Origin of the sequence: Peribacillus sp. NPDC097224 (genome assembly GCF_044761985.1) — a bacterium.
GTDB lineage: Bacteria > Bacillota > Bacilli > Bacillales > DSM-1321 > Peribacillus.
The window spans coordinates 11,652-58,963 of record NZ_JBIWDK010000015.1 but is presented as its reverse complement, the minus strand read 5'-3'; the positions used below and the strand labels follow the sequence as shown (position 1 = coordinate 58,963).

58 protein-coding genes, 1 rRNA gene and 2 other annotated features are annotated in these 47,312 nt (G+C 41.0%); all 59 genes read left to right on the top strand.

All coding sequences use genetic code 11. The annotated features are described in order from the left end of the window. Nucleotides 1-90: ribosomal RNA gene (gene rrf / locus ACIQXR_RS19505) — 5S ribosomal RNA — on the top strand; the annotation flags it as partial. A gap of 261 nt (nucleotides 91-351) precedes the next feature. Further along, nucleotides 352-813: a CtsR family transcriptional regulator gene (locus tag ACIQXR_RS19500; RefSeq protein WP_402875761.1), complete on the top strand. Its 462-nt coding sequence runs from the start codon at nucleotides 352-354 to the stop codon at nucleotides 811-813. Nucleotides 814-834: 21 nt separating this feature from the next. Next, nucleotides 835-1,386 carry a protein-arginine kinase activator protein McsA gene (mcsA, locus tag ACIQXR_RS19495; RefSeq protein WP_402875759.1) on the top strand — a complete coding sequence of 184 codons (552 nt, stop codon included), beginning with the start codon at nucleotides 835-837 and terminating at the stop codon, nucleotides 1,384-1,386. Next, entirely contained in the window at nucleotides 1,383-2,459 is a 1,077-nt protein-coding gene (gene mcsB, locus ACIQXR_RS19490; RefSeq protein WP_402875757.1) for a protein-arginine kinase McsB, read from the top strand. Before mcsA ends, mcsB begins: the two co-directional genes overlap by 4 nt. Before the next feature lie 108 nt (nucleotides 2,460-2,567). Beyond that, complete coding sequence (gene clpC, locus ACIQXR_RS19485) at nucleotides 2,568-5,009, top strand: ATP-dependent protease ATP-binding subunit ClpC (RefSeq protein ID WP_402875756.1); 2,442 nt, start codon at nucleotides 2,568-2,570, stop codon at nucleotides 5,007-5,009. A 210-nt stretch (nucleotides 5,010-5,219) separates the two neighbouring features. After that, a complete protein-coding gene (gene radA, locus ACIQXR_RS19480; protein ID WP_402875754.1) occupies nucleotides 5,220-6,608 on the top strand; it encodes a DNA repair protein RadA in 1,389 nt (462 codons plus the stop codon). Nucleotides 6,609-6,610: 2 nt separating this feature from the next. Continuing rightward, nucleotides 6,611-7,684, top strand: coding sequence for a DNA integrity scanning diadenylate cyclase DisA (gene disA, locus ACIQXR_RS19475; protein ID WP_402875752.1), 1,074 nt, complete (start codon nucleotides 6,611-6,613; stop codon nucleotides 7,682-7,684). 230 nt (nucleotides 7,685-7,914) lie between these two features. After that, nucleotides 7,915-9,012, top strand: a complete 1,098-nt coding sequence (locus tag ACIQXR_RS19470; RefSeq protein ID WP_402875750.1) for a PIN/TRAM domain-containing protein — start codon at nucleotides 7,915-7,917, stop codon at nucleotides 9,010-9,012. Between the two features lie 21 nt (nucleotides 9,013-9,033). Further along, nucleotides 9,034-9,720 (top strand): 2-C-methyl-D-erythritol 4-phosphate cytidylyltransferase, encoded by a 687-nt coding sequence (gene ispD, locus ACIQXR_RS19465; RefSeq protein WP_402875748.1) that lies wholly within the window; start codon nucleotides 9,034-9,036, stop codon nucleotides 9,718-9,720. A 17-nt stretch (nucleotides 9,721-9,737) separates the two neighbouring features. After that, a complete protein-coding gene (ispF, locus tag ACIQXR_RS19460; protein WP_402875747.1) occupies nucleotides 9,738-10,217 on the top strand; it encodes a 2-C-methyl-D-erythritol 2,4-cyclodiphosphate synthase in 480 nt (159 codons plus the stop codon). A gap of 88 nt (nucleotides 10,218-10,305) precedes the next feature. After that, nucleotides 10,306-11,757, top strand: a complete 1,452-nt coding sequence (gltX, locus tag ACIQXR_RS19455; protein ID WP_402875745.1) for a glutamate--tRNA ligase — start codon at nucleotides 10,306-10,308, stop codon at nucleotides 11,755-11,757. A 48-nt stretch (nucleotides 11,758-11,805) separates the two neighbouring features. Continuing rightward, nucleotides 11,806-12,050 (top strand) — a binding site (T-box leader). Nucleotides 12,051-12,127: 77 nt separating this feature from the next. Beyond that, on the top strand, nucleotides 12,128-12,778 hold the full coding sequence (gene cysE / locus ACIQXR_RS19450) for a serine O-acetyltransferase (protein ID WP_402875743.1): 651 nt from the start codon (nucleotides 12,128-12,130) through the stop codon (nucleotides 12,776-12,778). A 2-nt stretch (nucleotides 12,779-12,780) separates the two neighbouring features. Further along, on the top strand, nucleotides 12,781-14,181 hold the full coding sequence (cysS, locus tag ACIQXR_RS19445; protein ID WP_402875742.1) for a cysteine--tRNA ligase: 1,401 nt from the start codon (nucleotides 12,781-12,783) through the stop codon (nucleotides 14,179-14,181). A 3-nt stretch (nucleotides 14,182-14,184) separates the two neighbouring features. Then, a complete protein-coding gene (locus ACIQXR_RS19440; protein WP_402875740.1) occupies nucleotides 14,185-14,601 on the top strand; it encodes a Mini-ribonuclease 3 in 417 nt (138 codons plus the stop codon). A 3-nt stretch (nucleotides 14,602-14,604) separates the two neighbouring features. Beyond that, nucleotides 14,605-15,348, top strand: a complete 744-nt coding sequence (gene rlmB, locus ACIQXR_RS19435) for a 23S rRNA (guanosine(2251)-2'-O)-methyltransferase RlmB (protein ID WP_402875738.1) — start codon at nucleotides 14,605-14,607, stop codon at nucleotides 15,346-15,348. A 4-nt stretch (nucleotides 15,349-15,352) separates the two neighbouring features. Next, entirely contained in the window at nucleotides 15,353-15,862 is a 510-nt protein-coding gene (locus ACIQXR_RS19430; protein ID WP_402875735.1) for an NYN domain-containing protein, read from the top strand. An 85-nt stretch (nucleotides 15,863-15,947) separates the two neighbouring features. Beyond that, entirely contained in the window at nucleotides 15,948-16,580 is a 633-nt protein-coding gene (gene sigH / locus ACIQXR_RS19425; RefSeq protein ID WP_402875764.1) for an RNA polymerase sporulation sigma factor SigH, read from the top strand. 181 nt (nucleotides 16,581-16,761) lie between these two features. Next, entirely contained in the window at nucleotides 16,762-16,911 is a 150-nt protein-coding gene (rpmG, locus tag ACIQXR_RS19420) for a 50S ribosomal protein L33 (protein WP_402875733.1), read from the top strand. 52 nt (nucleotides 16,912-16,963) lie between these two features. Next, nucleotides 16,964-17,146 (top strand): preprotein translocase subunit SecE, encoded by a 183-nt coding sequence (gene secE, locus ACIQXR_RS19415; protein ID WP_402875732.1) that lies wholly within the window; start codon nucleotides 16,964-16,966, stop codon nucleotides 17,144-17,146. A 235-nt stretch (nucleotides 17,147-17,381) separates the two neighbouring features. Continuing rightward, entirely contained in the window at nucleotides 17,382-17,915 is a 534-nt protein-coding gene (gene nusG / locus ACIQXR_RS19410) for a transcription termination/antitermination protein NusG (RefSeq protein WP_402875730.1), read from the top strand. 173 nt (nucleotides 17,916-18,088) lie between these two features. After that, entirely contained in the window at nucleotides 18,089-18,514 is a 426-nt protein-coding gene (rplK, locus tag ACIQXR_RS19405; RefSeq protein ID WP_402875728.1) for a 50S ribosomal protein L11, read from the top strand. A 104-nt stretch (nucleotides 18,515-18,618) separates the two neighbouring features. Continuing rightward, nucleotides 18,619-19,314 (top strand): 50S ribosomal protein L1, encoded by a 696-nt coding sequence (rplA, locus tag ACIQXR_RS19400; protein ID WP_402875727.1) that lies wholly within the window; start codon nucleotides 18,619-18,621, stop codon nucleotides 19,312-19,314. Nucleotides 19,315-19,360: 46 nt separating this feature from the next. After that, nucleotides 19,361-19,511: a sequence feature (ribosomal protein L10 leader region), on the top strand. A 39-nt stretch (nucleotides 19,512-19,550) separates the two neighbouring features. Next, nucleotides 19,551-20,051, top strand: coding sequence for a 50S ribosomal protein L10 (gene rplJ / locus ACIQXR_RS19395; protein WP_402875726.1), 501 nt, complete (start codon nucleotides 19,551-19,553; stop codon nucleotides 20,049-20,051). 64 nt (nucleotides 20,052-20,115) lie between these two features. Further along, nucleotides 20,116-20,475, top strand: a complete 360-nt coding sequence (rplL, locus tag ACIQXR_RS19390; RefSeq protein ID WP_402875724.1) for a 50S ribosomal protein L7/L12 — start codon at nucleotides 20,116-20,118, stop codon at nucleotides 20,473-20,475. A 176-nt stretch (nucleotides 20,476-20,651) separates the two neighbouring features. Next, nucleotides 20,652-21,257 carry a class I SAM-dependent methyltransferase gene (locus tag ACIQXR_RS19385; RefSeq protein WP_402875762.1) on the top strand — a complete coding sequence of 202 codons (606 nt, stop codon included), beginning with the start codon at nucleotides 20,652-20,654 and terminating at the stop codon, nucleotides 21,255-21,257. Between the two features lie 240 nt (nucleotides 21,258-21,497). Beyond that, entirely contained in the window at nucleotides 21,498-25,067 is a 3,570-nt protein-coding gene (gene rpoB / locus ACIQXR_RS19380; RefSeq protein WP_402875722.1) for a DNA-directed RNA polymerase subunit beta, read from the top strand. 180 nt (nucleotides 25,068-25,247) lie between these two features. Continuing rightward, on the top strand, nucleotides 25,248-28,841 hold the full coding sequence (gene rpoC, locus ACIQXR_RS19375) for a DNA-directed RNA polymerase subunit beta' (protein ID WP_402875721.1): 3,594 nt from the start codon (nucleotides 25,248-25,250) through the stop codon (nucleotides 28,839-28,841). 292 nt (nucleotides 28,842-29,133) lie between these two features. Then, nucleotides 29,134-29,382 carry a 50S ribosomal protein L7ae-like protein gene (locus ACIQXR_RS19370; RefSeq protein WP_402875719.1) on the top strand — a complete coding sequence of 83 codons (249 nt, stop codon included), beginning with the start codon at nucleotides 29,134-29,136 and terminating at the stop codon, nucleotides 29,380-29,382. A gap of 104 nt (nucleotides 29,383-29,486) precedes the next feature. Continuing rightward, nucleotides 29,487-29,909: a 30S ribosomal protein S12 gene (rpsL, locus tag ACIQXR_RS19365; protein WP_402875717.1), complete on the top strand. Its 423-nt coding sequence runs from the start codon at nucleotides 29,487-29,489 to the stop codon at nucleotides 29,907-29,909. A 21-nt stretch (nucleotides 29,910-29,930) separates the two neighbouring features. Continuing rightward, nucleotides 29,931-30,401 (top strand): 30S ribosomal protein S7, encoded by a 471-nt coding sequence (gene rpsG / locus ACIQXR_RS19360; RefSeq protein WP_402875716.1) that lies wholly within the window; start codon nucleotides 29,931-29,933, stop codon nucleotides 30,399-30,401. 44 nt (nucleotides 30,402-30,445) lie between these two features. Continuing rightward, complete coding sequence (gene fusA / locus ACIQXR_RS19355; protein ID WP_402875714.1) at nucleotides 30,446-32,524, top strand: elongation factor G; 2,079 nt, start codon at nucleotides 30,446-30,448, stop codon at nucleotides 32,522-32,524. A 119-nt stretch (nucleotides 32,525-32,643) separates the two neighbouring features. After that, the gene (gene tuf, locus ACIQXR_RS19350; RefSeq protein ID WP_402875712.1) at nucleotides 32,644-33,831 is read left to right on the top strand and encodes an elongation factor Tu; all 1,188 of its coding nucleotides are present in this window, start codon (nucleotides 32,644-32,646) and stop codon (nucleotides 33,829-33,831) included. Nucleotides 33,832-34,188: 357 nt separating this feature from the next. Continuing rightward, nucleotides 34,189-34,497 (top strand): 30S ribosomal protein S10, encoded by a 309-nt coding sequence (rpsJ, locus tag ACIQXR_RS19345; protein ID WP_402875709.1) that lies wholly within the window; start codon nucleotides 34,189-34,191, stop codon nucleotides 34,495-34,497. Between the two features lie 39 nt (nucleotides 34,498-34,536). Continuing rightward, nucleotides 34,537-35,166: a 50S ribosomal protein L3 gene (gene rplC, locus ACIQXR_RS19340; RefSeq protein ID WP_402875708.1), complete on the top strand. Its 630-nt coding sequence runs from the start codon at nucleotides 34,537-34,539 to the stop codon at nucleotides 35,164-35,166. Nucleotides 35,167-35,191: 25 nt separating this feature from the next. Then, nucleotides 35,192-35,815 carry a 50S ribosomal protein L4 gene (rplD, locus tag ACIQXR_RS19335; RefSeq protein WP_402875706.1) on the top strand — a complete coding sequence of 208 codons (624 nt, stop codon included), beginning with the start codon at nucleotides 35,192-35,194 and terminating at the stop codon, nucleotides 35,813-35,815. Then, nucleotides 35,815-36,099: a 50S ribosomal protein L23 gene (gene rplW / locus ACIQXR_RS19330; protein ID WP_402875704.1), complete on the top strand. Its 285-nt coding sequence runs from the start codon at nucleotides 35,815-35,817 to the stop codon at nucleotides 36,097-36,099. Before rplD ends, rplW begins: the two co-directional genes overlap by 1 nt. 26 nt (nucleotides 36,100-36,125) lie before the next feature. Further along, the gene (gene rplB, locus ACIQXR_RS19325) at nucleotides 36,126-36,956 is read left to right on the top strand and encodes a 50S ribosomal protein L2 (protein WP_402875702.1); all 831 of its coding nucleotides are present in this window, start codon (nucleotides 36,126-36,128) and stop codon (nucleotides 36,954-36,956) included. 60 nt (nucleotides 36,957-37,016) lie between these two features. Then, a complete protein-coding gene (gene rpsS / locus ACIQXR_RS19320) occupies nucleotides 37,017-37,295 on the top strand; it encodes a 30S ribosomal protein S19 (protein WP_034305018.1) in 279 nt (92 codons plus the stop codon). A gap of 17 nt (nucleotides 37,296-37,312) precedes the next feature. Further along, nucleotides 37,313-37,654 (top strand): 50S ribosomal protein L22, encoded by a 342-nt coding sequence (rplV, locus tag ACIQXR_RS19315; RefSeq protein WP_061440384.1) that lies wholly within the window; start codon nucleotides 37,313-37,315, stop codon nucleotides 37,652-37,654. Between the two features lie 3 nt (nucleotides 37,655-37,657). After that, nucleotides 37,658-38,314: a 30S ribosomal protein S3 gene (gene rpsC, locus ACIQXR_RS19310; RefSeq protein ID WP_402875700.1), complete on the top strand. Its 657-nt coding sequence runs from the start codon at nucleotides 37,658-37,660 to the stop codon at nucleotides 38,312-38,314. Nucleotide 38,315: 1 nt separating this feature from the next. Beyond that, nucleotides 38,316-38,750 (top strand): 50S ribosomal protein L16, encoded by a 435-nt coding sequence (gene rplP / locus ACIQXR_RS19305; protein ID WP_402875698.1) that lies wholly within the window; start codon nucleotides 38,316-38,318, stop codon nucleotides 38,748-38,750. Beyond that, entirely contained in the window at nucleotides 38,740-38,943 is a 204-nt protein-coding gene (rpmC, locus tag ACIQXR_RS19300; RefSeq protein WP_034305010.1) for a 50S ribosomal protein L29, read from the top strand. The genes rplP and rpmC overlap by 11 nt, the downstream gene beginning before the upstream one ends. 18 nt (nucleotides 38,944-38,961) lie before the next feature. Then, a complete protein-coding gene (gene rpsQ / locus ACIQXR_RS19295; protein WP_402875696.1) occupies nucleotides 38,962-39,225 on the top strand; it encodes a 30S ribosomal protein S17 in 264 nt (87 codons plus the stop codon). Between the two features lie 41 nt (nucleotides 39,226-39,266). Beyond that, nucleotides 39,267-39,635: a 50S ribosomal protein L14 gene (gene rplN / locus ACIQXR_RS19290; RefSeq protein WP_402875694.1), complete on the top strand. Its 369-nt coding sequence runs from the start codon at nucleotides 39,267-39,269 to the stop codon at nucleotides 39,633-39,635. A 41-nt stretch (nucleotides 39,636-39,676) separates the two neighbouring features. After that, nucleotides 39,677-39,988, top strand: coding sequence for a 50S ribosomal protein L24 (rplX, locus tag ACIQXR_RS19285; protein WP_402875692.1), 312 nt, complete (start codon nucleotides 39,677-39,679; stop codon nucleotides 39,986-39,988). Between the two features lie 29 nt (nucleotides 39,989-40,017). Then, entirely contained in the window at nucleotides 40,018-40,557 is a 540-nt protein-coding gene (rplE, locus tag ACIQXR_RS19280) for a 50S ribosomal protein L5 (RefSeq protein ID WP_402875691.1), read from the top strand. A 25-nt stretch (nucleotides 40,558-40,582) separates the two neighbouring features. Then, on the top strand, nucleotides 40,583-40,768 hold the full coding sequence (locus ACIQXR_RS19275; protein WP_402875689.1) for a type Z 30S ribosomal protein S14: 186 nt from the start codon (nucleotides 40,583-40,585) through the stop codon (nucleotides 40,766-40,768). Between the two features lie 30 nt (nucleotides 40,769-40,798). Beyond that, nucleotides 40,799-41,197 (top strand): 30S ribosomal protein S8, encoded by a 399-nt coding sequence (rpsH, locus tag ACIQXR_RS19270; RefSeq protein ID WP_285769160.1) that lies wholly within the window; start codon nucleotides 40,799-40,801, stop codon nucleotides 41,195-41,197. A 30-nt stretch (nucleotides 41,198-41,227) separates the two neighbouring features. Then, nucleotides 41,228-41,764 (top strand): 50S ribosomal protein L6, encoded by a 537-nt coding sequence (rplF, locus tag ACIQXR_RS19265; RefSeq protein ID WP_402875686.1) that lies wholly within the window; start codon nucleotides 41,228-41,230, stop codon nucleotides 41,762-41,764. 32 nt (nucleotides 41,765-41,796) lie between these two features. Next, the gene (rplR, locus tag ACIQXR_RS19260; protein WP_402875684.1) at nucleotides 41,797-42,159 is read left to right on the top strand and encodes a 50S ribosomal protein L18; all 363 of its coding nucleotides are present in this window, start codon (nucleotides 41,797-41,799) and stop codon (nucleotides 42,157-42,159) included. A gap of 23 nt (nucleotides 42,160-42,182) precedes the next feature. After that, on the top strand, nucleotides 42,183-42,683 hold the full coding sequence (gene rpsE / locus ACIQXR_RS19255; RefSeq protein ID WP_402875683.1) for a 30S ribosomal protein S5: 501 nt from the start codon (nucleotides 42,183-42,185) through the stop codon (nucleotides 42,681-42,683). 16 nt (nucleotides 42,684-42,699) lie between these two features. Further along, nucleotides 42,700-42,882, top strand: a complete 183-nt coding sequence (gene rpmD / locus ACIQXR_RS19250; RefSeq protein WP_402875681.1) for a 50S ribosomal protein L30 — start codon at nucleotides 42,700-42,702, stop codon at nucleotides 42,880-42,882. A gap of 32 nt (nucleotides 42,883-42,914) precedes the next feature. Next, nucleotides 42,915-43,355: a 50S ribosomal protein L15 gene (gene rplO / locus ACIQXR_RS19245; protein ID WP_402875679.1), complete on the top strand. Its 441-nt coding sequence runs from the start codon at nucleotides 42,915-42,917 to the stop codon at nucleotides 43,353-43,355. Then, nucleotides 43,355-44,650 (top strand): preprotein translocase subunit SecY, encoded by a 1,296-nt coding sequence (gene secY / locus ACIQXR_RS19240; RefSeq protein ID WP_402875677.1) that lies wholly within the window; start codon nucleotides 43,355-43,357, stop codon nucleotides 44,648-44,650. The genes rplO and secY overlap by 1 nt, the downstream gene beginning before the upstream one ends. Before the next feature lie 58 nt (nucleotides 44,651-44,708). After that, a complete protein-coding gene (locus ACIQXR_RS19235; RefSeq protein WP_402875676.1) occupies nucleotides 44,709-45,362 on the top strand; it encodes an adenylate kinase in 654 nt (217 codons plus the stop codon). Between the two features lie 564 nt (nucleotides 45,363-45,926). Continuing rightward, the gene (infA, locus tag ACIQXR_RS19230) at nucleotides 45,927-46,145 is read left to right on the top strand and encodes a translation initiation factor IF-1 (protein WP_028390440.1); all 219 of its coding nucleotides are present in this window, start codon (nucleotides 45,927-45,929) and stop codon (nucleotides 46,143-46,145) included. A 41-nt stretch (nucleotides 46,146-46,186) separates the two neighbouring features. After that, nucleotides 46,187-46,300 carry a 50S ribosomal protein L36 gene (rpmJ, locus tag ACIQXR_RS19225; RefSeq protein ID WP_003156543.1) on the top strand — a complete coding sequence of 38 codons (114 nt, stop codon included), beginning with the start codon at nucleotides 46,187-46,189 and terminating at the stop codon, nucleotides 46,298-46,300. 22 nt (nucleotides 46,301-46,322) lie between these two features. Then, nucleotides 46,323-46,688: a 30S ribosomal protein S13 gene (gene rpsM, locus ACIQXR_RS19220; RefSeq protein WP_063235804.1), complete on the top strand. Its 366-nt coding sequence runs from the start codon at nucleotides 46,323-46,325 to the stop codon at nucleotides 46,686-46,688. Nucleotides 46,689-46,710: 22 nt separating this feature from the next. Next, on the top strand, nucleotides 46,711-47,100 hold the full coding sequence (gene rpsK, locus ACIQXR_RS19215) for a 30S ribosomal protein S11 (RefSeq protein ID WP_040372575.1): 390 nt from the start codon (nucleotides 46,711-46,713) through the stop codon (nucleotides 47,098-47,100). Nucleotides 47,101-47,312 lie beyond the last annotated feature (212 nt).

The following is a 47,312-nucleotide window of genomic DNA, read 5'->3' as shown; positions in this document are numbered from 1 at the left end:
ACCCGTTCCCATTCCGAACACGGCAGTTAAGCTCTTCAGCGCCGATGGTAGTTGGGGGTTTCCCCCTGTGAGAGTAGGACGCCGCCAAGCCATTTTAAAGGTCAGCCATTAGGCTGGCCTTTTTTTGCGTTCTAAAAGTACGATTAAAGGATTAAGGTGGTTTTGAATATATCCATTAGGGGTAATTATAAAGATATTTTAATTTTACCGTGTGCAATAGGTATGTAACTACATATAATTTGGAGAAAATAGGTAATGCAAAAAGAAGTTAGTGCGTTTTAATTTGCAATATGCATTTTTCCTTGTATAATAATAGTCAAATATAGTCAAAGTCAGATTGGAGGAGGTTGAGTGAGAAACATATCTGATATTATCGAAACTTATTTGAAGCAAGTGCTAGAAATAAGTCAGAAAGATATCCTAGAAATTAAAAGAAGTGAAATAGCAGATAAATTTCAGTGTGTTCCTTCTCAAATCAATTACGTAATTAATACCAGGTTTACAATCGAAAGAGGCTATGTTGTTGAGAGTAAGCGTGGCGGTGGCGGGTATATTCGGATTATGAAGGTGAAATCGCAGGATTACGTGCAACTCATCAACCAGTTATTATCCCTTATTGGTTCCAGAGTGCCTCAATCTATGGCGGAAGGGGTCATCGCTCGGCTGATGAGCGAGGAAGTCATTAATGAAAGGGAAGCTAAAATCATGATGAGTGTCATTGATAGATCCGTCATCTATATAGACCTACCTGATCGTGATGAATTAAGGGCGCGAATTTTATCAGCCATGCTTACAACTTTAAAATATAAATAAACTGGCAGAGGTGATGAATGAATGATTTGTCAAGAATGCCATCAAAGACCTGCGACTCTTCACTTTACCAAAATCATTAATGGAAAAAAGACTGAAGTCATGATTTGTGAGAAATGTGCTCAGGAAAAAGGTGAGATGTTCATGGATGCGGGTGGGCATGGATTTTCAATAAATAATTTGTTAGCAGGATTGTTAAATATCGAGTCGAATATTCAACAGACAAAGGCTAATTCATTTCCTATGACAGAAGAAAAACGCTGTCCTCATTGTCATCGTTCATATAAGGAATTCGTCCATATTGGAAAGTTTGGATGTGCCGAGTGTTATAAAACGTTCAATGATCAGTTAAATCCGATTCTAAAGAGGGTTCATAGCGGAAATACTGCACACATTGGGAAAATCCCAAAAAGAATTGGTGGCGGTATTTACCTTCGAAAACAAATTTCTGACTTAAAAGAGAATTTAAAGGTACACATCGAACAGGAAGAGTTCGAGAAGGCGGCCGAAGTAAGAGATAAGGTTCGTTCCCTTGAAAAAAGGTATGAGGCACAGGAGGGGGGCGATGAATCATGAGTTTGGAGAAATTTATGGAGAACGCTTTGAGTTCCTGGATGAATCATGAAGGTCCAGAAATGGATATTGTATTAAGTTCACGAATTCGTTTAGCCAGAAATTTTAAAGACTTTACCTTTCCTACCGCCTTTTCCAATGAAGAGGCAAAAGAAATCATTGAATTAGTGAAGAAAAGAATTGAAGAGGAAGTTACCCAAGAGATTGGCAAGCTGGAACTTCTGGAAATTGATCAAATGCAGTCACTGGAAAAGAGAGTGCTTGTTGAAAAACATTTGATCAGCCCACATTTAGTGGAAGAATCGGCAAAAGGGGCATGCCTTCTTTCCGAGAATGAAGAAATAAGCATCATGGTTAACGAAGAGGACCATCTCCGAATCCAGTGCTTGATGTCAGGATTGCAACTTAAGGAAACCTTAAGACTCGCAAATGTTCTTGACGATTGGATTGAAGAATCCATAGACTATGCATATGATGAAGAAAGAGGATACTTAACTAGCTGTCCGACTAATGTGGGAACAGGATTGAGGGCCTCAGTCATGATGCATCTCCCGGGTCTTGTACTAACTCAGCAAATGAATCATATTATACCGGCCATTAATCAATTGGGACTGGTGGTTCGCGGGATTTATGGAGAGGGCAGTCAAGCTCTAGGAAACATCTTTCAAATCTCCAACCAGATCACTCTCGGAAAATCCGAGAAGGATATCGTGGAGGATCTAACGAGTGTAGTTCAGCAGATCATTGCCCAGGAAAGGTCAGCCAGAGATGCATTAGTGAAGACCTCTCACATACAATTAGAGGATAGGGTTTTCCGATCCTATGGTATATTATCAAATGCCCGAATCATTGGGACCAAGGAAGCAGCTACCTGTATCTCCGATGTTAGGTTAGGGATAGATATAGGATATATAAAAAACATTTCAAAAAGCATCCTAAATGAGTTAATGATTCTGACTCAGCCAGGCTTTTTACAAAAATACGCAGGTGGACCTTTAAGGACACATGAAAGGGATATCCGTCGAGCAGCTCTTATACGAGAACACTTGGATTTCACAGAATCCTCCTTCTCATAGAAAAGTCAATCGATCATCTGCTATACATGTTAAAGCGAAGCATCTGCAAGATTTTATGCAGAGTCAAAAGCTTTATTCAAAACGAAAATTCTAAAGGAGGAATTCCCTATGATGTTTGGTCGTTTTACTGAAAGAGCCCAGAAAGTATTAGCATTAGCCCAAGAAGAAGCTATCCGGTTAGGTCATAATAATATTGGTACTGAGCACATCCTTTTAGGTTTAGTTCGCGAGGGAGACGGTATTGCAGCCAAAGCATTATACGCTCTCGGATTAGGTGCGGAAAAGATCCAGAAAGAAGTGGAAAACTTAATCGGCCGTGGCCAGGACAAAGCCCAAACGATTCATTATACGCCAAGAGCGAAGAAAGTCATTGAACTATCCATGGATGAAGCAAGGAAATTAGGTCATTCATATGTAGGCACAGAACATGTACTCCTTGGACTTATTCGAGAAGGAGAAGGTGTAGCAGCCCGTGTGTTAAATAACCTTGGCGTCAGTTTAAATAAAGCAAGACAGCAAGTATTACAACTATTAGGTAGCAATGAGTCAGGTGGACATCAAGGTTCAACCGCCTCTAATGCAAGCACTCCAACCCTTGATAGTCTTGCTCGTGATTTAACGGCCATCGCTCGTGAAGACAGCTTGGACCCTGTCATTGGTAGAGGCAAGGAAATTCAGCGTGTCATCGAAGTGTTGAGCAGACGCACGAAGAATAACCCTGTATTAATTGGTGAGCCAGGGGTGGGTAAAACTGCTATTGCTGAAGGCCTAGCACAGCAAATCATCAATAATGAGGTTCCTGAAATCCTACGTGATAAACGTGTCATGACACTTGATATGGGGACGGTCGTAGCGGGGACGAAATACCGTGGTGAATTCGAGGATCGATTAAAGAAAGTGATGGACGAAATCCGTCAAGCAGGAAATATCATCTTGTTTATTGATGAATTGCATACATTGATTGGTGCTGGTGGGGCGGAAGGTGCCATCGATGCATCTAATATCCTTAAGCCATCATTGGCCCGTGGTGAACTGCAATGTATCGGTGCAACCACATTGGATGAGTACCGTAAATATATCGAAAAGGATGCTGCACTCGAACGCCGCTTCCAACCCATCCAAGTGGATGAACCAACAACAGAAGAGTCCATTCAAATTCTTAAAGGGTTACGTGACCGGTATGAAGCCCATCACCGTGTATCAATCACTGATGAGGCTATCGATGCGGCTGTTAAGTTATCTGATCGATATATTTCCGACCGTTTCCTTCCGGATAAAGCAATCGATTTAATTGATGAAGCAGGTTCGAAAGTCCGGTTGCGTTCATATACTACACCTCCAAACTTAAAAGAACTTGAAGTGAAATTAGATGAAGTCCGGAAAGAAAAGGACGCTTCCGTTCAAAGCCAGGAGTTTGAAAAAGCTGCATCGCTTCGTGATACGGAGCAACGCTTAAGAGAACAATTGGAAGAAACAAAGAAAACGTGGAAAGAGAAACAAGGGCAAGAAAATAGTGAAGTGACGGTGGAAGACATCGCACATGTCGTATCCAGCTGGACTGGAGTCCCGGTTACTAAATTGGCACAAACGGAGTCAGATAAACTTCTAAATATGGAATCTATTCTCCATGATCGTGTAATTGGTCAGGAAGAGGCTGTTATAGCCGTTTCCAAAGCAGTACGACGTGCAAGAGCGGGGCTGAAGGATCCTAAACGTCCAATCGGCTCATTCATCTTCCTAGGGCCAACAGGAGTCGGTAAAACGGAACTTGGTCGTGCATTGGCTGAATCCATGTTCGGTGATGAAGATGCCATGATCCGTATCGACATGTCGGAATATATGGAGAAACATTCAACTTCACGCCTAGTTGGTTCTCCTCCAGGCTATGTGGGATATGAGGAGGGCGGACAACTGACTGAAAAAGTACGTAGAAAGCCATACTCCGTCGTTCTACTTGATGAAATTGAAAAGGCACATCCAGATGTATTCAACATTCTTCTACAGGTCCTTGAAGACGGAAGATTGACGGATTCAAAAGGCCGTACTGTGGATTTCAGGAACACGATTCTGATTATGACATCGAATGTCGGAGCTTCTGCATTGAAGACTGATAAGTATGTAGGCTTCAATATTCAGGACACTGGTCAAGACTACAAAAATATGAAAGGGAAAGTGATGGAAGAATTAAAACGTGCCTTCCGTCCAGAATTCCTGAATCGTATTGATGAGACGATCGTCTTCCATTCATTAGAAAAGGATCATTTGAAACAAATCGTTACGTTGATGTCCAATCAGCTCATCTCCCGTTTGAAGGAACAGGAAATTTTCTTAGAGCTTACAGATGCAGCTAGAGAAAAAGTAGCATCTGAAGGATATGATCCGGAATATGGGGCACGTCCAATTCGCAGGGCACTACAAAAACATGTCGAAGATTACCTATCTGAAGAACTGCTCAAAGGAAATGTGCAAAAAGGGCAAACGGTCGTGATGGATGTCGTGGACAATAAATTTGCGATCAGAAATGGCGATCCCGTCAACATAAGTGAATAAAGTCATTCTTTAACTTCGAGGTACACTCAGATTTCTCAGCAGTGTACCTCTGTTTTTATTCATGACGAAATTGTACCTAGAGGAACTACTCTATAAGATGAATCGAATAGAGAGTAAAAATAAATTTCTTAATAACTTTAAATAAGAAGGATTAAATAAAACCAATATATAATATCTTTTACATGAGTATTATGAGAAAGAGGAGTTACTATGGCAGCAAAAAAGAAAACGAAATTCATGTGTCAATCTTGTGGGTATGAGTCAGCAAAATGGATGGGAAAATGCCCTGGATGCGGGGAATGGAACAAGATGGTTGAAGAGACGGAGATTGTTAAGCCAGCTCGAAAGGGAGCATTTACCCATTCAGAAGTGAGGGGATCTGCAGAGCATGAGAAGGCGACACCCATCACAACCATTCAGTCGGACAAAGAACCACGCATTACGACGGATTTGGCAGAATTGAATCGTGCACTTGGCGGTGGTATTGTCCAAGGATCACTTGTATTGATCGGCGGAGACCCGGGGATAGGCAAATCAACACTCCTTTTGCAAGTGTCTGCACAATTAGCTCATAAACAGAAGAAAGTATTATATATTTCTGGGGAAGAATCCATCAAACAAACGAAGTTAAGAGCGGATCGGTTAGGAGCGATGTCGGAGAACTTATTGGTGTATGCCGAGACCGATATGGACTATATCCAGCAGGCCATCCAAGAGGTAAAGCCAGACCTGGTCATCATTGATTCCATTCAAACCGTGTACCATTCGGAAGTGACTTCAGCCCCGGGAAGCGTTTCCCAAGTGAGGGAATGTACATCTTCTTTAATGCGCATTGCCAAGACCAATGGAATTGCCATTTTTATCGTGGGACATGTTACAAAAGAAGGGGCGATTGCCGGACCTCGTCTGCTTGAACATATGGTGGATACCGTTTTATATTTTGAGGGAGAAAGACACCATACATATCGGATAATCCGTGCAGTCAAGAATCGATTCGGTTCGACAAATGAAATGGGCATTTTTGAGATGAAGGAACATGGTTTGGAAGAAGTGGCGAATCCATCGGAAATCTTCCTTGAGGAGCGTTCCCAAGGTGCTTCAGGATCGACCGTTGTCGCCTCGATGGAGGGGACAAGACCAGTACTTGTCGAAATACAAGCCCTGATATCACCGACTAGTTTCGGAAACCCAAGGAGAATGGCCACTGGAATTGACCATAACCGAGTTTCACTTTTAATGGCAGTTTTAGAAAAGAGAGTCGGTTTGCTCCTGCAAAACCAAGATGCGTACCTAAAAGTCGCGGGGGGCGTTAAATTGGATGAACCAGCCATAGATCTGGCAGTTGCCATTAGTATTGCATCAAGTTTCCGTGACAAGTCCACGAATCCAGCTGATTGCATTATTGGTGAAGTGGGGTTGACGGGGGAAGTTAGAAGGGTCTCCCGGATTGAACAACGAGTTCAGGAGGCAGCGAAGCTCGGATTTGAACGGGTCATCATCCCAGCCAATAATATAGGTGGCTGGACTGCTCCAAAAGGCATCAAAATCATTGGGGTTTCATCAGTTTCTGAGGCGCTTCACCATACGCTAGGGGGTTAAGGATGACAGAGAAAAAAGGGTATGAGAAAACAAAGTTGGAGATTTTGCAAATTGTGGCCCCAGGCACACCTCTTCGAGAAGGAATTGAAAATGTATTAAGGGCGAATACGGGTGGATTGATTGTTGTGGGGTACAACGAAAAGGTACGAGCGATTGTGGATGGTGGTTTCCAAATTAACTGTGCCTGTACCCCAAGTACATTATATGAGTTGGCAAAAATGGATGGAGCCATCATTTTGAACGAGAAGGCCGACAAAATCATTTTTGCCAATGCACAATTGGTCCCGGATAATAGTGCGCCATCTACAGAGACCGGCATGAGGCATCGAACAGCGGAAAGGGTAGCGAGGGAGACGAAATCATTAGTGATTGCCATTTCTCAGCGGAGGACTGTTATCACCCTATACCAGGGGAATTTTCGATATGCCCTTAAAGATATAGGAGTCATCCTCGCGAAAGCCAATCTGGCCATCCAGACCCTGGAAAAGTATAAGGTCGTGCTACAGCAGAGCATTTCGGTATTGGGAGCCCTCGAATTCGAGGAAATAGTAACGTACGAGGATCTTTTGCAAGTGTTCCACCGGTACGTGATGGTTCTTCGAATCAAAGCGGAGTTACTGACATACCTCAATGAACTGGGTACAGAAGGTAGGCTGATTCGCCTGCAGATGAATGAGATATTAGCAGATATCGAAACAGAAGGAAAATGGCTTATCAAAGATTACTCGTCCAATAAGGAAGATAATCCGGAGGAAACCATTCTTCGCCTTCAGGAACTTGCCATGCAGGAAAAGCTAGATGAGAGCATCCTGCTGAAGATACTGGGGTACCAGGGTCATATTCATGTAGATGCCCCTGTCCATGCCAGGGGGTACCGAATCCTTCATAAAATCCCCCGATTACCAGGTCTGATCATCGATAATCTAGTGAAACAATTTGATTGCTTTAAAGAAATCAATAAGGCGACGGTTGAGCAACTTGATGAAGTGGAAGGAATTGGGGAAGTTCGTGCGAATAAAATTAGAGAGGGTCTTCGGATATTAAAAAATCAACTTGTCACTAATCGAAGGATGTAAAGCGATCCACCACTTTCTAAATTTTCCTATTTTAGCTTGAAATTGAATAGTGTTTATTTTTGACACCCAAAACCCAGGATGCTAGGCTAAAATTACGATAAAGAGAAGGGACAATATGGATACATCACAGGAGTCCTTCAGGGAATTTCTTGATATATAGTGAAAACGAATTTTCAATGGTTTCATTTTTTTTGGATTGGTCAATAATGAGAAGAGGGAGGTGAAAGGGAATGTTAAAACGCATTATACAGGCATGTTTCTTAATAATTGGTGGGACACTTGGTATGCTACTTATTCCTGAATTATTAAGTGTTGTCCATGCAGATGATATTGCTTTATTAAACAATCCTTATGTTAGTGTACTGTTGGGTGCTATTATCTTTTATCTTATTACTTTTTGGGCAGTAGATCATGTGGTCTATTTTATGAAGTGGTCAGAAGAACAACTGGTTAAGTTTCCAATTACCGATATAATTTTTGGAAGTGTGGGCCTTTTAGTTGGCCTGCTTGCGGCGTTTTTAGTAGGGTCAGCCTTCAGTGCGATTCGAGTCCCCATTTTAAATACAGTCGTGCCTATTATTCTTACGCTTTTATTTGGATACCTTGGATTTCAGGTCGGTTTTAAAAAGCGTGATGAACTGCTGAATCTTTTCTCCAAAAACAATAAGAAAAAAGCCTCTGACGGGGAAATGGCCGAAGAGGATGAGGAAGGCTACAGCAAACGGTTGAAGATCCTCGATACAAGCGTTATCATTGATGGGAGAATTGCGGATATTTGTCAGACCGGCTTCCTCGAAGGAACCATCGTGATACCTCAGTTTGTATTAAATGAGCTTCAACACATTGCGGATTCCTCTGATGCCTTGAAAAGAAACCGGGGTCGAAGGGGCTTGGATATCCTGAATAGGATTCAAAGAGACCTTCCGATTAAAGTGGAGATGTACGAAGGGGATTTCGAAGACATCCAGGAAGTCGATAGTAAATTAGTGAAGCTTGCCAAGATTTCAGGTGGCATGGTGGTCACTAATGATTTCAATTTAAATAAAGTATGCGAGTTCCAAAATGTAGCGGTCCTCAATATAAATGACTTAGCGAACGCCGTAAAACCCGTCGTACTACCCGGGGAAGAAATGAATGTACAGGTGATTAAGGATGGGAAAGAGCAAAATCAAGGTGTTGCCTATTTGGATGATGGGACGATGATCGTTGTCGAAGGCGGACGCGATTATATTGGAAAACGTATTGATGTCCTTGTGACAAGCGTTCTTCAAACATCAGCGGGTCGGATGATCTTTGCTAAACCTAAACTATTAGAAAAAGCATTATAAAGAAGAGTAGGAGAAACCGTTATGTTTTATGAAGTAGTGATACCTGCAGCCGGACAAGGAAAGAGAATGAAGGCCGGCAAGAACAAGCTTTTTATTGAACTATCGGGTACCCCGATCATTGTCTACACCCTTCGTGTCTTTGAAGAGGATCCAAACTGCCGGGGTATTTTCCTTTCGATAAACCCAACAGAAGAGGATTACTTCAAGGAAATGGTGGCTTCCTTCGGATTTAAGAAGGTCAAGAAACTCGTTGAAGGTGGTAAGGAACGTCAACAGAGCGTCCATAATGCATTGAAGTATGTGAGGGAAGAGATAATTCTAGTCCATGACGGGGCACGTCCTTTTATCGCCCAAGAGCAAATTAGTGAATTAACGTCCGCAGCCAGTCTCCATGGTGGAGCCATCATTGCAGTCCCCGTAAAGGATACGATTAAAAAAGCAAATGACAGGTCAGTCACGGAAACAGTGGAACGATCAAGCTTGTGGGCGGTACAGACACCACAAGCTTTTCGTGCATCCATATTAATTAACGCCCATGAAAAAGCGGAAGCGGAGTCGTATTTAGGTACGGATGATTCAAGCTTGCTAGAACGGATCGATGAACAGGTAGTCATTATTGAAGGCAATTATGATAATATTAAGATTACGACTCAGGAAGATTTATATTTTGCGGACGCGATTTTACATAAACAACAACTTGAAAAGTGAAGATAGGGGAGAATGAGATGTTTCGAATTGGCCAGGGATATGACGTACATCAGCTAGTTGAAGGTAGGCCTTTAATAATTGGAGGGATAACAATCCCGCATGAGAAAGGGTTACTTGGGCATTCAGATGCTGATGTATTGCTACATACGGTTGCAGATGCTTGTTTGGGTGCAATTGGTGCAGGTGATATCGGCAAGCATTTTCCGGATACCGATCCGGAATTTAAGGATGCTGATTCCGCTAAGTTATTGCAGTATATTTGGGCAATCGTCAAAAAAGAAGGTTATGAGTTGGGTAATGCAGACTGTACAATTATTGCCCAAAGCCCTAAAATGGCGCCGTATATTGAAGAAATGCGTGTAAGGATAGCAGAGCTTTTAGATGCTTCAGTGGATCAAATCAATGTGAAGGCGACTACGACCGAGAAACTTGGATTCACGGGCAGAAGCGAGGGAATCGCAGCACAGGCTGTTGTCTTGTTGGTTAAAACTAACTGATTGTCGTTTAGGTGGAAACCTTTATTCCCTTGAGGTTAAATGGTAAAATAAAACGAAGAAAAGAGAGACTGGGAGGTCTATATATATCATGAACAGCGATATTCGAGTTCGCTATGCACCAAGTCCGACTGGACATTTACATATAGGAAATGCGAGGACTGCTTTATTTAATTATCTGTATGCACGTCATAATGGTGGAAAATTCATTATCCGCATTGAAGATACTGACAAAAAAAGAAATATAGAGGGCGGAGAAGAAAGCCAACTGAAGTATTTAAAATGGCTTGGAATGGATTGGGATGAAGGCGTTGATATTGGCGGGGAGTTCGCACCGTATCGTCAATCAGAGCGGAACGACATTTATCAAGGGTTGTACCAAGAGCTTCTTGACAAAGGGTTGGCTTATAAATGCTATTGTACGGAAGAAGAGCTTGAAGCAGAACGTGAAGGACAGGTTGAAAGGAACGAAACACCCAAGTATTCTGGTAAGTGTCGTCATTTAACAGCGGAAGATCAAGCAAAACTAGAGGCTGAAGGCAGAAAACCGAGTATTCGATTCGCCGTTCCTTCGGGCAGAGTCCTTACTTTCAAAGATATGGTTAAGGATGATGTTTCATTTGAGACGGATGGCTTTGGCGATTTTGTCATTATCAAAAAAGATGGAATCCCGACGTATAACTTTGCGGTAGCGGTCGATGACCACCTAATGAAGATTTCGCATGTACTTCGCGGTGATGACCATATTTCTAATACACCTAAGCAATTAATGATTTATGAAGCATTCGGGTGGGAGCCTCCTGTGTTCGGACACATGACGTTGATCGTCAATGAAAGCCGGAAAAAATTAAGTAAGCGTGATGAATCAATTATCCAATTCATCGAACAATATGAAGAGTTGGGTTACTTGCCTGAAGCTTTATTCAACTTCATTGCTTTACTTGGATGGTCACCAGGCGGCGAGGAAGAGATCTTCCCTAAGGAAGAGTTCATTAAACTTTTCGAAGCGGACCGTCTATCTAAATCACCGGCCCTATTCGATAAGCAAAAACTCACTTGGATGAATAATCAGTATGTGAAGCAATTGGATGAGGAACGTGCAGTGCAATTGTCCATCCCTCACCTAGTGAAGGCCGGCAAGATTTCTGAAACACGTTCTCCGGAAGAAGAAGAGTGGGTGCGTGGTCTAGTTTCTCTTTATCAAGAACAGATGAGTTATGGGGCGGAAATCGTTGAACTTTCCGAACTATTCTTCAAAGATGATCTTGAATATGAGCCTGAAGCGAAAGAAGTCCTAGCGGAGGAACAAGTACCTGAAGTCATGGAAGCCTTCCTTAAAGAAATAGAAGGGCTTGAGGAATTTAAAGCTGACGAAATCAAGAAATCGATCAAAGCGGTACAAAAAAGCACAGGACATAAGGGTAAAAAGTTATTCATGCCAATCCGTGCGGCGGTGACTGGTCAAACTCATGGTCCTGACCTACCAAAAGCGATTTCCCTACTGGGCAAAGAAAAAATTAAACAACGCATTCTAAGTATTTAATATTAACAATTAGACAAAAATGTAATATAGTAATTAATAATCTTACAAAAGAACGCGTAGATAGGGAGAAGTAAGTAAACGAAGCTTATTAGAGAGAACCATAACCTGCTGAAAATGGTTCAAGCCTCTCGTTTTCCGAAATGCACCCTTGAGTCCTTTGCTGAACTAACCTCTAGTAGGCATAGGCGGAATGTCCTCCGTTACAGGATAAAAGTTGGGAATGGAACAAGTTGGCCTTTGGTCCTGCTATTCATTCCAAACAGAGTGGAACCGCGCTTCAAAGCGTCTCTGTCTATTTGGACAGAGGCGCTTTTTTATATGCTTTAAAATAAGGGATGACTAAAAGGATATAGCATAGGGGGGAATCATCATGTTAAAGATGTTTAAAGAGGATATCGAAGTGGTTTTTGAACAGGATCCTGCAGCGCGTAGCTATTTAGAAGTTATTTTAACGTATGCAGGGTTGCATGCAATATGGAGTCATCGGATGGCTCATGTACTATACAAGAAAAAGTTCTTTTTCCTGGCCAGAAGTGTATCACAAATCAGTCGGTTTTTTACCGGGGTTGAGATTCACCCCGGGGCTACAATAGGTCGTCGTTTCTTCATCGATCATGGGATGGGGATTGTCATTGGTGAGACATGCGAGATTGGTGACAATGTCTCTGTCTTCCAAGGAGTGACACTTGGAGGAACGGGAAAGGAAAAAGGCAAACGTCATCCTACGATAAAAGATAACGTATTGATTGCCACGGGAGCCAAAGTGCTTGGCTCGATTACCGTCGGTGAAAATTCCAAAATTGGTGCAGGCTCGGTCGTTTTAAAGGAAGTGCCCGCTAATTCAACGGTGGTTGGCATTCCTGGAAAAGTCGTCATTCAAGATGGCATAAAAATCAAGAAAGATTTTAATCATTCAGATCTTCCTGATCCAATTGCTGACCGTCTAAAGGAAATGGATAGGGAAATTCATGCTTTGAAAACAGAGTTAGCAAAATGGAAGCAGGAAGAAAGGAGTTTATAAAAATGGCGATAAAAATATATAACACAGCGACTAGACAGAAGGAAACCTTCGTACCGATGGAAGAAGGAAAAGTGAAAATGTATGTATGCGGGCCTACAGTCTATAACTACATTCATATTGGGAATGCTAGGCCAGCAATCGTATTCGATACCGTGAGAAGATACTTGGAGTATAGAGGATACGATGTGCATTTCGTTTCGAATTTCACGGATGTTGATGATAAGCTAATTCGAGCTGCCAAAGAACTAGGGGAGGATGTCCCAACCATCTCAGAGCGTTTTATTCAAGCGTATTTTGAAGATGTTTCTGCTCTAGGTTGCAAAAAAGCGGATGAACATCCAACCGTAATGGAAAACATGGATACAATCATTGAATTCATTTCGACGTTGATTGAAAAAGGCTATGCGTATGAATCTGAAGGGGATGTGTATTTTCGCACTCGTAAATTCGATGGGTATGGGAAGTTGTCTCATCAATCCATTGATGAACTGCGGGTCGGAGCTCGTATTGAAGTCGGCGAGAAGAAGCAGGATGCACTTGACTTTGCCCTCTGGAAAGCGGCGAAGGCTGGCGAAATTTCTTGGGAAAGCCCATGGGGGATGGGGCGCCCTGGCTGGCATATAGAATGCTCAGCGATGGTTAAGAAGTACCTTGGTGATACGATTGATATCCATGCAGGCGGTCAGGATTTAGCTTTTCCCCATCATGAAAATGAAATTGCACAATCCGAGGCGTTAACGGGAAAATCCTTTGCGAATTATTGGATGCACAATGGATACATCAATATTGATAATGAAAAAATGTCGAAGTCATTAGGCAATTTTATTCTTGTTCATGACATCATACAGAAGTATGACCCACAAGTATTGCGTTTCTTCATGTTATCCGTACATTATCGTCATCCAATCAATTATAGTGAAGAAGTGCTTGAAAATGTAACGGCTGCTCTCGATCGCTTGAAAACATCCTATCAAAACCTGAAACATCGCCTTCAAGTAAGCGATGGGTTAACAGAAAATAATGAGGTATGGTTGCAGAAAATCGATGAACTGCACGAACAATTCATTAAGGAAATGGACGATGATTTCAATACGGCGAACGCGATATCCATTCTTTTTGAACTGTCTAAGCAAGCGAATTATTACTTGATGGAGAAGAATACTAACCAGGAAGTCATTAAAGCTTTTCTTGGTGAATTCCAAAATCTACTCTCCGTCCTGGGCTTTTCCCTTGAAGAGGAAGAGGGATTACTGGACGAGGAAATCGAGAGTTTAATTCAACAAAGGATTCAAGCTAGGAAAGACCGTAACTTTGGGTTGTCTGATGAGATTCGTGATCGTCTAAAGAGCATGAACATTATATTAGAGGATACCCCTCAAGGTACAAGATGGAAAAGAGGGTAACAGATGCTTCAATATGATAATAAGGTAGACGAAAAAATGTTAAATAGTCTTGCTCTAGCCTATATGGGAGATGCCGTATACGAAACCTACATACGGCATCACCTTATTCAAAACGGGGCAGTTAAGCCTAATCTGCTTCATAAAAAAGCGACATCTTTTGTATCGGCTAAAGCGCAGAGCAAAATCATTCACTTTTTTCTAGAGTCAGGTTGGTTATCAGAAGAAGAGACCGCTGTCGTCCGTAGAGGTCGTAATGCGAAGTCCGGGTCGGTTCCGAAGAATACAGATGTGCAAACATATCGGTATAGCACTGCCTTTGAGGCGCTTATGGGCTTTCTGTATTTATCCGGCCGAATAGAAAGAATGGAAGACCTTGTTGAAAAATCAATTCAATTCATTGAAGAAGAAAAGGGGAAATAACCCATGAGTGAAGAATTTATCATTGGAAGAAACCCCGTCTTGGAAGCACTTCGCTCCGAACGGGATATTAATAAAATTTGGATATCAGAGGGCTCACAGAAAGGGTCCATGCTTCCGCTAATCGGACTTGCAAAAGAAAAAAAGGTATTCGTACAAATCGTACCTAAGAAAAAAATAGACCAAATGGTAGAAGGTATCCATCAAGGAGTCGTAGCGCAAGTCGCAGCTTACGATTATGTAGAGTTGGACGATTTATTTGCCAAAGCGGCTGAACGGGATGAGGCTCCCTTCTTCATGATTCTGGATGAAGTAGAAGATCCACATAATCTAGGGTCAATCATGAGAACAGCGGATGCGGTCGGAGCTCACGGAATCATCATTCCAAAGCGTAGAGCAGTTGGTTTAACGGCAACGGTTGCGAAAGCATCGACAGGGGCCATTGAGTATATTCCGGTTGCACGGGTCACGAATTTGGCAAGAGCAGTCGAAGAGTTAAAAGAACGCGGTGTCTGGATTGTGGGTACCGATGCGAAAGGTAGCGATGATTACCGGAACATGGACGGGAATATGCCTATTGGCCTTGTTATTGGAAGTGAAGGCAAGGGAATGGCACGGTTAATGAAAGAAAAATGTGATTTTCTAATTCGTCTTCCTATGGCCGGGAAAGTAACATCATTAAATGCATCGGTGGCAGCAGGTTTATTGATGTATGAGGTCTACAGAAAAAGAAACCCTCTAGGGCAATAATGAGATGAATATTCTGTTAGTGGACGGTTACAACATTATTGGAGCCTGGCCGGAACTGAGAGAATTGAAAGAAAGAGACCTTGCTGCAGCAAGAGACAGACTGATAGAAATGATGGCGGAATATCAGGCGTTTACTGGGTCCCGGGTCATTGTCGTATTCGATGCCCAATATGTCCAGGGGATAGCCCGTATTTTCAAGAATCATAAAGTCGACGTAATTTTCACGAAAGAAAATGAAACAGCCGATGAGAGAATAGAAAAGATGGCGATTGAACTGAATAATATCAAGACGCAGATTCAAGTGGCTACTTCAGACTTTACGGAGCAATGGGTCATCTTTGGCCAAGGGGCCCTAAGGAAATCTGCCCGTGAACTGCTAATGGATATGGAGGAAATTCAGGGAGAAATAAAAAAAGATGTCCAAAAAACAGCGGCGGTAAAACCTACGGCTAAAATTCCTTTAAGTGAAGAAGTAGCGGAAATATTCGAAAAATGGCGTCGGGGGAAAATTTGAACCATTGACGGGTATTTTTTACCTGCTGTATAATATTTCTATCTGAGTCAGGTCAGGGGGATATAATTTGGGTCTCAATTTCGGTATGAAACTGAACGAAAAGTATCTGCAGTTCGATGATGAAGAATTAATTGAGTTAGTACACACTGGAGACAGTGAAGCACTGGATTATCTGATTCAAAAGTATCGTAATTTTGTAAGAGCGAAGGCAAGGACATATTTTTTAATAGGTGCAGATAAGGAAGACATCGTTCAAGAAGGCATGATTGGTTTGTATAAGGCTGTCCGTGATTTTAAAGGCGATAAGCTTTCTTCTTTTAAAGCATTTGCCGAATTATGTATTACGAGACAGATCATTACCGCTATTAAAACAGCAACACGTCAAAAGCATATTCCGCTCAATTCCTATGTTTCCCTGGACAAGCCCATTTATGATGAGGAGTCCGACCGTACTCTCATGGATATTATATCGGGTACGAAGGTATTAGACCCAGAAGAACTGATTATCAATAAAGAAGAGTTTGACGATATCGAATTGAAAATGGCCGAGCTGCTGAGCGATTTGGAAAGAAAGGTATTAGCCCTTTATTTAGATGGGCAAACCTATCAGGAAATCTCAGAAGAGTTGAATCGTCATGTGAAGTCAATCGATAATGCCCTCCAGAGGGTGAAAAGAAAGCTCGAGCGTTATCTGGAAGTAAGGGAGATCAGTTTATAGTCCCTCCGCCTTTTCCGCTTTATTTCATCTGACACTAACTCCACTTGGATGATGCATTCACTTATGGTAGACATAGGCTGATAGAGTTGACATGGACTTAGGTGGCCTCACCTTGTTATTGACAATAAAAGCCAGCCGTGATAAGGTTTTATGGAAATAGTAGATAGGATAGGTGTATCAATTGCAAAAGAAAATCACACTAGCTTGCACCGATTGTGGTTCAAGAAATTATAATTATGAAAGCAATAAGTCAAACAACGCTGAACGACTAGAATTAAAGAAATTTTGCAGCACCTGTAATTCACATACGAATCATAGGGAAACAAAATAACCGTTTTATAAATAGATTGACAGAAGCAGTCTAATGCTTGGAGGATACATTCATGAAACGCTTAACCGAATTTTTCAGCGGAGTCACTCGTGAAATGCGTAAAGTAAGCTGGCCAAAACGTAAAGAATTAACCAAATATACAATCGTTGTAGTGACGACTGTGTTGTTTATGGCTTTATTCTTTTTAGTGGTCGATATGGGCATTTCCGAATTAATTCGCTTAGTTATTGAATAAGAGATTCGAAAATAAGGTATAATAGTGATAGAATAATATGTGTCAGCAGAAAAGCCCGGAAACGGGTTTTTTAATTTGTCTTTTTTAAGAAAAAGTTCAAACTCTAGCATTGCTGTTATTCTTTAGACAAGTCGGGATAGTGCAGGATGTTAATTTTGGCTAGATCGTTAGAAAATAAAGTTTCATAAAGAAAATGATTGATTGCAGGGAGGGAAGGACGTCACAGTCCTAAAAAATGGAAAAGAATTGGTATGTAGTTCACACCTATTCAGGTTATGAAAACAAGGTAAAGGCCAATCTGGAGAAGCGTGTTGAAACAATGGGGATGGAAGATAGAATCTTCCGCGTAGTAGTTCCTGAAGAAGAAGAAACCGAAGTCAAAGATGGCAAAACGAAAGTAACGAAGAAAAAGGTTTTCCCAGGATATGTACTGGTAGAAATTATCATGACCGATGATTCTTGGTATGTAGTCCGCAATACACCTGGTGTAACAGGTTTCGTAGGTTCATCAGGAGCGGGATCTAAACCGACAGCACTGCTTGATGAAGAAATAGAAGTTGTCCTTAAACGCATGGGTGTTGACGAAAGTAAATTTGACATCGACTTTGAAGTCGGCGACACTGTTCAAGTGAAAGAAGGACCATTTGCAACATTTGCTGGGCCTATCGAAGAACTTGATACAGATAAAGGAAAAGTCCGAGTTCTTGTTAATATGTTCGGCCGCGATACGCCGGTAGAACTAGACTTTAATCAAGTGGAAAAATTATAAACGGAAAAAAACTTGAAAAAGCCTTTTGGAAGTGGTAAAATTTCAAAGGTCAGTATGTTTCAAATTTTTAGGCCTCAACGATACAAGTATTCTTTATTAATATAAAGAATTCAAGATGAGTGGGAGGGTATATCCCTATTACCACATCACGGACTTATAAGGAGGTGTGTCTCGTGGCTAAAAAAGTAATTAAAATGGTTAAATTGCAAATTCCTGCTGGTAAAGCGAATCCTGCACCGCCGGTTGGTCCTGCATTAGGTCAAGCTGGTGTAAACATCATGGGATTCTGTAAGGAGTTCAACGCTCGTACAGCAGACCAAGCTGGTCTAATTATTCCTGTTGAAATCACGGTATTTGAAGACCGTTCATTTACATTCATTACAAAAACTCCACCCGCTGCAGTACTACTTAAGAAAGCAGCAGGTATCGAGTCTGGTTCTGGTGAACCTAACCGTAAAAAAGTTGCTACAGTCAAGCGTGATCAAGTGCGCGAGATTGCTGAAACTAAAATGCCTGACCTAAACGCTGCAAACGTTGAAGCTGCAATGCGTATGGTTGAAGGTACTGCTCGCAGCATGGGTATTGTCATCGAAGACTAATCCATGTAATTGTTATTTGTTTCTACGGGGTTGCGATTGATACTCGCAACCTTTATTCGTGGGAGGTAATTCCGTTAAAACCACAATTTAGGAGGATTTATATCATGGCTAAAAAAGGTAAAAAGTATCTTGAAGCAGCTAAGCTTGTTGAAGTTTCAAAAGCATACGCTGTAACTGAAGCGATTGAAGTTGTTAAAAAAGCAAACTTCACAAAATTCGATGCGACTGTTGAAGTTGCTTTCCGTTTGGGTGTAGACCCTAAGAAAGCTGACCAACAAATTCGTGGAGCAGTTGTGCTTCCGAACGGAACTGGTAAAACTCAACGCGTATTAGTATTCGCAAAAGGCGAAAAAGCAAAAGAAGCTGAAGCTGCTGGTGCTGACTTCGTTGGCGAATCTGACTACATCAACAAAATCCAACAAGGATGGTTCGAATTCGACGTAATCGTTGCGACTCCTGATATGATGGGTGAAGTTGGTAAACTTGGTCGCGTATTAGGACCTAAAGGCTTAATGCCAAACCCTAAAACTGGCACAGTTACATTTGATGTAACAAAAGCTGTTAATGAGATCAAAGCAGGTAAAGTTGAATACCGCGTAGATAAAGCTGGTAACGTCCATGCTCCAATCGGTAAAGTATCTTTCGAAGATGCTAAACTAGTGGAAAACTTCACTACTATCTTTGATACATTAATGAAAGTTAAACCTGCGGCTGCTAAAGGAACTTACATGAAGAATATTTCTGTAACGACTACAATGGGCCCTGGTGTGAAAGTTGATTCTTCTTCTTTCAATAAATAATTTGACATTCCAAAACTATTGTTGTTATAATATGTTTTGTTGTGATAAATGAATATCATTTGTACCGAAGACAGTAGGTGCTCCACAAGAGCTTAATTCCCTGCCGAGGTAATTCGATAAAAATAGTCGTTGACTATGACCTTTGAAATTACTGCCTTCATGTCTGTATTAGAGATGAAGGCTTTTTCTTTGAAACGGTATAAATGTTTTCAAGCAAATCTACAGGAGGTGTAAGGATGAACGCAATTATTGAACAAAAGCAAACTATCGTTGCTGAGATTACTGGTAAATTAACAGCTAGCAAATCCACAGTTGTTGTTGACTACCGTGGATTGACTGTTGCTGAATTAACAGAACTTCGTAAGCAACTTCGTGATGCTGGCGTTGAGTTCAAGGTTTACAAAAACTCTTTAACTCGTCGTGCTGCTGAAAGTGCTGAACTTAGCTCTTTAAACGAATCTTTAACAGGACCAAACGCAATTGCATTCTCAAATGAAGATGTTATTGCGCCAGCTAAAATCCTTAACGATTTTGCGAAAAAACATGAAGCGTTAGAAATCAAAGCTGGAGTTATCGAAGGAAACGTAGCATCTGCTGAAGACATTAAAGCTCTTGCAGAACTACCTTCACGCGAAGGCCTACTTTCAATGTTGCTAAGTGTGCTACAAGCACCTATGCGCGGTCTTGCTCTTGCTACAAAAGCAGTTGCAGAACAAAAAGAAGAACAAGGCGCGTAAGCTAACCGCTTATCTTGCCTATTGATTCAAAAAAAAAACCAACCATTTCGAGGAGGAAATAACAATGACTAAAGATCAAATCATTGAAGCAGTTAAAAACATGACTGTTTTAGAATTAAACGACCTTGTAAAAGCAATCGAAGAAGAATTTGGCGTAACTGCTGCTGCACCTGTAGCTGTAGCTGCTGCTGGTGGCGCTGCTGCTGAAGAAAAAACTGAGTTTGATGTAGTTCTTACATCTGCTGGAGATTCAAAAATCAAAGTTATCAAAGCTGTTCGTGAAGCAACTGGTCTTGGACTTAAAGAAGCGAAAGAAGTTGTTGATAACACTCCAAAAGCAATCAAAGAAGGCGTTTCTAAAGAGGAAGCTGAAGAACTTAAAGCTAAACTTGAAGAAGTTGGAGCTGGCGTTGAAGTTAAGTAATCTTGCATAAACAAAAAGCTCGCTATCACTGGCGAGCTTTTTTCTCTTCATTTTTAAAGAAAAATGGTAGACGATTTAGTAAAGATGTACAAACTTTATGACAGGTAAGTATCCATTCTTCATATCTCTTCTCTCGTTAAATCTTCAATATTCCTTTCTGATAGGGGGAGATGACTCTGACAGAGCATTACTACTCACAAAAACCGGATGTCGAAAGCAATCCTAAATTTTGGGATTTTGTATTAAAAGGACGCACATTCCACTTTAAAAGTGATAATGGTGTTTTTTCAAAAAAAGAAGTTGATTTTGGTTCTCGTCTTTTGATAGAATCCTTCAATCTTAATAAAGCTGTAAAAGGGAATATTCTTGATGTTGGTTGCGGTTATGGCCCCATTGGAATATCAATTGCTGCGGCTTATCCCGAAAGAACGGTAGAAATGATAGATATAAATAGCCGGGCAGTTGAATTATCGAAGGAAAATGCCGCTACAAACGGAATCGCTAATGTTAAAGTGTACGAAAGCGACCGTTTTGAAAAGGTAGGATCTAAACAATTCGCTGCAATTCTTACGAACCCTCCCATTCGCGCAGGTAAAAGTGTAGTCCACGAAATTCTAGAAGAAAGTTATCGAAGTTTGGTGACTGGTGGAGAACTATGGGTTGTCATTCAAAAAAAGCAAGGCGCTCCTTCCGCCATGGATAAACTAGAGCTGTTATTTGGTAATGTCGAAGTGGCTGTAAAGAAAAAAGGCTACTACATACTATTATCCAAAAAAGTTTGACTCTAAATTTTCGCTATGTTAGTATTATAAAATGCATATATATAATTCCGTTACTATGCAATTTTTATACCATTGGTGTATAACCGATGGATAATATGGGAAAAATATATAAATAATAGTTCGTTTTATGAGAAATAGTGGTTTTTAAAATAAAAACCATTTTCTTTTTGTCTATGGATTAGATTGCTTTTTTCCGTGGCAAATAGATCCTTATAACGCTTGATTTAAGGGGTGAATCAGTTGACAGGTCAACTTGTTCAGTATGGACGACACCGCCAACGTAGAAGTTATGCAAGAATCAGTGAGGTTTTGGATCTTCCGAATCTGATTGAAATTCAAACGGCTTCTTATCAATGGTTTTTAGATGTAGGTTTAAAAGAAATGTTCCAGGACATTTCTCCTATTGAGGATTTTACAGGTAATTTGTCATTAGAATTCATCGATTACAGCCTTGCTGAACCGAAGTATTCTGTTGAAGAAACAAAAGAACGCGATGTTACGTATTCTGCACCGCTTCGTGTGAAAGTGCGTCTTGTTAACAAAGAAACAGGGGAAGTAAAAGACCAAGATGTATTCATGGGTGACTTCCCACTTATGACTGAAACGGGCACGTTTGTCATCAATGGTGCTGAACGTGTAATCGTATCCCAATTAGTGCGCTCACCGAGTGTTTACTATAATGGGAAAATGGATAAGAACGGTAAGCTAGGTTTCTCTGCGACCGTTATTCCTAACCGTGGTGCATGGCTTGAATATGAGACAGATGCCAAGGATGTAGTTTATGTTCGAATCGACCGCACTAGGAAATTACCTATCACGGTATTGATGCGTGCATTGGGCTTTGGAACTGATCAAGAGATCATTGATTTAATCGGTGATAATGAGTATCTTCGCAACACTCTTGAAAAAGACAACACGGAGAGTGTAGAAAAAGCATTGCTAGAAATCTATGAACGTCTTCGCCCGGGTGAACCACCTACAGTCGATAACGCGAAAAGTCTACTAGTATCCCGCTTTTTCGATCCAAAACGTTATGATCTAGCTAACGTAGGACGCTATAAAATCAACAAAAAACTGCATATCAAGAATCGTCTATTCGGACAAAAGATCGCCGAGACTTTAATCGATCCTGAAACAGGGGAAATCATTGTCGAAAAGGGTACTTTGCTTGATAGAAGGACACTTGATAAAATTCTGCCTCATCTTGAAGCAGGAATCGGTTTTAAAACGTTCCACCCGTCTGGTGGCGTAGTAGAAGAAGAAACCCTTCTTCAACCAATCAAAGTCTTTGCTCCAAATGACGCTGAAGGCGAAAAAGTGATCAATATCATTGGTAATGCGTATGTAACCGATCAGGTTAAAAACATTACTCCAGCTGATATCATCTCTTCTATTAGCTATTTCTTTAACTTGCTTCATGGCGTGGGAATTACAGATGATATTGACCATCTAGGAAATCGTCGTCTGCGTTCCGTTGGTGAATTGCTGCAAAACCAATTCAGAATTGGTTTATCTCGTATGGAGCGTGTCGTGCGTGAAAGAATGTCTATTCAAGACACGAATACGATCACTCCACAGCAATTGATTAACATTCGTCCTGTTATAGCATCCATTAAAGAATTCTTTGGTAGCTCACAGCTTTCACAATTCATGGACCAAACGAACCCATTGGCCGAATTGACGCATAAACGTCGTCTATCTGCATTGGGACCTGGTGGTTTGACTCGTGAGCGTGCTGGTTTCGAAGTACGTGACGTTCATTACTCCCACTATGGCCGTATGTGTCCGATTGAAACGCCTGAGGGACCGAATATTGGATTGATTAACTCCCTATCAAGTTTTGCAAAGGTTAACCCTTATGGATTCATTGAAACACCATACCGACGTGTTGACCATGAGACAGGGAAAATTACGAGCAAAATAGATTACTTAACGGCTGATGAAGAAGATAACTACGTAGTTGCCCAAGCGAATGTTCGTCTATCCGATGATGGAACATTCCTTGATGATATGGTTGTTGCACGTTTTCGCGGTGAAAATACCGTTGTTCCGCGTGACCGCGTAGATTATATGGACGTATCGCCTAAACAAGTCGTATCTGCAGCGACAGCATGTATTCCTTTCTTGGAAAATGATGACTCCAACCGTGCCCTAATGGGAGCGAACATGCAACGTCAAGCAGTACCTTTATTACAACCAGAGGCACCAAGAGTTGGAACAGGTATGGAATATGTTTCAGCGAAAGACTCTGGGGCAGCTGTCATCTGTAAACACCCTGGTATCGTCGAACACGTGGAATCACGTGAAGTATGGGTACGCCGGGTAAGTGAGGTTGACGGTCAACAAGTAAAAGGAAACCTTGATAAATACCGTTTATTAAAATTCATTCGTTCTAACCAAGGAACGTGTTATAACCAACGTCCTATCGTTAGTGTTGGTGACAATGTTGTCAAAGGTGAAATTCTTGCCGATGGTCCTTCAATGGAAAAAGGTGAATTAGCACTTGGACGAAATGTATTAGTTGCCTTCATGACTTGGGATGGATACAACTATGAAGATGCCATCATCATGAGTGAACGTCTAGTTAAAGATGATGTGTACACTTCCATCCATATTGAAGAATATGAATCTGAGTCTCGCGATACGAAATTGGGACCTGAAGAAATCACTCGTGATATTCCGAACGTCGGAGAAGATGCGCTTCGCAACCTTGATGAGCGTGGAATAATCCGTGTCGGTGCTGAAGTAAAAGACGGTGACCTTCTAGTAGGTAAAGTAACTCCTAAAGGGGTAACGGAACTAACGGCGGAAGAACGTCTCTTACATGCAATCTTTGGTGAAAAAGCGCGCGAAGTACGGGATACATCATTGCGTGTTCCCCACGGCGGCGGCGGAATCGTCCTCGATGTTAAGGTGTTTAACAGAGAAGATGGCGACGAGCTACCACCTGGTGTAAATCAACTTGCACGTGTATATATCGTTCAAAAACGTAAAATACATGAAGGCGATAAAATGGCCGGACGTCATGGTAACAAAGGTGTAATCTCAAGGATCCTTCCTGAAGAAGATATGCCTTACATGCCTGATGGAACACCGGTTGACATCATGTTAAACCCACTGGGTGTACCTTCCCGTATGAATATCGGTCAGGTACTTGAGCTTCACTTAGGTATGGCAGCCCGTGCACTAGGCATTCACGTAGCATCACCGGTATTTGATGGAGCTACTGAGGAAGACGTTTGGAGTACGATCGAAGAAGCTGGCATGTCACGTGATGCAAAAACGGTACTTTACGATGGCCGTTCAGGTGAAGCATTCGATAACCGTGTGTCTGTTGGTGTCATGTACATGATTAAACTTGCACATATGGTTGATGATAAACTTCATGCTCGTTCAACTGGACCTTACTCCCTTGTTACGCAACAACCACTTGGTGGTAAAGCGCAATTCGGTGGACAACGTTTTGGTGAGATGGAAGTATGGGCACTTGAAGCATATGGAGCTGCTTATACATTACAAGAAATCCTTACCGTTAAATCAGATGATGTCGTGGGCCGTGTGAAAACATACGAAGCGATTGTCAAAGGCGAAAATGTCCCTGAGCCTGGTGTCCCTGAGTCATTCAAAGTATTGATTAAGGAACTTCAAAGCTTAGGATTAGATGTTAAAATCATGAATGCTGAAGACCGCGAAATTGAAATGCGTGATTTAGAAGATGAAGAAGACCCTAATCAGTCAGACAAATTAAGCCTAGATGCAGAAACAAAAGATATGGTTGCTACTGAAGCAGGAGCACCATCAAAAGAGTAAATAATTTAAATAAATAAATCTATATATTATCAGCTCTGACTGGCAGCAAGGTTTTTCTTTAAAGATCCTGCTGCCTTGTCGGAGTCTTATTGATTCAATCACCCATCATCCGGTTTAGATTGCCCGAATGAATGAAGGCAATCAGGGTAAAACCTGGAGATTAAAAGGGAGGTAGGCCCCTTGTTAGATGTTAATAATTTTGAGTATATGAAAATTGGTCTTGCTTCACCAGACAAGATTCGTTCTTGGTCTCATGGGGAAGTTAAAAAACCAGAAACAATCAACTATCGTACGTTAAAACCAGAAAAAGACGGTTTATTCTGTGAGAGAATTTTCGGACCTCAAAAGGACTGGGAATGTCACTGTGGTAAATATAAACGTGTTCGTTATAAAGGCGTAGTTTGTGACCGTTGTGGGGTTGAAGTCACGCGTGCTAAAGTCCGTCGTGAACGAATGGGTCATATTGAGCTGGCAGCACCAGTTTCACATATTTGGTATTTCAAAGGAATTCCGAGTCGTATGGGTCTTGTCCTGGATATGTCTCCACGGGCATTAGAAGAAGTTATTTACTTCGCATCTTATGTGGTAACTGAAACTGGCGATACAACTTTAGAAAAGAAACAACTTCTTTCTGAAAAAGAATATCGTACATACCGTGAAAAATACGGTAAGAAGTTCCAAGCTGCAATGGGTGCGGAAGCTATTAAAAAACTTTTACAAGACATTGATACGGAAAAAGAAGTAGAAACGTTGAAAGAAGAGCTTAAGACAGCTCAAGGACAACGTAGAACTCGTGCAATCAAACGCTTGGAAGTATTAGAAGCCTTCCGTAATTCTGGTAACGAGCCTTCATGGATGATTCTTGATGTGCTTCCAGTTATACCACCAGAACTTCGTCCAATGGTTCAATTAGATGGCGGTCGTTTTGCGACATCTGACTTAAATGATCTATATCGTCGTGTTATTAACCGTAACAATCGTTTGAAAAGATTGCTTGATCTTGGCGCTCCAAGCATTATCGTCCAAAATGAAAAGCGTATGCTTCAAGAAGCCGTTGACGCTTTAATCGATAATGGACGTCGTGGTCGCCCAGTAACTGGCCCGGGTAACCGCCCATTGAAATCTTTATCACACATGTTAAAAGGTAAACAAGGTCGTTTCCGTCAGAACCTTCTTGGTAAACGTGTCGATTACTCTGGTCGTTCTGTAATCGTAGTTGGTCCTAACCTGAAAATGTACCAATGTGGTCTGCCGAAAGAGATGGCGATTGAATTATTCAAACCATTCGTTATGAAGGAACTTGTTCAAAGAGGGTTAGCTCATAACATCAAATCTGCAAAACGAAAAATTGAACGACTATCTCCTGAGATTTGGGATGTACTTGAAGAAGTCATTAGGGAGCATCCAGTATTACTTAACCGTGCACCAACTCTTCATAGACTTGGTATTCAAGCGTTTGAGCCAACATTGGTTGAAGGCCGTGCAATTCGTTTGCATCCGTTAGTATGTACAGCATATAACGCTGACTTTGATGGTGACCAAATGGCCGTCCACGTTCCTTTATCTTCTGAAGCTCAAGCTGAAGCACGTATGCTAATGCTTGCTGCCCAGAACATCTTGAATCCTAAAGATGGAAAACCAGTCGTTACTCCTTCTCAAGATATGGTATTAGGTAACTACTACCTAACATTAGAAAGAGAAGGCGCTATCGGTGAAGGTATGATCTTTAAAGATACTAGTGAAGCGTTGCTTGCATACCAAAATGGTTATGTTCACTTACATTCTCGTTGCGCAGTGCATGCATCATCACTGAATAATGAAACGTTCACGGAAGAACAAAACAGCCAGCTTCTAATCACTACCGTTGGTAAATTGGTCTTTAATGAAATTTTGCCAAAATCATTCCCATATATTAACGAACCTACACGTTATAACTTGGAAACTAAAACTCCAGAGAAATATTTCGTGGAAAAAGGCGCTAATATCCCTGAATTGATTAAAGCACAACCAGCTATTGATCCATTCAAGAAGAAAATTCTTGGTAATATCATTGCGGAAGTGTTTAAACGTTTCAAAATCACCGAAACATCTAAAATGCTTGACCGGATGAAAAATCTTGGATTCAAATATTCGACAAAAGCAGGTATCACTGTTGGTGTAGCTGATATTGTTGTATTAAAAGAAAAACAAGAAATCATTACGGAAGCTCAAACAAAAGTGGATAACGTCCTAAAACAATTTAGACGTGGTCTAATTACCGAAGATGAGCGTTATGATCGCGTCATTTCGATCTGGAGCGCAGCAAAAGATACTATTCAGTCTAAACTGATGAAATCTCTTGACCGACGCAATCCGATCTTCATGATGAGTGACTCCGGTGCCCGTGGTAATGCTTCCAACTTCACGCAGCTTGCGGGTATGCGTGGACTGATGGCCAACCCGGCTGGACGTATCATCGAATTACCGATCAAATCAAGTTTCCGTGAAGGTTTAACAGTGTTAGAGTACTTTATCTCTACACATGGTGCTCGTAAAGGTCTTGCCGATACAGCCCTTAAAACTGCCGATTCTGGTTACCTTACACGTCGTCTAGTAGACGTAGCCCAAGATGTTATCATCCGTGATGATGACTGTGGAACAGACCGCGGCTTGAAAATTTCTGCCTTGAGAGAGGGAACAGAAATAATCGAGCATCTTGAAGAACGTTTAATTGGCCGATATGCAAGAAAAGCCATTAGACATCCAGAAACAGATGAAGTAATTGTGGCTGAAAATGACCTTATCACTGAGGATCTAGCAGCTTATATTGCATCTCTAGGTATTGAAACTGCATGGATTCGCTCTGCCTTTACATGTAACACCAGTCATGGTGTATGTAAGAAATGTTACGGACGTAACTTGGCTACCGGTCAGGAAGTTGAAGTGGGAGAAGCAGTTGGTATCATTGCTGCCCAATCAATCGGTGAACCTGGTACTCAGTTAACAATGCGTACATTCCATACAGGTGGGGTTGCCGGAGACGATATTACTCAAGGTTTACCTCGTATCCAAGAAATATTTGAAGCGAGGAACCCTAAAGGTCAAGCAGTTATTTCTGAAATTGAGGGAACTATCGTTTCAATCAATGAAATCCGCGATAAACAACAAGAAATCGTGGTCCAAGGTGCGGTTGAATCACGTACTTATACAGCGCCATACACAGCGCGTTTAAGAGTGTCTGTTGATACTTTCGTTCGTCGAGGCGAGGAATTAACAGAGGGTTCTATCGATCCTAAAGAATTGTTGAAAGTTACGGATGTTCTTACTGTTCAGGAATACTTACTTCATGAAGTACAGAAAGTATACCGGATGCAAGGGGTAGAAATCGGCGATAAACATATCGAGGTTATGGTTAGACAAATGATGCGTAAAGTTCGTGTTCTTGATGCAGGGGAAACTGAAGTTCTTCCAGGTACGCTATTGGATGTTAACCAGTTCACCGTGGCAAACACAAACGCATTGCTAACCAGCAAGCTACCTGCTACAGGTCGTCCTGTATTACTAGGAATTACAAAAGCATCACTTGAAACGGATTCCTTCTTGTCTGCAGCATCATTCCAAGAAACAACTAGAGTATTGACTGATGCAGCAATTAAAGGAAAACGCGACGAATTGCTTGGACTGAAAGAAAATGTTATCATCGGTAAACTTGTTCCAGCTGGAACAGGTATGCCTCGCTACAGAAAAGCTAACCCTGTTGTCGTAGAGAATCCTGAGACAGTATCGGTTGACTAAAGGATAATTAGACCCAGCTCATATAAATACTGAAGAACTTGATCCCCCTAACGATAATGGGGGATTGAGGTTCGGATTAAATGAGCTGGTTTCTTTTTATTAATAAAGAGTAATCAGTTAAAAATTAGTTATGATAGAACCAATTTGGTAGACTTAAAAACCTATAGAATGATTTAACTGGAAAACCTTTTGCTTAAATAATTTTTTGAAACAAGTTGACAGCATCTGACTAAAAATGATACTATAGCAAAGGTGCTCCTATGTTACCCTGTAACTTTGGAGGATATGGACCATGTCTTATGAAAAAGTAATACAGGCAAAGTCAGTGGTTATAGGAACGAAACAAACAGTTAGAGCTTTGAAGAACAATTTAATTCAAGAAGTTATCATCGCTGATGATGCAGATATATACTTGACTGGGCGTGTTGTTGAGACCGCTAAACTAGTGGATGTTCCTATCACATATGTTGATTCGATGAAAATGCTTGGAAAAGCATGTGGTATTGATGTCGGAGCAGCAACTGTTGCCATTAAAAAGTAAAAATGTTTTTGCAATACTATTTGCAAGGACTTTGTTTTTACCCATTTATGAACCACCTGGATGTGTGGTACTAGACATGAAATTGCGAAGGGAGGAAAAATGTAATGCCTACTATTAATCAATTAGTGCGTAAAGGACGCGAGTCTAAAGAGGTTAAATCTAACTCTCCAGCACTTAACAAAGGCTACAACAGCTTTAAGAAAGCACAAACTAACGTATCATCTCCGCAAAAACGTGGTGTTTGTACTCGTGTGGGAACTATGACACCGAAAAAACCAAACTCCGCTTTACGTAAATATGCGCGTGTACGTTTAACTAACGGTATCGAGGTAACAGCTTATATCCCAGGTATCGGTCACAACTTACAAGAACACAGCGTGGTACTAATCCGCGGTGGACGTGTAAAGGATTTACCAGGGGTACGTTACCATATCGTACGTGGTGCTCTTGATACAGCAGGAGTTAACAATCGTATGCAAAGCCGTTCTAAATACGGTACTAAGCGTCCGAAAGCAGCAAAAAAATAATCCGAGAAAGGAGGAAATATAATGCCTCGTAAAGGACCCGTAACAAAAAGAGATGTATTACCAGATCCAATTTATAAATCTAAACTTGTGACTCGCTTAATCAACAAATTAATGGTTGATGGACAAAGAGGAAAATCACAAAAAATACTTTACTCTGCATTTGAGTTAATTAAAGAACGTACTGGCAATGAGCCAATCGAAGTGTTTGATCAAGCACTTAAAAACATCATGCCTGTATTAGAAGTAAAAGCACGCCGTGTGGGTGGAGCTAACTACCAAGTACCAGTTGAGGTACGTCCAGACCGTAAATCAACTCTAGGTCTTCGTTGGTTAGTAAACTACTCTCGCCTTCGTGGAGAAAAAACGATGGAAGAGCGTTTAGCTTTCGAAATCATGGATGCTGCAAACAACACTGGAGCAGCTGTTAAGAAACGTGAAGATACGCACAAAATGGCAGAAGCTAACAAAGCATTTGCTCACTATCGCTGGTAAGATCAATAACAATAAAATCCTTATAATAGGAAGGAGAAAGACAAATGGCAAGAGAGTTCTCCTTAGCAAATACTCGTAATATCGGTATCATGGCACATATTGATGCTGGTAAAACGACTACAACAGAACGCGTTCTTTACTATACTGGTAAAATCCACAAAATTGGTGAAACACACGAAGGTGCTTCACAAATGGACTGGATGGAGCAAGAACAAGAACGTGGAATCACGATCACATCCGCTGCAACAACTGCACAGTGGAAAGGTCACCGCGTAAACATCATTGATACACCGGGACACGTAGACTTCACAGTTGAAGTTGAACGTTCTCTACGTGTACTTGATGGAGCTGTAGCTGTACTTGATGCCCAATCAGGTGTTGAGCCTCAAACTGAAACAGTTTGGCGCCAAGCTACAACATACGGTGTACCACGTGTCGTATTCGTTAACAAAATGGACAAAATCGGTGCGGATTTCCTTTATTCAGTAGGAACTATCCACGATCGTTTGCAAGCAAACGCTCACCCGGTCCAATTACCAATTGGTGCTGAAGATAATTTTTCCGCTATCATTGACTTAATTGAAATGAAAGCTCATTTCTACTCAAATGATTTAGGAACTGATATCACTGTTGGTGAAATTCCTGCAGAACACCTTGAATTAGCTGAAGAGTACCGTGAGAAATTAATCGAAGCGGTGGCTGAAGTTAATGAAGACTTAATGGAAAAATACCTTGGTGGCGAAGAAATCAGCATTGCTGAATTAAAAGCTGCTATCCGTACTGCAACCGTTAATGTTGAATTCTTCCCAGTTATCTGTGGTTCAGCGTTCAAAAATAAAGGTGTTCAATTAATGCTTGATAACGTTATTGACTTCCTTCCATCTCCATTAGACGTACCTGCAATCAAAGGTACTCTTCCGGATACTGAAGAAGAAGTAGAACGTCACTCAGATGATTCTGAACCGTTCTCTGCTTTAGCGTTTAAAGTTATGACAGACCCTTATGTTGGTAAGCTTACATTCTTCCGTGTGTACTCTGGTACATTAGAATCTGGATCATATGTAATCAACTCAACAAAAGGTAAACGTGAACGTATTGGACGTATCCTTCAAATGCATGCAAACAGCCGTGAAGAGATTTCTACAGTATATGCTGGGGATATCGCTGCAGCTGTTGGTTTGAAAGATACGACTACTGGTGATACACTATGTGATGATAAGGATCAAGTTATCCTTGAATCAATGGTATTCCCAGAACCAGTTATCTCACTTTCTGTTGAACCAAAATCGAAAGCAGACCAAGACAAAATGTCTCAAGCTTTACAAAAGCTTCAAGACGAAGATCCAACATTCCGTGCGCATACTGACCAAGAAACTGGTCAAACAATTATCGCTGGTATGGGCGAACTTCACTTGGACATCCTTGTTGACCGTATGCGTCGTGAATTCAGAGTGGAAGCTAACGTAGGTGCTCCTCAAGTTGCTTACCGTGAAACTTTCCGTGGTTCAGCTAAAGTTGAAGGTAAATTCGTTCGTCAATCTGGTGGACGTGGACAATTCGGACACGTTTGGATTGAATTTGGACCAAACGAAGAAGGTAAAGGATTCGAATTTGAAAATGCTATCGTCGGTGGTGTAGTACCTCGTGAGTATATTCCTGCAGTACAAGCTGGATTAGTTGATTCACTTGACCGTGGAGTACTTGCTGGTTACCCATTAGTTGATATTAAAGCAAAATTATTCGACGGATCTTACCATGACGTTGACTCCAATGAAATGGCATTTAAAATCGCTGCATCAATGGCGCTTAAAAATGCTGCTTCAAAATGTAAGCCGGTTATCCTTGAACCTATCATGAAAGTGGAAGTTGTAATCCCTGAAGATTACCTAGGCGATATCATGGGAGATATTACATCTCGTCGTGGACGCGTAGAAGGTTTGGAAGCTCGCGGAAACACTCAAATGGTTAAAGCGATGGTTCCACTATCCGAAATGTTCGGTTATGCAACTTCATTACGTTCAAACACTCAAGGACGCGGAACATTCTCTATGCACTTCGATCACTATGAAGAAGTACCTAAGAGCATTTCTGAAGAAATCATCAAAAAAAATAAAGGTGAATAATTGATTTTCATCTCTTATTAAAGTATAACTACTTATGTAAGCTGTGTTGGAAGAATTTATCTTCTTTCACAGCCCTTATATACTTAAACTATTTTTATATTTTTAAGGAGGAATTCCTAATGGGAAAAGCTAAATATGATCGTTCAAAACCGCATGTTAACGTTGGAACAATTGGACACGTTGACCATGGTAAAACAACTCTAACTGCTGCAATCACTACTGTACTTGCTAAAGCTGGTGGAGCAGAAGCACGCGCGTATGACCAAATTGATGGTGCGCCAGAAGAAAGAGAACGTGGTATCACAATCTCTACTGCACACGTTGAGTACGAAACAGCTACTCGTCACTATGCACACGTTGACTGCCCAGGACATGCTGACTATGTTAAAAACATGATCACTGGTGCTGCACAAATGGATGGTGGTATCTTAGTAGTTTCTGCTGCTGATGGCCCAATGCCTCAAACTCGTGAGCACATCCTTCTTTCTAAACAAGTTGGTGTTCCTTTCCTAGTTGTATTCATGAACAAATGCGACATGGTTGATGACGAAGAACTTCTTGAATTAGTAGAAATGGAAATTCGTGATCTTCTTTCTGAATACGATTTCCCTGGCGATGACGTTCCAGTTATCAAAGGTTCTGCTCTTAAAGCTCTTGAAGGAGATGCTGCTTGGGAAGAAAAAATTCATGAATTAATGGCTGCTGTTGACGAGTACATTCCAGAACCAACTCGTGACACTGACAAACCATTCATGATGCCAGTTGAGGATGTATTCTCAATCACTGGTCGTGGAACAGTTGCTACAGGACGTGTTGAACGTGGACAAGTTAAAGTCGGTGACGTTGTAGACATCATCGGTTTCAACGACGAAGCAAAACCAACAACTGTAACTGGTGTTGAAATGTTCCGTAAACTTCTTGATTATGCTGAAGCTGGTGACAACATCGGAGCTCTACTTCGTGGTGTTGCTCGTGAAGATATCCAACGTGGACAAGTACTTGCTAAGCCAAATACAATCACTCCACACAGCAAATTCAAAGCTGAAGTATATGTTCTTTCTAAAGAAGAAGGTGGACGTCATACTCCATTCTTCACAAACTACCGTCCGCAGTTCTACTTCCGTACAACTGACGTAACTGGTATTTGTAACCTTCCTGAAGGCGTAGAAATGGTTATGCCTGGAGATAACATTGAAATGTCAGTAGAACTTATCGCTCCTATCGCTATCGAAGAAGGTACTAAATTCTCTATCCGTGAGGGTGGACGTACTGTAGGCGCTGGTGTAGTTGCTACAATCCAAGAATAATCGATTCTAAATCGAATATTGGAAGGGACGCCTTCCGGAAGAAGCAGATGGGACGCCGTCTGCTTCTTTTTTTTGCCTTTAGGATTATAATAGAAGAAACTGGTTAGAAATAGAGATATAGAATCTACTTGTAAATCCTAAAGATTGTATGTATAATAATAAAAGTGTGTTGCACAAGAAAGATTTAAGTTTAACTTGCATTTAACTTGTGTGTTATGTATAATAGACAATGTTGGTCTTTGACTGCGATGATATGGAAGGTTGCTGACACACCCGGCCGCTTTGCCATGGCGAGTGTGTGGGAAATTTCCATTGAGAAGGTCTATTTTATAAAATAGGCGAAAAGGAGGGAAAATTATGGCAAAACAAAAAATTCGTATTCGTTTGAAAGCATATGATCACAGAATCCTTGATCAATCTGCTGAGAAAATTGTTGAAACTGCAAAACGTTCTGGTGCGACTGTTGCTGGTCCAATTCCATTGCCAACTGAAAGATCTATCTATACGGTCCTTCGTGCGGTTCATAAATACAAAGACTCTCGCGAACAATTCGAAATGCGTACGCATAAACGTCTAATCGATATCGTTAATCCAACTCCGCAAACAGTTGATTCATTGATGCGTTTAGATTTACCGTCAGGCGTTGACATCGAAATTAAATTATAATTTATATAATAAGAACAATTACTCTAGGAGGTGTGACTTATGACCAAAGGAATCTTAGGAAGAAAAATCGGTATGACTCAAGTTTTTGCTGAAAATGGCGAACTTATCCCGGTAACAGTAATCGAAGCTGCTAACAATGTAGTACTTCAAAAGAAAACTGTTGAAACTGACGGTTATGAAGCAATTCAAGTTGGTTTTGAAAACAAACGTGAAAAGCTTTCTAACAAACCTGAAAAGGGACACGTTGAAAAAGCAAATACTACTCCTAAGCGCTTCATTCGCGAATTCCGCGGAACGGATCTTGCTTCATACGAGATCGGTCAAGAAGTCAATGTTAGTATTTTCGCTGAAGGCGATTTAGTAGATGTAATAGGAATTTCAAAAGGTAAAGGTTTCCAAGGTGCTATTAAACGCCACGGACAATCTCGCGGACCGATGACTCATGGTTCTCGTTACCACCGTCGCCCAGGTTCAATGGGTCCTGTTGCTCCAAACCGCGTATTCAAAGGTAAACTATTACCAGGACGTATGGGTGGGGAACAAGTTACTGTTCAAAACTTAGCTATCGTTAAAGTTGATGTTGAACGTAATCTACTATTGGTCAAAGGTAATGTACCTGGTGCTAGAAAAGCGCTGATCAAAGTTAAAACTGCTGTTAAAGCAAAGTAATTTCTGAGAAAGGAGGAGCAATAGAATGCCAAAAGTTACATTGTTCAACCAAACAGGTTCACAAGTTGGCGACATCGAGCTAAACGAATCCATCTTTGGTATCGAACCTAATAATCATGTATTATTTGAAGCAATCATCATGCAACGAGCTTCCTTACGTCAAGGAACTCATAAAGTTAAAAACCGTTCTGAAGTTGCAGGCGGTGGACGTAAACCTTGGAAACAAAAAGGAACTGGACGTGCGCGTCAAGGTTCTATCCGTTCTCCACAATGGCGTGGCGGTGGTATCGTTTTTGGACCAACTCCAAGATCATACTCTTACAAGTTGCCTAAAAAGGTACGTCGCTTAGCTATTAAATCTGCATTGTCTGCAAAGGCATTGGAAGAAAACATCTTAGTACTTGAAAGCTTGACTTTCGAAGCTCCAAAAACGAAAGAATTTGTAGCTGTACTAAAAAATCTTTCTGTAGATACTAAAACGTTGATCGTTACTGACGGTTTAGATGAGAAGGTTGCTCTTTCTGCACGTAACATCCCAGGTGTTACTGTGGTTGAAGCTGTTGGTCTTAATGTTCTTGATGTTGTTTCACACAACAAATTGATCTTGACTAAATCAGCTGTCGAAAAAGTAGAGGAGGTGCTTGCATAATGGATGCACGCGATATCATTAAGCGCCCCGTAATCACAGAAGCTTCTTCAGACGCTATGGCTGAAAAGAAGTATACTTTTGAAGTTGATGTTAGAGCTAACAAAACTCAAGTTAAAGATGCGGTTCAAGAAGTTTTCGGCGTAAAAGTTGAAAAGGTAAATATCATGAACTACAAAGGTAAATTCAAACGCATGGGCAAACATGCAGGCTATACTAACAAGCGCCGTAAAGCTATTGTTAAATTAACTGCTGACAGCAAAGAAATCGAGCTATTCGAAGCTTAATTCATTAGAGAAGGAGGGAAATACAAATGGCGATTAAGAAGTATAAACCTACCTCTAACGGTCGACGTAATATGACAACTTCGGATTTTGCTGAGATTACTACAGACAAACCCGAAAAATCATTACTTGCTCCTTTACACAATAAAGGCGGCCGTAATAACCAAGGTAAGTTAACAGTTCGTCATCAAGGTGGCGGCCACAAGCGTCAATACCGTATCATCGATTTCAAACGGAATAAAGATGGTATACCAGGACGCGTTGCTACTATTGAGTACGATCCAAATCGTTCTGCAAACATTGCATTAATTAATTACGTTGATGGAGAAAAACGTTATATCCTAGCTCCTAAAAACCTAGAAGTAGGTTTGGAAGTTATGTCTGGCCCAGAAGCCGATATTAAAGTGGGTAACGCACTTCCTCTAATTAACATCCCAGTTGGTACAGTAATTCATAACATCGAATTAAAACCAGGAAAAGGTGGACAATTAGTCCGTTCTGCAGGTACATCTGCACAAGTACTTGGTAAAGAAGGTCGTTATGTTCTTGTACGTTTAAATTCTGGTGAGGTTCGTATGATTCTTGCTACTTGCCGTGCTACAATCGGTCAAGTTGGTAACGAACAACATGAACTTATCAACATTGGTAAAGCTGGTCGTAATCGTTGGTTAGGTAAACGCCCAACTGTACGTGGATCAGTAATGAACCCGAATGATCACCCACACGGTGGTGGTGAAGGTAAAGCACCAATCGGACGTAAATCACCAATGTCTCCTTGGGGTAAACCAACTCTTGGATTCAAAACACGTAAGAAGAAAAATAAATCCGATAAATTTATCGTTCGTCGTCGTAAAAAATAACGGGGTTGAGCTACGGTTCATTAATCGGACCGTAGAACGATCACGAAGGGAGGTACTCGCATGGGTCGTAGCTTAAAAAAAGGGCCTTTTGTTGATGATCATTTATTGGTAAAAGTTGAAAAATTAAATGAAGCAGACAAGAAACAGGTAGTAAAAACTTGGTCTCGTCGCTCAACAATCTTCCCGCAATTCATCGGACATACAATCGCTGTTTATGACGGTCGTAAGCATGTGCCGGTTTATGTAACAGAAGACATGGTAGGTCACAAACTAGGCGAATTCGCGCCTACACGCACTTATAAAGGTCACGCAAGTGATGACAAGAAAACAAGACGTTAATGAGAGGAGGGTATCTCATGCAAGCAAAAGCTGTCGCTAGAACAGTTCGTATTGCTCCTCGTAAAGTGCGTTTAGTCGCAGACTTAATTCGAGGAAAACAAGTAGGTGAAGCAGTAGCGATTCTTCGCTTAACACCAAAATCTGCTTCTCCAGTCGTAGAAAAAATTCTGAAATCTGCTATCGCAAATGCAGAACATAACTACGAAATGGATATCAATAACCTAGTCGTTTCAGAGGCATACGTTAACGAAGGACCAACATTAAAACGTTTCCGTCCTCGCGCTCAAGGTCGTGCGAGTGCAATTAACAAACGTACTAGTCATATTACAATCGTTGTATCAGAAAAGAAGGAGGGGTAATCTGTGGGTCAAAAGGTAAATCCAGTCGGTATGCGTATCGGGATCATCCGTGATTGGGAATCCAAATGGTACGCTGATAAAGACTACGCAGTTCTTTTGCATGAAGACCTTAGAGTTCGTGAGTATATCGCGAAACGTCTAAGTGATGCTTCTGTATCCAAGGTTGAAATCGAACGTGCAGCTAACCGCATCAATGTATCAGTTCATACTGCTAAACCAGGTATGGTTATCGGTAAGGGCGGCACTGAAGTTGAAGCACTTCGTAAAGCATTAAACCAATTAACTGGCAAAAGAGTTCACATCAATATCATCGAAATCAAAAGAGCAGATCTTGATGCGAAATTGGTTGCTGAGAACATCGCTCGTCAATTAGAAAATCGTGTTTCATTCCGTCGTGCTCAAAAACAAGCTATTCAACGTACAATGCGTTCAGGCGCTAAAGGAATCAAAACTCAAGTTTCTGGTCGTCTTGGCGGTGCAGATATTGCTCGTGCTGAACACTACAGCGAGGGAACAGTTCCACTTCACACACTTCGTGCTGACATAGATTATGCTCATGCTGAAGCAGATACTACTTACGGGAAGCTAGGCGTGAAAGTTTGGATCTACCGTGGAGAAGTTCTTCCTACTAAGAAGAAATCTGAGGAAGGAGGAAAATAATATGTTATTGCCAAAACGCGTAAAATACCGTCGTGAACATCGCGGTAAGATGAGAGGGATGGCTAAAGGCGGACGTGAAGTTCATTTCGGAGAATTTGGACTTCAAGCCCAAGAAGCTTCCTGGATCACTAACCGTCAAATCGAAGCAGCTCGTGTAGCGATGACTCGTTACATGAAGCGTGGAGGTAAAGTTTGGATCAAGATCTTCCCAAGCAAACCTTACACTGCTAAGCCGCTTGAAGTACGGATGGGTTCCGGTAAAGGTGCTCCTGAAGGTTGGGTAGCAGTTGTTAAACCGGGCAAAGTATTGTTTGAAATCTCTGGTGTATCTGAAGAGGTGGCAAGAGAAGCATTGCGCCTTGCAGCACACAAACTTCCAATCAAATGTAAGTTTGTAAAAAGAGAGGAAATTGGTGGTGAAACAAATGAAAGCTAATGAAATCAAAGATCTAACCACTGCTGAAATTGAACAAAAACTAAAATCTCTTAAAGAAGAACTATTTAATCTTCGTTTCCAGTTAGCTACTGGACAACTTGAAAATACAGCTCGCATCCGTGAAGTTCGCAAATCGATCGCTCGTATGAAAACAGTTGTTCGTCAAAGAGAGATCGGTGTCACTAATCGATAATGAATGGAGGTTTGCATAATGAGCGAACGCAACCAACGCAAAGTCTACACTGGCCGCGTAGTATCCGACAAAATGGATAAAACCGTAACAGTCGTTGTAGAAACCTATAAAAAGCATTCTTTATACGGTAAACGCGTAAAATACTCTAAAAAGTTAAAAGCTCATGACGAGCTGAATGAAGCTAAAGCAGGCGATGTAGTACGTATCATGGAAACTCGTCCACTTTCAGCTACAAAACGTTTCCGTCTTCTAGAAGTAGTAGAAAAATCAGTAATCATTTAATTTTGTTCGGATTAAGTTAATTCCGAAGGGAGGTACCGTACATGATTCAACAAGAATCTCGTTTAAAAGTCGCTGACAATTCAGGTGCACGTGAAGTTCTAGCTATTAAAGTACTAGGTGGTTCTGGACGTAAATATGCTAATATCGGCGATGTTATAGTTTGTACCGTTAAACAAGCAACACCTGGAGGCGTTGTTAAAAAAGGTGAAGTCGTTAAGGCTGTTGTTGTTCGTACAAAACGTGGTATGCGTCGTCCTGACGGTTCTTACATTCGTTTCGATGAGAACGCATGTGTAATTATCCGTGACGATAAGAGCCCACGTGGAACTCGTATTTTTGGACCTGTTGCTCGTGAATTACGTGATAACAGTTTCATGAAGATCGTTTCTCTAGCTCCAGAAGTTTTATAATAGTTAAATTTCGTAAAGCCTTTCAAGGAGGTGCCAAGCTAATGCATGTTAAAAAAGGTGACAAAGTCGTAGTCATCTCTGGTAAGGACAAAGGCAAACAAGGAACAATTCTTGAAGCATATCCGAAACAAAATCGTGTGCTTGTTGAAGGAATTAATATTGTGAAAAAGCACTCTAAGCCATCTCAAGTTAATCCACAAGGTGGAATTATCAGCCGAGAAGCTGCTATTCACGCATCCAATGTAATGCCTCTTGATCCGAAAACAGGTAAACCGACTCGTGTTGGATATAAGATTGAAAACGGCAAGAAAGTACGCGTAGCTAAAATATCAGGTGAATCTTTAGATAAATAAGTCATAAATGAAGGGAGGTACACGAAGCAATGAGCCGCCTTAAAGAAAAATATAACAGCGAAATTACACCATCATTAATGGGTAAATTCAACTATCAATCAGTAATGCAAGTACCAACTATTGAAAAGATCGTTATTAACATGGGTGTTGGTGACGCAGTATCTAACTCAAAAGCTTTAGATACAGCAGTTGAAGAATTAACACTTATCGCTGGTCAAAAACCAGTAATAACTAAAGCTAAAAAATCAATCGCAGGATTCCGTTTGCGTGAAGGTATGCCTATCGGAGCGAAGGTTACACTACGTGGAGAACGTATGTATCAATTCCTTGATAAGCTAGTATCTGTATCTTTACCACGTGTACGTGATTTCCGCGGCGTTTCAAAGAAATCTTTTGACGGACGTGGGAACTATACATTAGGTATTAAAGAACAACTTATCTTCCCTGAGATTGATTACGATAAAGTGAGCAAAGTTCGTGGTATGGATATCGTTATCGTAACGACTGCCAACACTGACGAAGAAGCTCGTGAACTACTTACTCAAGTTGGAATGCCGTTCCAAAAGTAATCTCTAAATAAAGGGAGGCGAAATCGTGGCTAAAAAGTCTATGATCGTAAAGCAAAAACGCGAACAAAAGTTTAAAGTACAAGAATATACACGTTGCGAACGTTGCGGCCGTCCACATTCTGTAATACGTAAATTTAAACTATGTCGTATTTGTTTCCGCGAACTTGCACATAAAGGACAAATTCCTGGCGTTAAAAAAGCTAGCTGGTAAAACCCGAGTTTGGGAAGGAGGTAAAATAAAATGGTCATGACAGATCCTATTGCAGATATGCTTACTCGCATCCGTAATGCGAATATGGTTCGTCACGAAAAGCTAGAAGTTCCTGCTTCAAAGATCAAAAAGGAAATTGCTGAGATCTTAAAGCGTGAGGGCTTCGTACGTGACTTTGAATTAATCGAAGACAACAAACAAGGTATCATCCGTATCTTCTTAAAATACGGTGCAAACAACGAACGTGTTATCACTGGTCTTAAACGTATCAGCAAACCTGGTTTGCGTGTATATGCAAAAACTGGAGAGGTACCACGCGTTCTAAACGGTTTAGGTATCGCAATTGTTTCTACTTCTCACGGAGTTTTAACAGACAAGGAAGCTCGCTCTAAACAAGTTGGCGGAGAAGTTTTAGCATACGTTTGGTAATACATTTTCACAAGAATGGAGGTGCACAATATGTCTCGTATAGGTAAAAAACCTGTTGAAATCCCTGCAGGCGTAACAGTTACTGTAAACGGAAGTGAAGTAACTGTTAAAGGCCCTAAAGGTGAATTAACTAGATCATTTAATCCTGATCTTACAATCGTTGTTGAAGAGAACGTGGTAACTGTTACACGCCCGTCTGACGAGAAAGCTCACCGTTCTTTACACGGTACTACTCGCGCTCTTATCGCTAACATGATTGAAGGAGTTTCAAAAGGATTCGAAAAGTCACTAGAACTTATTGGGGTTGGGTACCGTGCTCAAAAGCAAGGTACTAAGCTTATCCTTAACGTAGGATATTCTCACCCTGTAGAAATAGAACCAGAAGCAGGCGTTGAAGTCGAAGTTCCTTCTAATACAAAAGTAATCGTTAAAGGTGCTAGTAAAGAACGTGTAGGTGCTCTTGCAGCTAACATTCGTGATACTCGCCCACCCGAACCGTATAAAGGTAAAGGTATCCGTTACGTTGGCGAATTCGTTCGTCGTAAAGAAGGTAAAACTGGTAAGTAATGCTGCTTAAGTAAACGAAAGGAGTGACGTAAATGATTACGAAGCTTGATAAAAATGCTACTCGTCAGAAACGCCATGCACGTGTACGTGCAAAGATTTCTGGAACGGAAGCTCGTCCTCGTTTAAATGTGTTCCGTTCAAACAAACACATTTACGCACAATTGATTGACGATGCAAAAGGCGTAACATTAGCAAGTGCTTCAACTCTTGATAAAGAGATTAGCATTGAAGCTGGTAGCAACGCTGAAGCAGCTCAAAAAGTTGGCGAACTTATTGCGAAACGTGCTATTGAAAAAGGTTTAAAAGCTGTGGTATTTGACCGCGGTGGTTACCTCTTCCATGGTCGTGTTAAAGCATTAGCTGACGCTGCTCGTGAAAACGGCTTAGAATTTTAATGGATAAGGAGGGACATATACAGATGCGTAGCATTGATCCTAATAAATTAGAACTTGAAGAACGCGTAGTTACCGTAAACCGTGTAGCTAAAGTTGTTAAAGGCGGACGTCGTTTCCGTTTCACTGCACTAGTTGTTGTAGGTGATAAAAACGGTCATGTTGGATTTGGTACTGGTAAAGCTCAAGAAGTTCCGGATGCAATCCGTAAAGCTATTGAGGATGCTAAGAAAAATCTAATTACTGTACCAATGGTAGGAACTACAATTCCTCACCTTGTGAATGGTCACTTTGGCGCTGGTCACATTCTTTTGAAACCAGCTTCTGAAGGTACAGGAGTTATTGCTGGTGGTCCTGTTCGTGCGGTCCTTGAATTAGGCGGAATTAGTGATATCTTGTCTAAATCATTAGGTACTAACACACCTATTAATATGGTTCGTGCAACAATCGAAGGATTGAAGCAATTAAAACGTGCTGAGGACGTAGCTAAGTTACGTGGTAAATCAGTACAAGAACTGTTAGGATAAGGAGGGAAATCGTATAATGGCTAATAAATTAGAAATTACCCTCACTCGCAGCTTGATCGGTCGTCCTGAAGATCAACGTGTTACAGTTAACACTTTGGGTTTACACAAAATGCATCAAACGGTTGTTCAAGATGACAACCCTGCGATTCGTGGTATGATTACCAAAGTATCTCATCTTGTTACTGTAAAAGAACAATAAAATAATTTTTAACTTAACAAGGAGGTGCCAACATGAAACTTCATGAGTTAAAATCTGCAGAAGGTTCTCGTAAAGAACGTAAACGTAAAGGTCGCGGTATTGGATCTGGTAACGGTAAAACAGCAGGTAAAGGACACAAAGGACAAAACGCTCGCTCTGGCGGCGGTGTACGCCTTGGATTTGAAGGGGGTCAAACTCCTCTATTCAGACGTTTGCCTAAACGTGGATTTACCAACGTTAACCGTAAAGACTATGCTATCGTAAATCTTGATACGTTAAATCTTTTCGAAGACGGTACTGAAGTAACTCCAGCTCTTTTACTTGAGACTGGTATCGTAAGTAAAGAAAAAGCAGGAATCAAGATTCTTGCTAAAGGAAACATTGAGAAAAAGCTTACTGTTAAAGCTCACAAATTCTCTTCTACTGCAAAAGAAGCTATCGAAGCTGCTGGCGGTAACACAGAGGTGATCTAATGTTTCGCACGATCTCCAATTTTATGCGCGTGGGTGAAATAAGAAATAAGATAATTTTTACCCTTCTCATGTTAATCGTCTATCGCATCGGTACATTTATTCCTGTACCGCATGTGAATGCCGGTTTTCTTGCTGAACAGGACCAAATGAGCGTCATCGGTCTTTTAAATACCTTTGGCGGCGGAGCACTGCAAAACTTCTCTATTTTGGCGATGGGGATCATGCCGTATATCACGGCATCAATCATCGTACAGCTATTACAGATGGACGTTGTTCCAAAGTTCACTGAATGGTCGAAACAAGGGGAGGCAGGGCGCCGTAAATTGGCTCAATTTACACGTTACTTCACTATTGTCCTTGGATTTATCCAAGCTTTGGGTATGTCTTATGGATTTAACAATATGTCGGGTGGCTCGTTAATTGAATCTCCTGGGGTTGCAACATACTTGCTTATTGCGACTGTCTTAACGGCAGGAACAGCTTTTCTTTTGTGGTTAGGAGAGTTGATTACTGCTAAAGGTGTCGGTAATGGGATTTCCATTATTATCTTTGCTGGTATTGTATCTAGTTTGCCTAATACGGCCAACCAGATCTATGCACAACAGTTTGAAAATGCTGGGGACCAACTATTCTTACGAATTGTAACCATTATCCTTATCATAGTAGCAGTATTAGCAATCGTGGTTGCTGTAATCTTCATTCAGCAAGCATTACGTAAGATTCCAATCCAATATGCCAAACGTGCTGCGGTGGGTCGTACGCAAATGGGTGGTCAATCTACCCATTTACCATTGAAAGTAAATGCTGCGGGTGTTATCCCGGTAATCTTCGCAACTGCATTTATTATCACTCCAACAACGATCGCCTCTTTCTTCGGGAAGAATAGCGTGACTACTTGGATTTCAACAAACCTTGATTATACTAAGCCAATTGGCATGATCATATATGTTGCTCTTATTATTGCCTTCTCATATTTTTATGCGTTCATTCAGGTTAATCCTGAGCAAATGTCTGAAAATCTGAAAAAGCAAGGTGGCTATGTGCCAGGGATTCGTCCAGGTAAGAGTACACAAGAATATTTAACTAGTGTTTTATATCGCTTAACGTTCGTTGGCTCTTTATTCTTAGCAGCCATTGCCGTTTTACCGGTATTCTTCATAAAGCTTGCTGATCTTCCACAATCTGCTCAGATTGGCGGAACTAGTTTGCTAATCGTAGTCGGGGTTGCCCTTGATACGATGAAACAGCTAGAAGCACAACTAGTGAAGAGACACTATAAAGGCTTTATAAAGTAATGAGTTCTGGGAACGATATGTTCCCTTTACCCATTATAGAGTTTGAGGGGGAAGAACATTGAATCTAGTTTTAATGGGGCTACCGGGTGCTGGTAAAGGTACTCAAGCCGAAAAAATCGTAGAAAAATATAACATCCCTCATATTTCTACTGGAGATATGTTCCGAACAGCTATCAAAGATGGAACAGAATTAGGTCTAAAGGCTAAATCATTCATGGATAAGGGCGAATTGGTTCCTGATGAAGTAACCATCGGCATTGTTCGTGAGCGTTTAAGCAAGGAAGATTGCGTAAAAGGATTTCTACTTGATGGTTTCCCACGTACTGTGGCACAAGCAGAAGCTCTTGAAAACATTCTTGCTGATTTAGATCGAAAAATTAATTTTGTAATTAATATCAATGTTGATAAAAGCATCTTAATGGAAAGATTGACAGGTCGTCGCATTTGCAAATCTTGCGGTTCGACATATCACCTTGTTTTCAATCCTCCAACAAAAGAAGATGTATGTGACCGTTGCGGCGGAGACTTATATCAACGTGCTGACGATAATGAAGAAACGGTTCAAAATCGCTTAGATGTGAATTTGAAACAAACTAAGCCACTTCTTGATTTCTACGGAGAAAAAGGGTACTTGGTCGACATTAATGGACAGCAAGATATTAATAAGGTATTTGAAAACATTGATGTGCTACTTGATCCATTGCAAAAATAATCATTCTTGATAATTTATGAAATCCTGCCATTTTAAAACTTCCTGTTTAAATATGGTGCATTCCTTTCATACAAAGGGTATAATGGATTTCGCAACGGCATTTACACATTTATCGATCAGGTTCTTGCACTTGGTATTCCCTGAATTGGGCGATTACGTTTTAAGTAATCTTCATGGACATATCCGGTCGGCAAAATTGTTGAAGAAATGCAACGACTCTAGTAGATTTCCTAAAGAGTCGTGATATAGAGGGTAGAAAGTAGCTATGCCAGGCGTGCGCCTTTCAAACATCTCCCATGCTATTCAAGCCTATGTCGAGACTAATTGCTTCTCTTTTTTTGAGAGTATGTCGGTCACGGAATCGGTCAAGACTTACATGAGGACCCATAAAATCCTCATTTCGGTCCAGCTGATAAGGTCCTCAGTTAAAGCCTGGTTCTACAAAAATGGTGAATACTTGATGCAGAATTGTAAGACTTTTGAGGATAATTGGACTGGAGTAAAGTTGACGGAAAGATGTGTACCTGTAATAGGTTCACGCATAGAGAAGGGAGAATCACTTTAATGGCGAAAGACGATGTAATTGAAGTAGAAGGCACAGTACAAGAGACTTTGCCAAATGCAATGTTTAAGGTAGAATTAGAAAATGGTCATACTGTTTTAGCTCATGTATCCGGTAAAATTCGTATGCACTTTATTCGCATTTTGCCTGGAGATAAAGTTACGGTTGAGCTTTCCCCGTATGATCTAACTCGCGGCAGAATCACATACCGGTTTAAATAATTCCGGTTACGCTCCGATCTGTATAAGGAGGTTAGATAGCAATGAAAGTCAGACCATCAGTCAAACCAATCTGCGAAAAGTGTAAAGTTATCCGCAGAAAAGGTAAAGTTATGGTTATTTGCGAAAACCCTAAACATAAACAAAAACAAGGCTAAATAGAAGGAGGTGCACTCAAGCATGGCACGTATTGCTGGAGTAGATATTCCCCGTGACAAACGAATTGTTATCTCATTAACATATATATATGGTATTGGAAAACAAACAGCGATTAAAATTCTTGCAGAAGCTGGTATCTCTGAAGAAACTCGCGTTCGTGATTTAACGGAAGACGAATTAAACAAAATTCGTGATATCATTGACAAGTTAAAAGTAGAAGGCGATCTACGTCGTGAAATTTCCCTTAATATCAAACGTTTAATGGAAATCGGTTCATACCGTGGTTTACGTCACCGTCGTGGTCTTCCTGTTCGTGGACAAAACACAAAAAACAATGCACGTACGCGTAAAGGACCTCGTCGTACAGTAGCTAACAAGAAAAAATAATTAGTAAAGGAGGTTACTTTTCATGGCACGCAAAACTAATACACGTAAACGTCGTGTGAAAAAGAATATAGAAACTGGTATTGCACATATTCGTTCAACATTCAACAACACTATCGTTACTATCACTGATGCACATGGTAATGCTATTTCTTGGTCAAGTGCTGGAGCATTAGGATTCCGTGGATCTCGTAAATCTACTCCTTTCGCTGCACAAATGGCTGCAGAAACGGCTGCTAAAACATCTATTGAACATGGTATGAAAACTCTTGAAGTTACAGTTAAAGGACCAGGTGCAGGACGTGAAGCTGCTATTCGTGCACTTCAAGCTGCTGGACTAGAAGTAACTGCAATTAAAGATGTAACTCCAGTACCACATAACGGATGTCGTCCGCCAAAACGTCGCCGTGTTTAATTTTTCTGTATAGATTTTGTATTCCTGTCAATAATGGGATATAATACTGAGTTTGCGTTCTTACAGAAGATTAATTTTTCAGTTGTTGCGCACAGCGGGAACGTATACATGGGGAATTTCGGTTAAGTGACAAGCTTACTTACCGGGGTTTTGACGTTTTGAAGGAGGGTTTGTTGATGATCGAAATAGAAAAACCAAAAATCGAAACGGTT

Bases quoted from the DNA above. Each gene is read 5' to 3' on its own strand.
- mcsA (WP_402875759.1), top strand. From the start codon at position 835: ATGATTTGTCAAGAATGCCATCAAAGACCTGCGACTCTTCACTTTACC.
- mcsB (WP_402875757.1), top strand. From the start codon at position 1,383: ATGAGTTTGGAGAAATTTATGGAGAACGCTTTGAGTTCCTGGATGAAT.
- clpC (WP_402875756.1), top strand. From the start codon at position 2,568: ATGATGTTTGGTCGTTTTACTGAAAGAGCCCAGAAAGTATTAGCATTA.
- radA (WP_402875754.1), top strand. From the start codon at position 5,220: ATGGCAGCAAAAAAGAAAACGAAATTCATGTGTCAATCTTGTGGGTAT.
- disA (WP_402875752.1), top strand. From the start codon at position 6,611: ATGACAGAGAAAAAAGGGTATGAGAAAACAAAGTTGGAGATTTTGCAA.
- ACIQXR_RS19470 (WP_402875750.1), top strand. From the start codon at position 7,915: ATGTTAAAACGCATTATACAGGCATGTTTCTTAATAATTGGTGGGACA.
- ispD (WP_402875748.1), top strand. From the start codon at position 9,034: ATGTTTTATGAAGTAGTGATACCTGCAGCCGGACAAGGAAAGAGAATG.
- ispF (WP_402875747.1), top strand. From the start codon at position 9,738: ATGTTTCGAATTGGCCAGGGATATGACGTACATCAGCTAGTTGAAGGT.
- gltX (WP_402875745.1), top strand. From the start codon at position 10,306: ATGAACAGCGATATTCGAGTTCGCTATGCACCAAGTCCGACTGGACAT.
- cysE (WP_402875743.1), top strand. From the start codon at position 12,128: ATGTTAAAGATGTTTAAAGAGGATATCGAAGTGGTTTTTGAACAGGAT.
- cysS (WP_402875742.1), top strand. From the start codon at position 12,781: ATGGCGATAAAAATATATAACACAGCGACTAGACAGAAGGAAACCTTC.
- ACIQXR_RS19440 (WP_402875740.1), top strand. From the start codon at position 14,185: ATGCTTCAATATGATAATAAGGTAGACGAAAAAATGTTAAATAGTCTT.
- rlmB (WP_402875738.1), top strand. From the start codon at position 14,605: ATGAGTGAAGAATTTATCATTGGAAGAAACCCCGTCTTGGAAGCACTT.
- ACIQXR_RS19430 (WP_402875735.1), top strand. From the start codon at position 15,353: ATGAATATTCTGTTAGTGGACGGTTACAACATTATTGGAGCCTGGCCG.
- sigH (WP_402875764.1), top strand. From the start codon at position 15,948: ATGAAACTGAACGAAAAGTATCTGCAGTTCGATGATGAAGAATTAATT.
- secE (WP_402875732.1), top strand. From the start codon at position 16,964: ATGAAACGCTTAACCGAATTTTTCAGCGGAGTCACTCGTGAAATGCGT.
- nusG (WP_402875730.1), top strand. From the start codon at position 17,382: ATGGAAAAGAATTGGTATGTAGTTCACACCTATTCAGGTTATGAAAAC.
- rplA (WP_402875727.1), top strand. From the start codon at position 18,619: ATGGCTAAAAAAGGTAAAAAGTATCTTGAAGCAGCTAAGCTTGTTGAA.
- rplJ (WP_402875726.1), top strand. From the start codon at position 19,551: ATGAACGCAATTATTGAACAAAAGCAAACTATCGTTGCTGAGATTACT.
- rplL (WP_402875724.1), top strand. From the start codon at position 20,116: ATGACTAAAGATCAAATCATTGAAGCAGTTAAAAACATGACTGTTTTA.
- ACIQXR_RS19370 (WP_402875719.1), top strand. From the start codon at position 29,134: ATGTCTTATGAAAAAGTAATACAGGCAAAGTCAGTGGTTATAGGAACG.
- rpsL (WP_402875717.1), top strand. From the start codon at position 29,487: ATGCCTACTATTAATCAATTAGTGCGTAAAGGACGCGAGTCTAAAGAG.
- rpsG (WP_402875716.1), top strand. From the start codon at position 29,931: ATGCCTCGTAAAGGACCCGTAACAAAAAGAGATGTATTACCAGATCCA.
- fusA (WP_402875714.1), top strand. From the start codon at position 30,446: ATGGCAAGAGAGTTCTCCTTAGCAAATACTCGTAATATCGGTATCATG.
- tuf (WP_402875712.1), top strand. From the start codon at position 32,644: ATGGGAAAAGCTAAATATGATCGTTCAAAACCGCATGTTAACGTTGGA.
- rpsJ (WP_402875709.1), top strand. From the start codon at position 34,189: ATGGCAAAACAAAAAATTCGTATTCGTTTGAAAGCATATGATCACAGA.
- rplC (WP_402875708.1), top strand. From the start codon at position 34,537: ATGACCAAAGGAATCTTAGGAAGAAAAATCGGTATGACTCAAGTTTTT.
- rplD (WP_402875706.1), top strand. From the start codon at position 35,192: ATGCCAAAAGTTACATTGTTCAACCAAACAGGTTCACAAGTTGGCGAC.
- rplW (WP_402875704.1), top strand. From the start codon at position 35,815: ATGGATGCACGCGATATCATTAAGCGCCCCGTAATCACAGAAGCTTCT.
- rplB (WP_402875702.1), top strand. From the start codon at position 36,126: ATGGCGATTAAGAAGTATAAACCTACCTCTAACGGTCGACGTAATATG.
- rpsS (WP_034305018.1), top strand. From the start codon at position 37,017: ATGGGTCGTAGCTTAAAAAAAGGGCCTTTTGTTGATGATCATTTATTG.
- rplV (WP_061440384.1), top strand. From the start codon at position 37,313: ATGCAAGCAAAAGCTGTCGCTAGAACAGTTCGTATTGCTCCTCGTAAA.
- rplP (WP_402875698.1), top strand. From the start codon at position 38,316: ATGTTATTGCCAAAACGCGTAAAATACCGTCGTGAACATCGCGGTAAG.
- rpmC (WP_034305010.1), top strand. From the start codon at position 38,740: ATGAAAGCTAATGAAATCAAAGATCTAACCACTGCTGAAATTGAACAA.
- rpsQ (WP_402875696.1), top strand. From the start codon at position 38,962: ATGAGCGAACGCAACCAACGCAAAGTCTACACTGGCCGCGTAGTATCC.
- rplN (WP_402875694.1), top strand. From the start codon at position 39,267: ATGATTCAACAAGAATCTCGTTTAAAAGTCGCTGACAATTCAGGTGCA.
- rplX (WP_402875692.1), top strand. From the start codon at position 39,677: ATGCATGTTAAAAAAGGTGACAAAGTCGTAGTCATCTCTGGTAAGGAC.
- rplE (WP_402875691.1), top strand. From the start codon at position 40,018: ATGAGCCGCCTTAAAGAAAAATATAACAGCGAAATTACACCATCATTA.
- rpsH (WP_285769160.1), top strand. From the start codon at position 40,799: ATGGTCATGACAGATCCTATTGCAGATATGCTTACTCGCATCCGTAAT.
- rplF (WP_402875686.1), top strand. From the start codon at position 41,228: ATGTCTCGTATAGGTAAAAAACCTGTTGAAATCCCTGCAGGCGTAACA.
- rplR (WP_402875684.1), top strand. From the start codon at position 41,797: ATGATTACGAAGCTTGATAAAAATGCTACTCGTCAGAAACGCCATGCA.
- rpsE (WP_402875683.1), top strand. From the start codon at position 42,183: ATGCGTAGCATTGATCCTAATAAATTAGAACTTGAAGAACGCGTAGTT.
- rpmD (WP_402875681.1), top strand. From the start codon at position 42,700: ATGGCTAATAAATTAGAAATTACCCTCACTCGCAGCTTGATCGGTCGT.
- rplO (WP_402875679.1), top strand. From the start codon at position 42,915: ATGAAACTTCATGAGTTAAAATCTGCAGAAGGTTCTCGTAAAGAACGT.
- secY (WP_402875677.1), top strand. From the start codon at position 43,355: ATGTTTCGCACGATCTCCAATTTTATGCGCGTGGGTGAAATAAGAAAT.
- infA (WP_028390440.1), top strand. From the start codon at position 45,927: ATGGCGAAAGACGATGTAATTGAAGTAGAAGGCACAGTACAAGAGACT.
- rpmJ (WP_003156543.1), top strand. From the start codon at position 46,187: ATGAAAGTCAGACCATCAGTCAAACCAATCTGCGAAAAGTGTAAAGTT.
- rpsM (WP_063235804.1), top strand. From the start codon at position 46,323: ATGGCACGTATTGCTGGAGTAGATATTCCCCGTGACAAACGAATTGTT.
- rpsK (WP_040372575.1), top strand. From the start codon at position 46,711: ATGGCACGCAAAACTAATACACGTAAACGTCGTGTGAAAAAGAATATA.